The sequence below is a fragment of the Amycolatopsis sp. NPDC050768 genome, from assembly GCF_040654155.1.
Lineage (GTDB): Bacteria > Actinomycetota > Actinomycetes > Mycobacteriales > Pseudonocardiaceae > Amycolatopsis.
This window is the reverse complement of sequence record NZ_JBFAHL010000007.1, coordinates 142,258-197,348: the sequence shown is the minus strand read 5'-3', so window position 1 is coordinate 197,348 and position 55,091 is coordinate 142,258. Positions and strand designations below refer to the sequence as shown.

The 55,091-nt window shown below is 71.4% G+C and carries 57 protein-coding genes and 1 pseudogene (2 of these 58 only partly in view); 26 read left to right on the top strand and 32 right to left on the bottom strand.

Going from position 1 to position 55,091, the window contains the following annotated elements; all coding sequences use genetic code 11:
• The 14 genes from AB0H62_RS22060 to AB0H62_RS21995 form a co-directional block, all read right to left on the bottom strand.
• A protein-coding gene (locus AB0H62_RS22060) for a CoA transferase (protein ID WP_360587796.1) crosses the window boundary here: on the bottom strand, positions 1 to 368 show its 5' portion. Its footprint begins 841 nt before the window's first position; only the first 368 of its 1,209 coding nucleotides appear in the window; it begins with the start codon at positions 366 to 368; its stop codon lies beyond the left edge, outside the window.
• The gene (locus AB0H62_RS22055) at positions 365 to 2,329 is read right to left on the bottom strand and encodes an SUMF1/EgtB/PvdO family nonheme iron enzyme (RefSeq protein ID WP_360587794.1); all 1,965 of its coding nucleotides are present in this window, start codon (positions 2,327 to 2,329) and stop codon (positions 365 to 367) included. The genes AB0H62_RS22060 and AB0H62_RS22055 overlap by 4 nt, the downstream gene beginning before the upstream one ends.
• The gene (locus AB0H62_RS22050; RefSeq protein ID WP_220239398.1) at positions 2,326 to 3,210 is read right to left on the bottom strand and encodes a ribokinase; all 885 of its coding nucleotides are present in this window, start codon (positions 3,208 to 3,210) and stop codon (positions 2,326 to 2,328) included. The genes AB0H62_RS22055 and AB0H62_RS22050 overlap by 4 nt, the downstream gene beginning before the upstream one ends.
• A gap of 55 nt (positions 3,211 to 3,265) precedes the next feature.
• On the bottom strand, positions 3,266 to 4,606 hold the full coding sequence (locus AB0H62_RS22045; protein ID WP_360587792.1) for an ADP-ribosylglycohydrolase family protein: 1,341 nt from the start codon (positions 4,604 to 4,606) through the stop codon (positions 3,266 to 3,268).
• The gene (locus AB0H62_RS22040; protein ID WP_360587790.1) at positions 4,603 to 5,784 is read right to left on the bottom strand and encodes an ADP-ribosylglycohydrolase family protein; all 1,182 of its coding nucleotides are present in this window, start codon (positions 5,782 to 5,784) and stop codon (positions 4,603 to 4,605) included. Before AB0H62_RS22040 ends, AB0H62_RS22045 begins: the two co-directional genes overlap by 4 nt.
• A gap of 22 nt (positions 5,785 to 5,806) precedes the next feature.
• Complete coding sequence (locus AB0H62_RS22035; RefSeq protein WP_360587788.1) at positions 5,807 to 7,084, bottom strand: sugar ABC transporter substrate-binding protein; 1,278 nt, start codon at positions 7,082 to 7,084, stop codon at positions 5,807 to 5,809.
• Between the two features lie 65 nt (positions 7,085 to 7,149).
• On the bottom strand, positions 7,150 to 7,977 hold the full coding sequence (locus tag AB0H62_RS22030; protein WP_220239394.1) for a carbohydrate ABC transporter permease: 828 nt from the start codon (positions 7,975 to 7,977) through the stop codon (positions 7,150 to 7,152).
• Between the two features lie 3 nt (positions 7,978 to 7,980).
• A complete protein-coding gene (locus AB0H62_RS22025) occupies positions 7,981 to 8,952 on the bottom strand; it encodes a sugar ABC transporter permease (protein ID WP_220239393.1) in 972 nt (323 codons plus the stop codon).
• A 142-nt stretch (positions 8,953 to 9,094) separates the two neighbouring features.
• Positions 9,095 to 10,135 carry a LacI family DNA-binding transcriptional regulator gene (locus tag AB0H62_RS22020; protein ID WP_220239392.1) on the bottom strand — a complete coding sequence of 347 codons (1,041 nt, stop codon included), beginning with the start codon at positions 10,133 to 10,135 and terminating at the stop codon, positions 9,095 to 9,097.
• 285 nt (positions 10,136 to 10,420) lie between these two features.
• Positions 10,421 to 12,655 (bottom strand): catalase/peroxidase HPI, encoded by a 2,235-nt coding sequence (gene katG, locus AB0H62_RS22015; protein WP_220239391.1) that lies wholly within the window; start codon positions 12,653 to 12,655, stop codon positions 10,421 to 10,423.
• A complete protein-coding gene (locus tag AB0H62_RS22010; RefSeq protein ID WP_220239390.1) occupies positions 12,648 to 13,103 on the bottom strand; it encodes a Fur family transcriptional regulator in 456 nt (151 codons plus the stop codon). Before AB0H62_RS22010 ends, katG begins: the two co-directional genes overlap by 8 nt.
• A gap of 240 nt (positions 13,104 to 13,343) precedes the next feature.
• Complete coding sequence (locus AB0H62_RS22005) at positions 13,344 to 14,081, bottom strand: TetR family transcriptional regulator (RefSeq protein WP_360587784.1); 738 nt, start codon at positions 14,079 to 14,081, stop codon at positions 13,344 to 13,346.
• A gap of 40 nt (positions 14,082 to 14,121) precedes the next feature.
• Positions 14,122 to 14,913, bottom strand: a complete 792-nt coding sequence (locus AB0H62_RS22000) for a class I SAM-dependent methyltransferase (RefSeq protein ID WP_354874521.1) — start codon at positions 14,911 to 14,913, stop codon at positions 14,122 to 14,124.
• Between the two features lie 77 nt (positions 14,914 to 14,990).
• Positions 14,991 to 15,722: a GON domain-containing protein gene (locus AB0H62_RS21995; protein WP_360587782.1), complete on the bottom strand. Its 732-nt coding sequence runs from the start codon at positions 15,720 to 15,722 to the stop codon at positions 14,991 to 14,993.
• A gap of 410 nt (positions 15,723 to 16,132) precedes the next feature.
• On the opposite strand from AB0H62_RS21995, the gene AB0H62_RS21990 reads away from it, so the two are divergent.
• Genes AB0H62_RS21990 through AB0H62_RS21975 form a run of 4 tightly spaced genes read left to right on the top strand, consistent with a single transcriptional unit; the run spans position 16,133 to position 18,791 of the window.
• On the top strand, positions 16,133 to 17,533 hold the full coding sequence (locus tag AB0H62_RS21990) for a fatty acid desaturase (protein ID WP_360587780.1): 1,401 nt from the start codon (positions 16,133 to 16,135) through the stop codon (positions 17,531 to 17,533).
• Positions 17,533 to 17,724, top strand: a complete 192-nt coding sequence (locus AB0H62_RS21985) for a ferredoxin (protein ID WP_220239385.1) — start codon at positions 17,533 to 17,535, stop codon at positions 17,722 to 17,724. The genes AB0H62_RS21990 and AB0H62_RS21985 overlap by 1 nt, the downstream gene beginning before the upstream one ends.
• Positions 17,725 to 17,770: 46 nt before the next feature.
• Positions 17,771 to 18,400, top strand: a complete 630-nt coding sequence (locus tag AB0H62_RS21980) for a TetR family transcriptional regulator (RefSeq protein WP_360587778.1) — start codon at positions 17,771 to 17,773, stop codon at positions 18,398 to 18,400.
• Positions 18,401 to 18,425: 25 nt separating this feature from the next.
• Complete coding sequence (locus AB0H62_RS21975) at positions 18,426 to 18,791, top strand: RNA-binding S4 domain-containing protein (protein WP_220239383.1); 366 nt, start codon at positions 18,426 to 18,428, stop codon at positions 18,789 to 18,791.
• Between the two features lie 172 nt (positions 18,792 to 18,963).
• On the opposite strand, the gene AB0H62_RS21970 is transcribed toward AB0H62_RS21975, so the two are convergent.
• Both AB0H62_RS21970 and bla read right to left on the bottom strand, forming a co-directional pair.
• Positions 18,964 to 19,551 (bottom strand): D-alanyl-D-alanine carboxypeptidase family protein, encoded by a 588-nt coding sequence (locus AB0H62_RS21970; RefSeq protein WP_255637819.1) that lies wholly within the window; start codon positions 19,549 to 19,551, stop codon positions 18,964 to 18,966.
• Entirely contained in the window at positions 19,548 to 20,444 is an 897-nt protein-coding gene (gene bla / locus AB0H62_RS21965; protein ID WP_360587775.1) for a class A beta-lactamase, read from the bottom strand. Before bla ends, AB0H62_RS21970 begins: the two co-directional genes overlap by 4 nt.
• Positions 20,445 to 20,546: 102 nt before the next feature.
• Here bla and AB0H62_RS21960 point away from each other — a divergent pair, with 102 nt between their 5' ends.
• Positions 20,547 to 21,440, top strand: a complete 894-nt coding sequence (locus AB0H62_RS21960) for a LysR family transcriptional regulator (protein ID WP_220239381.1) — start codon at positions 20,547 to 20,549, stop codon at positions 21,438 to 21,440.
• A complete protein-coding gene (locus tag AB0H62_RS21955) occupies positions 21,437 to 22,339 on the top strand; it encodes a serine hydrolase (protein ID WP_220239380.1) in 903 nt (300 codons plus the stop codon). The genes AB0H62_RS21960 and AB0H62_RS21955 overlap by 4 nt, the downstream gene beginning before the upstream one ends.
• Before the next feature lie 3 nt (positions 22,340 to 22,342).
• Here the strand turns inward: AB0H62_RS21955 and AB0H62_RS21950 are convergent, their stop codons facing one another.
• Complete coding sequence (locus tag AB0H62_RS21950; RefSeq protein WP_360587772.1) at positions 22,343 to 22,873, bottom strand: TetR/AcrR family transcriptional regulator; 531 nt, start codon at positions 22,871 to 22,873, stop codon at positions 22,343 to 22,345.
• A 56-nt stretch (positions 22,874 to 22,929) separates the two neighbouring features.
• Between AB0H62_RS21950 and AB0H62_RS21945 the strand changes: the two genes are divergently transcribed.
• Both AB0H62_RS21945 and AB0H62_RS21940 read left to right on the top strand, forming a co-directional pair.
• Complete coding sequence (locus tag AB0H62_RS21945; protein ID WP_360587770.1) at positions 22,930 to 24,447, top strand: AMP-binding protein; 1,518 nt, start codon at positions 22,930 to 22,932, stop codon at positions 24,445 to 24,447.
• Entirely contained in the window at positions 24,444 to 25,208 is a 765-nt protein-coding gene (locus tag AB0H62_RS21940) for a crotonase/enoyl-CoA hydratase family protein (RefSeq protein WP_360587768.1), read from the top strand. The genes AB0H62_RS21945 and AB0H62_RS21940 overlap by 4 nt, the downstream gene beginning before the upstream one ends.
• 41 nt (positions 25,209 to 25,249) lie before the next feature.
• Here the strand turns inward: AB0H62_RS21940 and AB0H62_RS21935 are convergent, their stop codons facing one another.
• The 7 genes from AB0H62_RS21935 to AB0H62_RS21905 form a co-directional block, all read right to left on the bottom strand.
• A complete protein-coding gene (locus AB0H62_RS21935; protein ID WP_220239376.1) occupies positions 25,250 to 26,548 on the bottom strand; it encodes a cation:dicarboxylase symporter family transporter in 1,299 nt (432 codons plus the stop codon).
• A gap of 46 nt (positions 26,549 to 26,594) precedes the next feature.
• Positions 26,595 to 27,479, bottom strand: a complete 885-nt coding sequence (locus AB0H62_RS21930; protein WP_360587766.1) for a hypothetical protein — start codon at positions 27,477 to 27,479, stop codon at positions 26,595 to 26,597.
• The gene (locus AB0H62_RS21925; protein ID WP_220239374.1) at positions 27,472 to 28,332 is read right to left on the bottom strand and encodes an amidohydrolase family protein; all 861 of its coding nucleotides are present in this window, start codon (positions 28,330 to 28,332) and stop codon (positions 27,472 to 27,474) included. The genes AB0H62_RS21930 and AB0H62_RS21925 overlap by 8 nt, the downstream gene beginning before the upstream one ends.
• Before the next feature lie 415 nt (positions 28,333 to 28,747).
• The gene (locus AB0H62_RS21920) at positions 28,748 to 29,221 is read right to left on the bottom strand and encodes a carboxymuconolactone decarboxylase family protein (RefSeq protein WP_220239373.1); all 474 of its coding nucleotides are present in this window, start codon (positions 29,219 to 29,221) and stop codon (positions 28,748 to 28,750) included.
• A gap of 89 nt (positions 29,222 to 29,310) precedes the next feature.
• Positions 29,311 to 31,146 (bottom strand): beta-galactosidase family protein, encoded by a 1,836-nt coding sequence (locus AB0H62_RS21915; RefSeq protein WP_360587764.1) that lies wholly within the window; start codon positions 31,144 to 31,146, stop codon positions 29,311 to 29,313.
• Between the two features lie 21 nt (positions 31,147 to 31,167).
• Positions 31,168 to 33,066, bottom strand: a complete 1,899-nt coding sequence (locus AB0H62_RS21910) for a beta-N-acetylglucosaminidase domain-containing protein (RefSeq protein ID WP_360587762.1) — start codon at positions 33,064 to 33,066, stop codon at positions 31,168 to 31,170.
• Positions 33,067 to 33,082: 16 nt separating this feature from the next.
• Positions 33,083 to 34,960: an alpha-L-fucosidase gene (locus AB0H62_RS21905; RefSeq protein WP_360587760.1), complete on the bottom strand. Its 1,878-nt coding sequence runs from the start codon at positions 34,958 to 34,960 to the stop codon at positions 33,083 to 33,085.
• Positions 34,961 to 35,248: 288 nt separating this feature from the next.
• Between AB0H62_RS21905 and AB0H62_RS21900 the strand changes: the two genes are divergently transcribed.
• Positions 35,249 to 36,364: a glycosyltransferase gene (locus tag AB0H62_RS21900; RefSeq protein ID WP_360587758.1), complete on the top strand. Its 1,116-nt coding sequence runs from the start codon at positions 35,249 to 35,251 to the stop codon at positions 36,362 to 36,364.
• Here the strand turns inward: AB0H62_RS21900 and AB0H62_RS21895 are convergent.
• A complete protein-coding gene (locus tag AB0H62_RS21895) occupies positions 36,361 to 36,828 on the bottom strand; it encodes a DUF417 family protein (RefSeq protein WP_360587756.1) in 468 nt (155 codons plus the stop codon). The two genes, AB0H62_RS21900 and AB0H62_RS21895, sit on opposite strands and share 4 nt — an antisense overlap.
• A 196-nt stretch (positions 36,829 to 37,024) precedes the next feature.
• On the opposite strand from AB0H62_RS21895, the gene AB0H62_RS21890 reads away from it, so the two are divergent.
• Positions 37,025 to 37,798, top strand: a complete 774-nt coding sequence (locus tag AB0H62_RS21890; RefSeq protein ID WP_360587754.1) for a methyltransferase domain-containing protein — start codon at positions 37,025 to 37,027, stop codon at positions 37,796 to 37,798.
• Between the two features lie 14 nt (positions 37,799 to 37,812).
• Entirely contained in the window at positions 37,813 to 38,418 is a 606-nt protein-coding gene (locus AB0H62_RS21885; RefSeq protein WP_360587752.1) for a TetR/AcrR family transcriptional regulator, read from the top strand.
• Between the two features lie 3 nt (positions 38,419 to 38,421).
• Here the strand turns inward: AB0H62_RS21885 and AB0H62_RS21880 are convergent, their stop codons facing one another.
• The gene (locus AB0H62_RS21880; RefSeq protein WP_360587750.1) at positions 38,422 to 38,844 is read right to left on the bottom strand and encodes a MarR family transcriptional regulator; all 423 of its coding nucleotides are present in this window, start codon (positions 38,842 to 38,844) and stop codon (positions 38,422 to 38,424) included.
• Between the two features lie 79 nt (positions 38,845 to 38,923).
• On the opposite strand from AB0H62_RS21880, the gene AB0H62_RS21875 reads away from it, so the two are divergent.
• Complete coding sequence (locus AB0H62_RS21875) at positions 38,924 to 39,856, top strand: zinc-binding alcohol dehydrogenase family protein (protein ID WP_360587748.1); 933 nt, start codon at positions 38,924 to 38,926, stop codon at positions 39,854 to 39,856.
• 72 nt (positions 39,857 to 39,928) lie between these two features.
• Here AB0H62_RS21875 and AB0H62_RS21870 read toward each other — a convergent pair whose 3' ends face one another.
• Both AB0H62_RS21870 and AB0H62_RS21865 read right to left on the bottom strand, forming a co-directional pair.
• Positions 39,929 to 41,149 carry a helix-turn-helix transcriptional regulator gene (locus AB0H62_RS21870; protein ID WP_360587746.1) on the bottom strand — a complete coding sequence of 407 codons (1,221 nt, stop codon included), beginning with the start codon at positions 41,147 to 41,149 and terminating at the stop codon, positions 39,929 to 39,931.
• 28 nt (positions 41,150 to 41,177) lie between these two features.
• Positions 41,178 to 41,669, bottom strand: coding sequence for an NUDIX hydrolase (locus tag AB0H62_RS21865; RefSeq protein WP_220239363.1), 492 nt, complete (start codon positions 41,667 to 41,669; stop codon positions 41,178 to 41,180).
• A gap of 131 nt (positions 41,670 to 41,800) precedes the next feature.
• On the opposite strand from AB0H62_RS21865, the gene AB0H62_RS21860 reads away from it, so the two are divergent.
• The 4 genes from AB0H62_RS21860 to AB0H62_RS21845 all read left to right on the top strand — a co-directional run bounded on the left by AB0H62_RS21860 (position 41,801) and on the right by AB0H62_RS21845 (position 44,639).
• Positions 41,801 to 42,088 carry a hypothetical protein gene (locus tag AB0H62_RS21860; protein ID WP_360587744.1) on the top strand — a complete coding sequence of 96 codons (288 nt, stop codon included), beginning with the start codon at positions 41,801 to 41,803 and terminating at the stop codon, positions 42,086 to 42,088.
• A 569-nt stretch (positions 42,089 to 42,657) separates the two neighbouring features.
• A complete protein-coding gene (locus tag AB0H62_RS21855; protein WP_220239361.1) occupies positions 42,658 to 42,900 on the top strand; it encodes a PadR family transcriptional regulator in 243 nt (80 codons plus the stop codon).
• Between the two features lie 10 nt (positions 42,901 to 42,910).
• Positions 42,911 to 43,045, top strand: a complete 135-nt coding sequence (locus tag AB0H62_RS21850; protein ID WP_360587741.1) for a hypothetical protein — start codon at positions 42,911 to 42,913, stop codon at positions 43,043 to 43,045.
• A gap of 154 nt (positions 43,046 to 43,199) precedes the next feature.
• Positions 43,200 to 44,639, top strand: a complete 1,440-nt coding sequence (locus AB0H62_RS21845) for an MFS transporter (protein WP_220239359.1) — start codon at positions 43,200 to 43,202, stop codon at positions 44,637 to 44,639.
• Between the two features lie 75 nt (positions 44,640 to 44,714).
• Here the strand turns inward: AB0H62_RS21845 and AB0H62_RS21840 are convergent.
• A pseudogene (locus AB0H62_RS21840) lies at positions 44,715 to 44,846 on the bottom strand (potassium channel family protein); the annotation flags it as partial.
• A gap of 281 nt (positions 44,847 to 45,127) precedes the next feature.
• Positions 45,128 to 46,543, bottom strand: a complete 1,416-nt coding sequence (locus AB0H62_RS21835) for a DUF2252 domain-containing protein (protein ID WP_360587739.1) — start codon at positions 46,541 to 46,543, stop codon at positions 45,128 to 45,130.
• A 112-nt stretch (positions 46,544 to 46,655) separates the two neighbouring features.
• On the opposite strand from AB0H62_RS21835, the gene AB0H62_RS21830 reads away from it, so the two are divergent.
• The 9 genes from AB0H62_RS21830 to AB0H62_RS21790 all read left to right on the top strand — a co-directional run bounded on the left by AB0H62_RS21830 (position 46,656) and on the right by AB0H62_RS21790 (position 53,811).
• A complete protein-coding gene (locus AB0H62_RS21830; RefSeq protein WP_220239357.1) occupies positions 46,656 to 47,990 on the top strand; it encodes a diacylglycerol kinase family protein in 1,335 nt (444 codons plus the stop codon).
• Positions 47,991 to 48,081: 91 nt separating this feature from the next.
• Positions 48,082 to 48,525: a hypothetical protein gene (locus AB0H62_RS21825; RefSeq protein ID WP_220239356.1), complete on the top strand. Its 444-nt coding sequence runs from the start codon at positions 48,082 to 48,084 to the stop codon at positions 48,523 to 48,525.
• Complete coding sequence (locus AB0H62_RS21820; protein WP_220239355.1) at positions 48,485 to 49,198, top strand: HD domain-containing protein; 714 nt, start codon at positions 48,485 to 48,487, stop codon at positions 49,196 to 49,198. Before AB0H62_RS21825 ends, AB0H62_RS21820 begins: the two co-directional genes overlap by 41 nt.
• A complete protein-coding gene (locus AB0H62_RS21815) occupies positions 49,195 to 49,686 on the top strand; it encodes a DUF1269 domain-containing protein (protein WP_220239354.1) in 492 nt (163 codons plus the stop codon). Before AB0H62_RS21820 ends, AB0H62_RS21815 begins: the two co-directional genes overlap by 4 nt.
• Positions 49,687 to 49,702: 16 nt before the next feature.
• A complete protein-coding gene (locus AB0H62_RS21810; RefSeq protein WP_220239353.1) occupies positions 49,703 to 51,004 on the top strand; it encodes a hypothetical protein in 1,302 nt (433 codons plus the stop codon).
• Between the two features lie 11 nt (positions 51,005 to 51,015).
• Complete coding sequence (locus AB0H62_RS21805; protein WP_220239352.1) at positions 51,016 to 51,468, top strand: hypothetical protein; 453 nt, start codon at positions 51,016 to 51,018, stop codon at positions 51,466 to 51,468.
• A complete protein-coding gene (locus tag AB0H62_RS21800; protein ID WP_360587736.1) occupies positions 51,452 to 51,919 on the top strand; it encodes an RDD family protein in 468 nt (155 codons plus the stop codon). Before AB0H62_RS21805 ends, AB0H62_RS21800 begins: the two co-directional genes overlap by 17 nt.
• A 168-nt stretch (positions 51,920 to 52,087) precedes the next feature.
• A complete protein-coding gene (locus AB0H62_RS21795) occupies positions 52,088 to 52,822 on the top strand; it encodes an SDR family oxidoreductase (protein ID WP_220239350.1) in 735 nt (244 codons plus the stop codon).
• Positions 52,819 to 53,811 carry an RNA polymerase subunit sigma-70 gene (locus tag AB0H62_RS21790; RefSeq protein WP_360587733.1) on the top strand — a complete coding sequence of 331 codons (993 nt, stop codon included), beginning with the start codon at positions 52,819 to 52,821 and terminating at the stop codon, positions 53,809 to 53,811. Before AB0H62_RS21795 ends, AB0H62_RS21790 begins: the two co-directional genes overlap by 4 nt.
• Positions 53,812 to 53,851: 40 nt before the next feature.
• Here the strand turns inward: AB0H62_RS21790 and AB0H62_RS21785 are convergent, their stop codons facing one another.
• Together AB0H62_RS21785 and AB0H62_RS21780 are read right to left on the bottom strand one after the other, a co-directional pair.
• Positions 53,852 to 54,217 carry a YciI family protein gene (locus AB0H62_RS21785; protein ID WP_220239349.1) on the bottom strand — a complete coding sequence of 122 codons (366 nt, stop codon included), beginning with the start codon at positions 54,215 to 54,217 and terminating at the stop codon, positions 53,852 to 53,854.
• A 218-nt stretch (positions 54,218 to 54,435) separates the two neighbouring features.
• Entirely contained in the window at positions 54,436 to 54,609 is a 174-nt protein-coding gene (locus tag AB0H62_RS21780; protein WP_360587731.1) for a hypothetical protein, read from the bottom strand.
• On the opposite strand from AB0H62_RS21780, the gene lexA reads away from it, so the two are divergent.
• Positions 54,602 to 55,091: the 5' portion of a transcriptional repressor LexA gene (gene lexA, locus AB0H62_RS21775; RefSeq protein WP_220239347.1), read on the top strand. Its footprint extends 164 nt past the window's final position; the window shows 490 of its 654 coding nt (coding positions 1-490); it begins with the start codon at positions 54,602 to 54,604; the stop codon falls past the right edge of the window. The genes AB0H62_RS21780 and lexA overlap by 8 nt on opposite strands.

The window sequence follows — 55,091 nt, the reverse complement described above, 5'->3', positions numbered from 1 at the left end:
GGGTTGCGGGCGGAAAGCTCGTCGTAGCCGAGGTTCCAGCGTTCCAGGGTGCCCGGGCGGAAGTTCTCGATCACCACGTCGGCCTCGGCGGCCAACGCCAGGAACACCTCACGCCCGCCTTCGCTGCTGAGATCCGCGGTGACGGTCCGCTTGTTGCGCCCGAGCGTTTTCCACCACAGGTTCACCCCGTCTTTGGCGACGCCGTGCGTGCGCGACGGATCGGGGCGGCTCGGGTGCTCGACCTTGATCACCTCGGCACCCATGTCACCCAGGTGCATCGCGGCCATCGGGCCGGCGAAGAGCGTGGACGCGTCCACCACCCGCAGCCCGGCCAGGGCGCCACCGGCGGAATCCCGCGACGTCGTCATGCCGTCACCTCCCAAGCGCAGCGGAACCCGACCGTCGCGGCGCGCGCGAGACCCAAACCGGGCAGCAGGAGCTTCACGCTGACGTCGGGGGCGTGGCGGCCGCCCTCGACGTACCACTCGGAGCCCTCGGCCCGATAGTCACTGCCGCCCTTGAGCATCACGAAGCGGGTCCGCCCGTCGGAGTGCTCGCTCTCGGTCCAGTTCCACAGGCTTGAATTCCACACGGCAGGCTCGCCGCGGCTCTCCCCCGCCAGCTGCCACTCGTCCTCAGTGGGCAGCCGGCCGCCGCGCCACGCGCAGTACGCGCGGGCGTCTTCGATGTCCACAAAGGTCACGGGCTCCTCGGGATTGTCTGGCACGCCGTCGATCCAGTGCGCGAGGAACCGGTGCCCGTACGCGGGCCGGTAGCCGGTGGCGGTGAGGAACTCGGCGAACTGCGCGTTGGTGACCTCGGTGGCCGCCACCGCGACCGAGGTCGCAAGCGAGCCGTCACGCTGGAGGGTGCGGGCGTCGTGCAACCGCGGCGGGAGGGGCTTCCACTCGTCGACGTAGGGCGCGCCCTGGTACATGCCGGTTTCGCGGGCCTGGTAGCGGACGGTCAGCACGTACGGCCCGGCCGGCACCGTGACGGCGTCCGCTTCGGGTTCGCCAGTGGTCCTTTGTGTACTGACCCGTTCCGCGATCCGGTGCGGGAAACGGAAGTGCGCATCGTGGGGCGTGGACTTCAGCGCGTCGAGCAGTTCCGGCAGCCACGCGGGTTCGGGAGTGCCGTCGGCCAGGTGCAGCACCGCGCCGATGCCACGGGCCGGCACGCCGCCGAGCAGGTCGAGGACCTTGCCGGGCCCGGCGGGCAGCAGCTCACCGGTGTAGTCCGTCTCGCCGCGGTTGACGAGTGTCCACAGTGTCACGCCGTCGAGCCCCCAGCCGGACGCATAGACGCCGGCGGCCTCAGCCTCGGGCGTCAGCTCGGCGAGCGGGGTCCACTCGCCGCCCAGCAGCAGGTCGCCGGCCGCGCGCTGCACGGTCACCATGCGCCGCACGGTCGCGGCGTCGCGGGCGGACCAGCCGACCCACACGCCGAAAACGACTTCCCACACCATCACGCCGACGCCGTTGAGCCACGCCGACTGCAGTTCCTCGGAGTGGTCGCGGTGCCAGCGGCGCACGTGGTGCTGCATGTGGCGCCGCTCGTACCAGTGCGCGCGCAGCACGCCGGGCACGGGCGAGTCGGCGAAGAACTGGGCCCACGACGCCGTGTGGTCGGCGATGCGCTCGACCGGCAGCTTCGACTCGCCCTCCAGCACGATCCCGGGGCGCGCGGCTTCGAGCCGTTCGACGAAGCCCGGCTCGGCTTTCTTGAGCGTGTCGAGGAAAACGCCGTCGGCTTCGAAGTCCGCGACGAGGGCCGCCAGCTCGGTGAGGTCGTCCGCGCCGCGGCGGGTGCCGACGTCCCACGGGTTGTAGTCCACGAACACGTGCAGGCCGGCGTCGTGCAGCGCCTTGACGAGCTCGGCCAGGCCGGGGACGTCGCGGTAGTAGTCCCACTGGTTGCGGTCGTCGAGGCCGATCACGGGGTAGGCGTGCCAGAGCACCACGGCGTCGAGGCCACCGAAGCGCTCACGGGCGTCGGCGAGGAACACCTCGGGCGTGAACTTGTGCTCGGCAAAGGAGTACAGCAGCTCGTCCCACAGCCAGACCTGCGCGACGGTGTGGCACCGAGCCGCCCACGCGGCGCCGGGGCGCTCGTAGGCCTCGCCGGTGTAGTCGTGGCGCCGGCGGGAATCCTCGCGCCACTCACGCAGGCGGGCGCGCCACGCGGGCCGGTCGGCGGGGTCACTCGGTGCGGCGAAGATCTTGGCTTCGTCGAGCGCCGCGAGCTGCTCGCCGGTGAGCGCGGTCAGGGGAACCTCGGCCGGCCGGTCGATCGGGCGCGGCACGAGCGGGTCGAACGGGGTGGTCATCGCACCTTTTCTCCGGCCGCGAGAGCCGCGACCTCTTCAGCGGTGGGAACGGCGGCCTGCGCGCCAGGCCGCGTGACGGCCAGCGCACCGGCCACGCACGCGAGCCGCGCGGCGTCGGCGAGAGGCCGACCCTCGGCGAGGCCGGCGGCGAGCACTCCGCAGAATGTGTCGCCGGCCCCGGTGGTGTCCACTGTGGTCACCCGGATCCCGGGCACCCGCACGGGTTCCCCGGCGCGTTCGGCGACGAGGCAGCCGTCGCCGCCGAGCGTGACCACGACGGCGGGCACGCGGTCGAGCAGGGTTTCGAGGCCGCCGAGGTCGGCGGCTTCGTGCTCGTTGACCACGAGCACGTCGAGCGCGGCCCAGACGTCGGCCGGCAGTTCCCGCGACGGCGCGGCGTTGAGTACGAACAGCGCGCCCGGCTTGCGCGCGGCCGCGGCGGCGCGCACCACCGCGAGCGGGATCTCCAGCTGTGCCAAGACCACGTCGGCCGTCGCGATCCGCGCGGCTTCCACCTCGCCGATCCGCACGCGCTCGTTCGCACCCGGCGCGACGACGATCGCGTTCTCGCCGTCCGGTGACACCGTGATGAACGCCGTGCCCGTGGCCGCTTTCGTCCGCGCCACGAGGTCGGTCCGCACGCCCGCGCCGCCCAGCGACAGCAGGATCAGATCCCCGGCCTCGTCCTCGCCGAGCGCGCCCACGAACGTCGTGTGCGCTCCCCCGGCCAGCGCGGCACCCACCGCCTGGTTCGCACCCTTGCCGCCGGGGCTGCGCCGCAGCCGCCCGCCGAGGATCGTCTCCCCGGCCCGCGGCGGCCGCGGCGCGTCGACGACCAGGTCGACGTTCGCCGACCCGACCACCACGACACTTCCCGTCACGACACACGCTCCCGGCAACCGACGATCCCTGCCGAGACCGCGAACCGGCGCGCCCTCACGACACACGCTCCGCGAGCGCGACGGTCCGAGCCGCCAGGTCGGTGATCTTCTGCTCGCCACCGGGTAGGGACGTCGCGATGCGGCCGTCCAGCGGCGTCACCCACTGCTCGCCGATTCCCTGCACACCACGCAGAGCGCCGACCACGCCGCCGACCGTGGCGGCGGCCGAGTCGGTGTCCCAGCCCGCCGTGACGGCGATGGAGACGCTCGGGCCGAACTCGCCGGCGCCCTTGGCCAGCGCGTAGGCGATCACGGCCGCGTTGCCGAGCACGTGGACCCAGTGCAGGTCACCGTAAGCGGCGTGGAGGCGGTCGAGGCCGGTGCGGAGGTCACCGGACGAAGCAGCCGCGCGGCCGAGGCGCACCGCCTCCGCGAGGCGGCTGCCCGGCGGGATCACCGTGGCCGCGGCATCGAGCACCTCGTCCACCGTGTCGCACACCATCGCCGCCGAGGCCAGCGCCGCGGCCCACATGGCGCCGTAGACGCCGTTGCGGGTGTGGCTCAGGCGGGCGTCGGTCCACGCGAGGCGCGCGGCCGCGCGCAGGTCGCCCGGGGAGACCCAGCCGAACACGTCCGTGCGGATCAGCGCGCCGATCCACTCGCGGAACGGGTTGAGGTGTGTCGCGGTCTCGGGAACCGGGCGGGCGTCGAGGATGTTGCGGTAGGCCGCCCGCTCGGCCGTGAACACCCGGCCGGCCGGGAGGTTGTCGAGCCACAGCTGCGCGACGTCCTCGGTGGTGAACCCGCGCCCGCGCGTCTCGAGCAGGGTGAGCGCGAGCATCGGGTAGTTGAGGTCGTCGTCCTCGGGCATGCCGTGGATGTTCTCCTCGAGCGATGTCGGCGCCGAGCGCTTGTTCCACGGCCACCGCGCCGCGACGTCCGCGGGCAGCCCGACGGCGGTGAACCACTTCTCGAGCGGCCACCGGTCCGTGGCGCGCAGGATCTCCTCGATGCCCTCGCGCGGGATCTTCTCCACCGGCTTGCCCAGCAGGCACCCGGCGGCGCGCCCGGTCCACGCGCCGAGCACCCGCCCGTCGCGCAGGCCCGGCGGCAGGTCCGGCGCCGCCGGCAGCGTGGCGACGATCGCGTCCCACTCGTCCGGCTCGTCGGGCGCCGGCGCGGCCGGGACCGCCGCGAGCTCGCCGAGCAGCGTGCGCGCCAGAGCCCGCAGGGCGGGCGGCGCCGGGTTCGGCCCGGCGCCGCTCACGGCGGGGACGGGGTCGCCGCCCGCCGCCACCCAGCGCATCCGCACGTCCGCGGTGTCGCGACCCTCCACAGAGGACTGGACGAGCTCGTGCGCGAGCAGGTCCTCGGGCTGGGCCCAGGTCAGCCTCACGCCCGCGCCTCCACGGCGAGAGCCCCGTCGAGGCCGTCCAGCGCCTTGACGCGAGCCTGCGCCCGCTCACGGTCGGCCCGCATGATGTCGGCCGCCGCCGAGGCCAGCACGCGGCCGGTCTCGACGATGTCCATGCGACTGGCCTCGCCGATCGGGTCGAGCCACTCCGCCGGCACGACCTCCGCGCCGCCGAGGGCCGCGCAGATCGCCCCGGCCATGGCGGCGATCGAGTCCGCGTCGCGACCGTAGTTCACGGCCGCGAGCACGGCACCGCGGAAGTCGCCGCGGTGCGCGAGCACGAAGGCGAGCGCCGCGGGCAGCTCCTCGATGGACTTGGTCCGCGACGGACGCCGCGCGTCCAGTGACATCTGCCGGTACTCCGGCCCCACGGAGTCGAACGGCGCCACGACTTCCCGCACCTTGCGGGCCAGCGCGCGTTCCTCCTCGTCGGTGACCGGCGCCGCGGTGGTCCCGCCGAAGGCGTCGATCACCGCGCGCAGAGCCACCGCGGTCCCGTCGTGCGCGAGCTCCAGCGCCGCCGCCGTCACGTCGTCGAGCGTCGCGCCCGGGGCGGCCGCGGCCGCGACCAGCGCCGCGAGGACGCCGGCCGCTTCCCGGCCGTAGCTCGACTGGTGCGCGCCCGTGAGGTCGATCGCCTCGGCGTAGGCACCGCGGGGGTCACCCGCGTTGACCACGCCCACCGGCGCGACGTACATCGCCGCACCGCAGTTGACGACGTTGCCCACGCCCGCTTCGCGCGGGTCCACGTGTCCGTAGTGGAGCCGAGTGACGATCCACTTCTCCGCGAGGAACACGCGCTGCAGCAGCAGCGCCGTGGACTCCAGCTCCGGCACCCACTGCGGTTCGCCGATCATCAGCGGCACGAGGTCTTCGGCGACCGCGAACGCGTCGAGGTGTTCGCGGCGCTTCGCGTAGACCTCCACGAGCGCCCGCGTCATGAGGGTGTCGTCGGTGATGTGCCCGTCGCCCTTGTGGTACGGCGCGATGGGACGCGCGTCGCGCCAGTTCGGGTACCACGGGCCCACGATGCCGGTCACGCGGCCGCCGTGGCGTTCCTCGATCTGCTCGGGGGTCCACCCTTCGACGGCCCCGCCGAGGGCGTCACCCACGGCCGCGCCGGTGATCACCGCGACGGCCCGGTCTTCCAGCCAGGTCAAGAGAATCCGCTCCTGTTCTCGTTCAGTTGGTGGTGACGCTCTTCCAGCCGTTCTGCAGCTGGGTCGTCAAGCCGTTGGCGTCGATCTTCTGGGCCAGGAACTGCTGGTACGCCGGGGTGGCGATGGTGTCCTTCCACTGCGGGTACTTGCTGGCGAACAGATACGGCGCCGAAGTGATGTACTGGCCGGAGGCGAGGATCTGGTCCCAGCCGGTCTTGCCGGCGAGCTTCGTGGCCAGCGCCTGGCGCGCGGAGTTGGTGGGCGGGATCAGCGCGTCGGCCTCGTTCATGGCGGCCAGGTTGTCGGTGTTGGTGAAGTAGTCGATGAACTCGGCTGCTTCCTTGACGTGCGCGGAGTCCTTGTTCACCGACAGCGTCTGCGGGCTGGCGGCCTGCGCGGGACCGGCGGGGCCGGCCAGCGGCGGCAGCACGACCCAGTCGAAGCCCTTCGGCGCGTCCTTCGCGATGTTGGCCGCCTGGTAGGAACCCTGCACGGTCATCGCGGTCTGGCCCGCGTAGAACGGCGCCAGCGCCTTCGAACCCGACTGCGTCAGCGTGACCGGGAGGATCGAGTGGTCCTGGTACGCCATCTCGCCGACGAGCTTCGGCAGCGCCGTCTCGCCCTCGCCCACCGTCAGGTTGGCCTGGTCACCGGTGCCCTGGAAGTACTTGCCGCCGAAGCCGGGGGCCAGCGCGACGAACGCCGCCGTCGGGCTCGACAGGCCCCAGCCGAGGCCGTAGGTGCCACCCTTGGTCGTGGCCTTGGAGATCTGGCGCAGCTGGTCCCACGTCATGGTCTTGCCGGTCGGCACGGCGACCCCGGCCTGCTGCAGCAGCTTCTTGTTCGCGAAGACCACATAGGACTGCACCTCGGTCGGGAACGCGACGACCTTGCCGCCGAACGTCACCGAGTCCAGCACGCCCTTCTGGAAGTCGTCGTGCTTGGCCTTCGACAGGTACGGCGTGAGGTCGGCGAGGTAGTCGTCCTCCGCGAACGGCTCGATGCCCGCCGCCTCGTAGTGCACGATGTCCGGCGCGGTGCCGGCGTTGAACTGCGTGATCAACTTGTCGTAGACGCTGTCCCAGCCGGCCTGCACGATCTTGACCTGCACGTCGGGGTGCGCGGTGTTCCAGGCGCCGACGATCTTCTGCGTCTCGGCGATCGCGGCAGGCTGGTCGGACAGGGACTGGAACGTGAGGGTGACGGGGCCACTCGCGTCACCGCTGCCGCTGCCGCACGCGGCGACGAGCAGGGCGGTGACCATCAGACTGGCCGCGGCCAGCAGGCGTCGTGTCTTCATCGACCGACCTTTCGGGGATTTCTGTTGGGGGATCAAGGGTTTCGCGGGGTTCGGGCGGTCAGGGGTCATCCCTTCACAGCCCCGGCCATGAGCCCGCTGGTGAGCTTCCTCCGCAGGATGCTGAAGAAGACGATGCTGGGGATCGCGGCGAGCACGGCCCCGGCGGCGAGCGGCCCGAGGGCGGTTCTGCCCTCGCCGCCCACGAACGTGTTCAAGGTGATGGGCAGCGTGTAGTTCTCGGGCGACTGCAACAACACCAAGGCGAAGAAGAACTCGTTCCACGAAGACACGAAGCTGAACATCGCCGTCGCGACCACGCCGGGGGCCAGCAGCGGGAAGACGATCGTGCGCAGCACGGTGAACCGGCTCGCGCCGTCCATCGCGCCCGCTTCTTCGAGCTCTGTGGGGATCGCGGCCACGTACCCCTGCAGCATCCACAACGCGAACGGCAGCATGTACGTGGTGTGCACGAGCGTGAGCCCGACGAGGTTGTCGGCCAGCCCGAGCGTCCGCAGGATCAGGAACAGCGGCAGGATGATCAGCACCACCGGGAAGACCTGGCTCACCAGGATCCAGCCGACGCCGGCGATGCGGACCTTGCCCTTGAGCCGGGCCAGCACGTAGGAGGCCGGCACGGAGATGATGATCGACAGCACCGTCGAGGCCAGCGCCACGAGCAGGCTGTTCCACGCCGAGTGCAGAAGTCCTTGACGTGTCAGGGCTTCGGTGTAGTTCTCCCAGTGCCACTCCTGCGGCAGCAGGCTGACCGTGAGCGAGTTGAGCTCACCCGAGGACTTCACCGAGGCCGACATCAGCCACAGCAGGGGGAACCCGAGGAACAGGATGTACAGCGCCAGGGCCACGTACTGGGCCGGACGAACGAGCAAGCGCATGGCTCAGCGCCCCTTTTCCGCGCGGTCTTCGGTGCGGAACTGAGACCGCAGGTACACGGCGAGGATCAGCACCACCACGATCACGACGACGAGTCCCATCGCCGCGGCGTAGCCGATCTCGCGGTTCTTGAAGGCTTCCAGGTAGATGAACAGCACCGGGACCATCGTCTTGCCGCCCGGCCCACCGGCGGTGAGCACGTAGACCAGCGAGAACGAGTTGAAGTTCCAGATGAAGTTGAGCGAGGTGATCGACGTGACGATCGGGCGCATCGCCGGCCACGTCACGGCCGTGAACTTCCGCCACGCGCTCGCGCCGTCGACCGCCGCGGCTTCCAGCAGCTCGCCGGGGATCTGCTGCAGCCCGGCCAGGAGCGTCACCGTGGTCTGCGGCATCCCGACCCACACGCCGACGACGATCACCGCCGGCAACGCCGTGGAGAAGTCGCCGAGCCAGTTGATGTCGCTCGGCAGACCGACCGCGCCGAGGAACGCGTTGAGCGGCCCGCCGTTGGCGGAGTAGATCATCTGCCACATGATCGCCACGACCACGGGCGGCATCGCCCACGGCACGAGCGCGAGCACCCGCGTGAGCCCCTGCAGCTTCAGGCCGGAGTTCAGTAGCAGCGCCAGGCCCATCGCCGCCGCGAGCTGCAGCAACGTCACGCCGACGGTCCAGATCATGCCGATCCGCAGCGAGTCCCAGAACAACGCGTTGCCGCCGAGGCGCGCGAAGTTGTCGAGGCCGGCGAAGCTGTAGTCGGGGTGGCGCACGAGCCGGGCGTTGGTGAACGCGAGGAACACGCCGACCACGAGCGGGGCCACGCTCAGCACCAGGATCGGGATCAACGACGGCAGCACCAGCGCGATCGCCTCACGCCGGCGCGTGCGCGCCATTGGCTTCACGCGCTTCTTGGACCGCGGGGCCGGGGGCTGCGCGGTGCCGCGCTTCGGCTCGGTCAGCGACGGGGTCGTCATCGGTCACCTCGCTCGGTCCCGGTCGTCCCGGTGGTCACAGTCGGGTCGGTGGTCCCGGGCGCCGGCCGTTCGCCGGCGGAGGACCGGCCCGCAGCCGGACCTTTTTTCATGGGCACAAGCCGCATGAGTACAAGCCGCACTGTCATCGCTCACCCCGTTCGGTGGCCGTTGTGGTGGATTCGCGCACCACGAGCTCCGCGCCGACCGACACCTGCTGGGCCGGCTGGTCGGGGTCGTCGGCGAGCTGCAGCATCAGGCGGGCCGCGGCGCGCCCGCGTTCGCTCGCGCCGAGGGACACGCTGGTGAGGCTGGGCTGGAAGACGCGGCCGATCTCGGTGTCGTCCATGCCCGTCACGGCGACGTCCTCGGGCACGGACAGGCCCAGCTCCCGCACGGCGCGGATGGCGCCGATGGCGAGCAGGTCGTTGGCCGCGACGAGCGCGTCGAGCTGCGGTGCGCCCTCGGGCACGCGCGCCAGGATCCGGCGGGCGGCCTCGAGGCCGGCGCCGACGGTGAAGTCCTCGGCGGTCTCGCGCTCGATGCGCTCGGCCGCGAGGTCACCGGCGTTGACCGCGGCGTCGAAACCGCGCTGGCGCGAGGCACCCGGCGTGGTGTCGGCCGGACCGTTGAGGAAGCCGATGCGGCGGCGCCCGATGGCGCGCAGGTGGCGCACCGCTTCGCCGATCCCGCCGGCGGAGTCGGTGGACACGGAGCTGATGCCGCGGTCGTCCATCGCGCGCCCGATCACCACGACCGGCACGGGAGCCTGCTGGATCTCGGTGATCAGGCCGTCGTCGGTGCGCAGCGGGCTCACGATCATGCCGTCCACGAAGCCGCTGCCCAGGCTGCGCACCAGCTCGATCGTCGAGTCGGAGGTGTCCCCTGTCGACATGACGACCACCCGGTAGCCGTGGGGCGCGAGCACCTCGTGGATCGCCCGCATCATCTCGACGTAGACCGGGTTGCCGATGTCCGCCACCGCGAACGCGACCTGGAACGTCTTCTTCATCCGCAGCGACCGGCCGATCGCGTCGGCGCTGTACCCGAGCTCCTCGGCGGCGGCCCGGACGCGCTCGACCATCGCCCTGCTCGCGCCCACCCCGTGCAGCGCACGGGAGGTCGAGGCCAGGGACACCCCGGCGCGCTCGGCCACCTGGATCAGCGTGGCCCGTGTTGACGTCATCGTCGCTCAAACCTCGGTAGTGGTCTGTGTCGGCTCACGATTTGGAAACGTTTCCAAGTTCGCGATCCGAGAGTTGGAAACGTTTCCAACGGGATTAATCACGATAGTGCACCCCGCAGAGCCGCCGTGTCAACCAGCGGTACACCACACCGCGACCTCCGAGCCCACACGACAGCCGCGACCTGCGGCTCGGCGGTTTTCCGGGCAACGAAAAAAGGGGGCGGAGACCGCGGTCCCCGCCCCCTTCTCCAACGTCACCGGGAGCCCGAGGGCCCCGCGTCACACTCAGACCAGGTCGTACCGGTCCAGCATCATGACCTTGTCCCACGCGGCCACGAAGTCCTTCACGAACTTCGCCTTGGCGTCGTCCGCGGCGTAGACCTCCGCGACGGCGCGCAGCTCCGAGTTCGACCCGAAGAGCAGGTCGACGCGGCTGCCGGTCCACTTGACCTCGCCGGTGGCGCGGTCGCGGCCCTCGAAGGCCTCGCCGTCCTCCGAGGCCGTCTTCCACTCCACGCCCATGTCGAGCAGGTTGGCGAAGAAGTCGTTGGTCAGCGCGCCCGGCGTCTCGGTGAGCACACCCTGCTTCGACGCCTGGTAGTTGGCGCCCAGCACGCGCAGGCCACCCACGAGCACGGTCATCTCGGGCGCGCTCAGGTCGAGCAGGTTCGCGCGGTCGAGGAGCAGGTACTCGCTCGGCAGGCGGTTGCCCTTGCCGCGGTAGTTGCGGAAGCCGTCGGCCTTCGGCTCGAGCGGCACGAACGACTCGACGTCGGTCTGCTCCGCCGTCGCGTCGGTGCGGCCCGGGGTGAACGGCACGGTGATCTCGACGCCCGCGTCCTTCGCGGCCTTCTCGACAGCAGCCGCCCCGCCCAGCACGATCAGGTCGGCCAGTGAGATCTTCTTGCCACCCGACTGGGCGCCGTTGAAGGCCTCCTGGACACCCTCGAGCGTGGTCAGCACCTGCGCCAGCTCGTCCGGGTTGTTGACCTCCCAGCCGCGCTGCGGCTCGAGGCGCAGGCGGGCACCGTTGGCGCCGCCGCGCTTGTCACCGATGCGGAACGTCGAGGCCGACGCCCACGCGGTGGAGACGAGCTGCGCCACGGTGAGGCCCGAGTCGAGCAGCTTGGCCTTGAGGTCCGCGACGTCGGCGGCGCTGACCAGCTCGTGGTCCACGGCCGGCACGCGGTCCTGCCAGATGAGGGCCTCGTCCGGGACCAGCGCGCCGAGGTAGCGCTGGACCGGACCCATGTCGCGGTGGGTCAGCTTGTACCAGGCGCGGGCGAAGGTGTCCGCGAACTCCTGCGGGTTCTCGTAGAAGCGGCGCGAGATCGGCTCGTAGATCGGGTCGAAGCGCAGCGCGAGGTCCGCGGTCAGCATGCCGGGCGCGCGGTTGAGCTCACCGGTCTCGGGGTCCGGCACGGTGTTCGCGGCCGCGTTGTTCGCCGGCTTCCACTGGTTCGCACCACCGGGGCCGGTTTCGAGCTCCCATTCGTAGGTGAACAGGTTGTGGAAGAACCAGTTGCTCCACTTGGTCGGCGTCGGGGTCCAGGTGATCTCGATGCCGCTGGTGATCGCGTCGCGGCCCTTGCCCGAGCCGAAGCTGTTCTTCCAGCCCAGGCCCTGCTCCTCGAGCGGCGCGCCCTCGGGCTCGGCGCTGACGAACTCGTCGGCGTCGGAGGCACCGTGGGTCTTGCCGAAGGTGTGACCACCGGCGATCAGGGCGACGGTCTCTTCGTCGTTCATCGCCATGCGGCGGAAGGTCTCGCGGATGTCGCGGCCCGAGGCCACCGGGTCCGGGTTCCCGTTCGGGCCTTCGGGGTTGACGTAGATCAGGCCCATCTGCACGGCGGCCAGCGGCGCCTCGAGCTCGCGGTCACCGGTGTAGCGCTCGTCGCCCAGCCAGGTGCGCTCCGGGCCCCAGTACACGTCCTGGTCGGGCTCGTACACGTCGGCGCGGCCACCGGCGAAGCCGAAGGTCTTGAAGCCCATGGTCTCCAGGGCGCGGTTGCCCGTGAAGATCATGAGGTCGGCCCACGAGATCTTCTTGCCGTACTTCTTCTTCACCGGCCACAGCAGACGGCGGGCCTTGTCCAGGTTGCCGTTGTCCGGCCAGCTGTTCAGCGGCGCGAACCGCTGCATGCCGGCGCCCGCGCCGCCGCGGCCGTCTTCGATGCGGTAGGTGCCGGCGCTGTGCCACGCCATGCGGATCATGAAGCCGCCGTAGTGGCCGAAGTCCGCGGGCCACCAGTCCTGCGAGGTGGTCAGGACCGCGTCGACGTCGCGCGCCAGCTCGTCGAGGTCGACGGTCTGGAACTCCTTGCCGTAGTCGAAGTCCTCGTCCATGGGGTTCGCCACGGCCGAGTGCTTCCGGAGGATCGAGAGGTTCAGCTGGTTCGGCCACCAGTCACGGTTGCTGCCGCCCTCGGTGGGGTGCGCGAAGCGCCCCGTGTGGACGGGGCACCCGCCCGCGCTCTCCACGTTCATCTCGCCGACTTCGGCGTTGGGGGTGTCAGACACGGGAATCCTTCCGGGAATCAGTGTGGGTAACGGTGTTGCAGTCGGGGCACAGGCCCCAGTAGATGACCTCGGCCTCGTCAATGACGAAACCGTGGTCGTCGGACGCGGTCAGGCAGGGCGCGGCGCCGACCGCGCAGTCGACATCGGCGATCGCACCGCACGACCGGCACACGACGTGGTGGTGGTTGTCCCCCACCCGTGCCTCGTACCGCGCGACCGAGCCCTCGGGCTCGATCCGCCGCACGAGACCCGCGGAGGTCAGGGCGCCCAGGACGTCGTAGACGGCCTGGTGGGACACCTCGCCGAGATCCGCGCGCACGGCACCGATGAGCGACGCGGTGTCGGCGTGGGGATGATCGTGCACCGCGGACAACACCGCCATCCGAGGACGCGTCACCCGCAGAGCCGCTCCGCGAAGCATGCGCTCGAAGTCCGAAGTCGTTGGCACGCCTGGCAGTGTGCCGCAGCTTCTGGAATCAATCAAGAATGACTCGCCGTCGTGAACCTGCCGGATGACCCGCTCTCACCGTCACACGCTGCGGGGTCGCCGTAAACTTACAGTCACAGAAACTTCTCGCGAACCCCGGGTGAGCGTGCGAGTTTCCGCCCTTGGTGGCCACTCTGGACGCTGGGGCGCCGGAACTCGTGCGGCGCGAAGTCCGTGCCGGTTTCGTACTCGCCGGGCGGTTCAGACGTCCTTCGAGGTGTCCTTCACCGCCGGACGCCGCGGGCGCGCGAAGCTGCCGAGGCCCGACTCCAGCAGCCGGGCGGCGCGGAGCACGTCGGTGGTCACGGCGCCGCGGATCCGTGCCGGCGTGCGACCCGCGTCGACGTGCTTGGCGAGGCTGCCGAACTGCACCCGCCACAGCCCGACGAGCGCCGTCGCGGCGAGCTGCGGCTCCGGGTCGGCGGTGGCCAGGCCCGCGCGCACGGCCAGCAGCTGCGCGGCGCCGTCGGCGAGCTCGTCGAGCAGGTCGCGCTGGTAGGCGGCCAGCGCCGGCGTGGAGCGGACCAGCTCGCCGTAGCGGCGGAACCCCGCTCCCGCAGCGCGGCGGTCGTGCTGGTCGGCGAGCCAGCCGGTGACCGCGGCCAGTTCGCCGGCGAGGATGCGCAGCACGGCCTCGACGGGCGTGCGGGCCGGGTCGCCGAGCTCGGCGCGCAGTGCGGCGAGGGTCGCGTCGGGCCGGTCGAGGATGAGGGATTCCTTGGCCGGGAAGTAGTTGAAGACGGTTTTCTCCGACACGCCACAGGCCTGCGCGACGTCGGCGACGCGCACGGTGTCGAAGCCGCGCGCCAGGAAGAGTTCCGTGGCGGTGTTGACGAGCAGGCGGCGCGTCTCGCGCTTCTTGCGCTCGCGCAGGCCCTCCGCGGGAGCCTCGTCCCGCGGTGTCCGCAACGCCGCCCAGTCGACCCGCCGTCCGCCCACGAAACCGAGAATAGCTTGAGAACACGGCATTTCCCGCGAGTCAGCGGTGCGGCACGCTGCCCCGCACGGCCCACGCCCGCGCGGTGAGGGTGATCGTGCCGTCGGCGGCGATCGGCAGCCGGGCGCGCAGCAGGTCACGCAGGGCCCGGCGGTGGTGTTCGGGCAGCCGCACGGCGTAGGCGGGCGCCGGGCCCTGCCCGCCGAGGAACGGCAGCCAGTAGTCGTCGAAGCCGGCGAACGCGGTGCGCACGCCGACCGCGCGCACCACCACGCCGCCCAGGCCCGCGTCCGTCCACAGTCGACTCAGCGGATCCGGTCGGCACAACGGAAAGCGGCGGCCTTCGTCGAGGTCCGCGACCACCGGGTCGAGCTCGGCCGCGGCGTCCCAGAACCAGCGCATCAGCTCCATGCCCTCGGCGTAGTCCCACACGTACGCGGCCACCACTCCCCCGGGCTTCACGGCCCGGACCCACTCGGCGACCGCCCGGTGCGGGTCGGGCACGAAGTTGAGCGCCAGCCCGCTCACGGCGGCGTCGAACGCGTCGCCGGCCACGGGCAGCGCCTGCGCGTCGCCGACCACGAAGCTCGCCCGCCGGTCGGCGGCCAGGCGGCGGGCGTGGGCCACGAACGGAGCGGCCTGGTCGACGCCGAGGACACCGGCGGGATCGGCCGTGGCCAGCACCGCCGACGTCAGCGCGCCGGTGCCGCAGCCGACGTCGAGCCAGCGCGCCCCGGGCGGCACGACCGTGCCGTCGAGGAAGGCCGCGGCGACGCGGCGGCTCCACCGGCCGACGTACCGCTCGTAGGCCTCGCCCGACGACCAGTCGCTCATCGTCCGAACCTACGCCGCCGGCCGGGCACCCGCGCCCGGGCGAGCCGCGTGCCACGGCCCGCCCGGGTCGGCCGGGCTCAGGTGAGGTTCACGCACGCCCGGCCGAGCAGCACGTCGACCAGCGTGTGGGGGCCGCACGCGAACTGGAGGTGGAAGTCGGGAACGGTGGGGTTGACGGGGTTGTAGATGGCGGGCGCCGGAGTGATCGAGCCGCAGTAGCCACCACCCGCGAGGTCGGCGCTGCGGCCGTCGGCGCTGAGTGTGGCGCCGCCCTGCGGGACGAACCCGCCGACGACCCACGCGGCGGCCAGCACGAAGGCCGTGCCGGCGAGGTCGACCCGGCCGACACCACTGGCCGCGTGGTCACACGACCCGGCCACCGCGTAAGGCATGGACTCGATGACGAAGGGCCCCGGCTGCACGGCCGATCCGGTGCTGGTGGCGAACGTGACGTCGTTGATGTCGACCAGCAGGGTCGCCGGGTCGATCCGCACCCGGGTGGACGTGGTGCGGACATTCGTGCCCTGTGTCACGCCACCGACTGTGTATTGCGAGAAGTTGGGGGCGGTGAGCGTGATGTATTCCCGCGGCGTCCCGGCCATGTCGTGACAATAGACGGGAACGAGGTGGGATCCGGTGTTCAGCACATAGTTCCCGTCGCCCGCGATCGGCAGCAGGGCGCGGATCGCGGCACAACTGCTCGTGCCGGCAGCCACCGGCGGTTGAGCCACAGGCCGCGCCGACGCAGGAGTCACAGCAAGCCCGGTGAGGACCAGAACTGCAACCGCGACAACAATTCTTCGGAACATGAAACCTCATTCCCTCGAGGAGGTGGCTGAATGATTAGACGGCGAAAAATCGAATCGGGCGATAGACCATGCGGGTCACTCGCGAAGAGGCCGAGCCACCACCGAAAGCGAATTACGACATTCGAGAACCGGACTGACGCGTTCGGAGGCAATTCACCGGAACCACGCGGCGAAATACTCGCGAATGAGCACTCAGCCCAGGTGCACCGGAACGGGCCGCGGAAAATTTCACCTCGCACGGATGACGGGTCGCAGTGGACGCGGTACACCCGGGGCGGACGGGGCGGTCACAACCCGGCAGCGGGCAACGCTCGCGTCTTTACATTTCGCTTCGACTTGTCGAGCTGGGTGTACATCACCTACCGTCTTGTCAACCACGTCGGACAGCGTCGTTGACGGAGGAGGACGAGATGAGCGAAGTCGCGGGGACGGTGCCCGCCGGTTCGACCGAGTCGTGGACGGACCACAAGCGATACCTGTGGCTGATCGGGCTCGTGGTGCCCTCACTCGCATTCCTGGCGATCGGGCTGCACGCGGCCACCGGCTGGGGCGTGTGGTTCTGGATCGGGCCGATCGTGATCCTCGTGATCGTGCCCGTGATCGACCTCGTCGCGGGGCTCGACCGCAGCAACCCGCCCGACGACGTGCTCGAACGGCTGGAAAACGACCGCTACTACCGCTGGATCACCTACCTCTTCCTGCCGATCCAGTACGTCGGGTTCGTGGCGGCGTTCTGGCTGATCGGGCGCGGCGACCTCAGCGTGGTGGACAAGATCGGGCTGGCCGCGTCCATCGGGTGCATCGGCGGGATCGGCATCAACACCGCCCACGAGCTGGGGCACAAGAAGGAGAGCCACGAGCGCTGGCTGTCGAAGATCGCGCTGGCGCAGAGCTTCTACGGCCACTTCTACATCGAGCACAACCGCGGCCACCACGTCCGCGTGGCCACGCCCGAGGACCCCGCTTCGAGCCGCGTCGGCGAGAGCTTCTACCGCTTCTGGCCGCGCACGGTCGGCGGCTCGCTGAAGTCGGCGTGGCGGCTGGAGCGCAAGCGCTACGCCCGGCGTGCGAAGCACCCGTTCCGCATCGGCAACGACGTGCTCAACGCGTGGCTGATGTCGGCCGTGCTGTGGGCGGCGATGCTGGTGTGGCTCGGGGTCGGGATCCTGCCGTACCTGCTGATCCAGGCCGTGGTGGGCTTCTCGCTGCTGGAAGTCGTGAACTACATGGAGCACTACGGGATGCTGCGCCGGCGCGTGGGCCCGCCGGATCGCCGCCGCCACGAGCGCGTGGACCCGAGCCACAGCTGGAACTCCAACAACATCGCCACCAACGTCCTGCTCTACCACTTGCAGCGCCACAGCGACCACCACGCCAACCCCACGCGCCGTTACCAGACGCTGCGGGACTTCGCCGAATCGCCGGCGCTGCCCACCGGGTACGCCGGGATGATCGTGCTGGCGCTGGTGCCGCCGCTGTGGCGGCGCGTGATGGACCCGCGCGTGCTGGCCCACTTCGACGGCGACATCTCCCGCGCCAACATCCAGCCGCGCAAACGCGGCAAGGTCCTGGCCCGGTACGGCACCCGCGTGACGGCCGAACAGCCGACCACCACCGACACCCGCGGCGACGCGGCCGAAGGCGGGATGTGCCCCGGGTGCGGCTATGTCTACGACGAACAGCGCGGCGATCCGCGCGAGGGTTTCCCGGCCGGCACGCCGTGGTCGGCGATCCCGGACTCGTGGTGCTGCCCCGACTGCGGCGTGCGCGAGAAGGTCGATTTCGTGGCTCCAGGAAGGGTGGGTGCGTGATGCGGATCGAGGCGAACCGCGAGCTGTGCGCGGGGTTCGGCATGTGCGAGGCGATGGCGCCGGACTTCTTCGAGGTCGGTGACGACGGCACGGTGGTGCTCCTGGAGGAGAGTCCCGCCGAGCAGCACCGCCTGGACGTGACGGCCGCGGCCGACGCGTGCCCGGTGCTCGCGCTGAAGGTGCGGGACTGAAGATGCGTTCTCCAGCTCGCCGGGACCACACGGGAGGCGGCCTAGGATGACGATCATGAGCGAGGCACTCCGGGCCGCACCGCCCGAGGGCGGCCAGCACCGGCAGCCGATCGTCACCGCGGCCATCGAGCTGACCGCGACCGAGGGCTGGTCGGCGGTCACCATGGCGCGGCTGGCCGAGGCCGCGGGCGTGAGCCGCCAGACCGTGTACAACGAGATCGGCTCCAAGGCCGCGCTGGCCGAGGTGATGATCTCCCACGAGCTGGCCCGCTTCCTCGCCGTGGTGCGCACCGCGTTCGACCGGCACCCCGACGACCTGGTCGAGGCGATCTACGAGGCCATCCGCGCGGTGCTCGACCTCGCCGACGACAACACGCTGCTGCGCGCCATCGCGTCGGCGACCCACGGCACGGACACGGAACTGCTGCCCCTGCTCACCACGCGTGCGGGCTCGCTGCTCACCGAGGCGAAGACGATGCTGATCGAGCGCGTGCGCACGTACGGGCCGCCGCTGGACGACGAGCAGATCGCCGTGGTGATCGACCTCGTGGTGCGCACCGTGCTCAGCCACGTGATGCAGCCGTCCGACACGCCCGCCCGCACGGCCGACGCGCTGGCCTGGGTGGTCGGGCGCGTGCTGGGCACGTCGGCGGCGCGGCCTATGCGCCGCGGCTGACCCGCGGCTGGGGCATGATGGACCCGTGGAGTCGACCAGGGTGGACCGCTGGCTGTGGGCCGTACGGCTGGCGAAAACGCGCTCGGACGCGGCCGCCGCGTGCCGGGGCGGGCACGTGCGCGTGAACGACCGCCCGGCCAAACCCGCCACCACCGTGGTCCCCGGCGACGAGGTCCGCGCCCGCATCGGCCAGACCACCCGCGTCGTCGAGGTCGTCCAGGTCATCCAGAAACGCGTCGGCGCACCCGAAGCCGCGAAATGCATCATCGACCGCACTCCGAAGCCGCCCCCGGAGGCCGCGATCCCGGTGGCGCACCGCGAGCGCGGCGCGGGCCGTCCGACGAAACGGGAACGCCGGGTGCTCGACGACTTCCGCTCACGCTGGAGCTGAGTCAGCGCAGGGTAGAGGCACGTCACCTACCCCACCCGAGCCCTCACCTCGCTCGCTATCCAGCCCTAAACACCACAACGACTTTGCCGCAACCCTGCCTTGGGAGGGCGGGGGTCTGTCTGGCGGGGCCGAGGGGCAGTACAGCGACCCGGCGTTGTCGGGGCTGTCGTGCTCATGTTTCCGCATCCGCCAAAGAAAATCCCGGATGCGGGACTCGGCGTGGGCGGCCTTCGGGGTGGTATTCGAAGTGCCACCATTCGTTGTCGTAGACGCGGTACAGATGGTGGGCCGCGCCGTGGAGTTCGAGCCAGTGGGCGCCGTCGCGGGGGCGGATGTCGAGGGCGGTGCCCGTGACGTGGCGGGAGTTCGCCGGGGGCAGTGCGCGTCTGCGGGCCCGGGCCACCGAGCCGGTGCGGCGGACCTCCGCGGTGAAGAGGCGGTCCTGGGTGCCGGCGTCGCGGTGGCCGGAGGTGAGGCCGAGGAGGGTGCCGTGACGCCAGAGGGCGGTGGTGCGGGCCGCGACGAAAGCCGCGTGGGTGCCAGGCGACAGGCCGGTGAGGTCCTCGGACGGGAACCGGACCCTGAGCGCCCAGGAGCAGGCGACGGATCGCCCGAGGCCCGGAGCCACCAGGGAGGCCAGTGGCCACAACACGAAGGCGAGCAGACGGGTGATCACCCGGTAGCCGACGTCGCGCCGCCGGCCCGCGCGGTCCGAAGTGGACAGGCAAAGCCGCATGACTCCCCCAGGAGAACGTCTCATCCCAGCGCCTTCACCGCGGCCGCCGCGGCGCGGGCGACGAGGGCGTCGTCCGTGGGGGCGTCGGCGGCGGGACGGTCGGAGAACACCACGAACACGATCGGCGCGCGGCCCAGAGGCCAGGCGATCGCGATGTCGTTGCGGGTGCCGTGGTCGGCGGTGCCGGATTTGTCGGCGACCTGCCAGCCGGCGGGGACGCCCGCACGGACGAGGTGGGTGCCGGTGGTGCTGGCGCGCATGGTGTTCGTCAGGACGGTGCGCAGGGGCGCGGGCAGGGTGTCGCCGAGGACCACCGTGCGCAGCGACCGGGCCCAGGCACGCGGGGTGGTCGTGTCGCGCAGGTCGCCGGGGGCGGTTTCGTTGAGGGTGGGTTCGATGCGGTCGACGTGGGTGGTGGTGTCGCCGATCGAGCGCAGCCACGTGCTCAGCGCGGCCGGCCCGCCGAGCTCGCGGAAGAGCATGTTGCCGCCGGTGTTGTCGCTGTAGCGCAGGGCGGCGTCCATGATCGCGCTCAGCGTCATGCCGGCGCCCGCGTGTTTCTGGGTGATCGGCGAATCCGCGACGACGTCGGCCGGGCCGTACTTGATCACGCGGTCGAGCCCCGCCATCCCCACCTTCTGCAGCACGGCCGCGGCACTGAACACCTTGTGCGTCGACGCGTAGGCGAAGCGCTCGTCGGCGCGGTAGGCGACTTCGTGGCCCGAGCCGGTGTCCACGACGTACACGCCGAGCCGGGCGCCGAAAGAACGCTCGAGGTCTTCGAAGTCGTGGTTCGAGACCGTCGGCGAAGCGGAGGTGGCGGGCGGTGCGGCGGGCGGCAGAGCCTGCGGCGCGCCACATCCCGCCAACGCCACCACAGCCACTGCCGCCACCGCCACCGCAGACTTGCTGAACACCGGGTTCCCCCTTCGGAAGTGATCGACATCCGCAGTCTCACCAAGGCTGCTCATGCTGTCCAAGACAGAAGTGGCCACTTCCATGCGCAATGGGCATACAGTGTGGTCGTGGACCTGATCGGAAGCTGCCGCGCGTTCGTCGGCGTGAGCGAAACCGGGAGCTTCACGGCGGGGGCGGCGGTGGCCGGCATCCCCCAGCCCGTGGCGAGCCGCCGGATCGCCGCGCTCGAACGCCACCTCGGCGAGCGACTCTTCGACCGCGCGACGCGGCGGGCCCAGCTCACGCCCTTCGGCCGCGACATGCTGCCGTCCGCGCGGCGCCTCGTCCACCTGGCCGACGCCATGGAGCACGACGCCAAGCGCGCCAAACTGCGTCCCCTGCGTCTCGCCGTGCCCGACACCTGCCCGACCCGCGACCTCGCCGAGCTCGACGCCGAGGCCCGCGCGCTCGGCATCTTCCTCGAGTTCCGCCCGGCGCCGCCCGGCGAGCGCGCCGAGCTCGTGCGCACGCAGGAGGTGCGCGCCGCCCTCGTCGCCGTGCCCGAGACCGATGCCGTGTGGACGGTGCCGCTCGGCGTCGCCGCCACGGAACGCCAGCAGCTGCCACCCGTGGTCCACCTCGAAACGCTGCGCGCCGGGCGCGCCACGAACGCCGAGCGCCGCCGCGTGTGGATCCAGCCCGAAGACGACGTCCCCCACATCCGCGACCGCGTGTTCCGCGTCCGCGACGCCGTGGGACTGCGACCCGCACAGGTCTCCGTCGCCGATTCCCTGACGGCCGCCGCGGCCGCCGTCTACGGTTCCGCCGACCTGCTCCTGTGCTCCCCCACGCAGGCCACCGAGCTCGGCCTGGGCTGGCGCCCCCTGGGCGACGGCCCCCTCGCCCGCGGCTTCGACGTCGCCGCCGCCCTCGGCGAAGACGCCCACCACTTGCGCACCCGCCTGCGCCCCGGCATCGCCCGCTGCCTCGGCGCCCCCGATCAGGAGAACGTGTGAACACCGAATCCCTGCTCCGCGACCTCCGCGAGGACCTCGACGACGGCGGCCTGCGCGGTTCGTTCCTCGTCCGCGACCTCAACACCGGCCAGGAGATCGGCCTCGACGCGGACCTGGAGTTCCCCAGCGCCTCGCTGGTCAAGGTGCCGCTCGCCGCGGCGACGTTGGAGCGCATCCGGCGAGGTGAGCTCGACGGCGCGACACAGCTGGAGGTCGAGCCCGGGCGGGTCACCACGGCCGGGCCGGCCGGGCTGGCGCGCTTCCGCCACCCGGCGCGCGTGGCGATCGACGATCTGCTCTACCTGAGCGTGGCGGTCAGCGACGGCACCGCGGCCGACGCGTTGTTCGAGCTCACGCCGCCGGCCGAGGTCACGCGGATGCTGCGCGAGTGGGGCATCGACGGCGTCTCCGTGCGGCACGCGACGGCGGAGCTGGCCGACACCCCCGCGGAACGGTTCGAGCCGGGCGAGGTGCACCTCGCGCACGCGCTGGCCATTCGCGCGGGCACGGCCGGGCGGGGGCACCCGGTGTCGCAGCTGGACGTCAGCCGGGCCAGTGCCGGTTCGGCGCGGGCGTATGTCGCGCTGCTGGAGGCGTTGTGGCGGCCGTCCAAAGTAGACACCGAGGTGGCGGCACGCACGCGGGACCTCATGGCCCACAACCTGCTGCGCCAGCGGCTCACGCCGGATTTCGCGTCCGACTCGACGAAATGGTCCGCCAAGACCGGCACGCTGCTGAACCTGCGGCACGAGGTCGGCGTGGCCGAGCACGCCGACGGGCAGGTGTTCGCGGTGGCCGCGCTCACCGAGTCGCGGGTGCCGGCGGCGATCCAGCCCGAGGCGGAGATCCTGATGGCCAGGGTCGCCCGCACGATGCGGGACCACCTGCGGTCACGCTGAAACTCAGCCCAGGCGGTCGAACCACCGGTCCACGACGGCGTCGGCGACCGTGGTGTCGTCGCGCAGGATGCTGGTGAGCGCGAGGCCTCGCAACATCATCAGCAGCGATTCGTAGCCGACCCGATCGTCTCCTGTGGACTCGAACGCCTTCCGCAGCTCCCGCCCCAGCTCGCGTTCCGCGGGCAGCAACGCCGCCCGCAACGCCGGGTCGGTCCGCGCGCCCAGCCAGAGTTCCAGCCCCGCCAGGAACAACGGCCCCGACATCGCCTCCCGCAACGCCGTCACCAACTGCCGCCGCGAATCCGCGCCGGCGAGCCGCACCTGCGCCAGCTGCTGCTCGGCGATGTAGTGGATCGCCGCGACGAACAGGTCCGCCTTCGACCCGAAGTGGTGCAGCAGCGCACCCCGCGACACCCCCGCCCGCTCCTGCACGCGCTGCGTCGTCGTGCCGGCGTAACCGAACTCCACCAGGCACCCGACGGTGGCGTCCAGCAGGGTCTGGTGGGTACGCGCTCGTTGTTCGCTGCGGGTCACCCGGGCAGCCTACCGTTCTCGTTGACAGTCCAGACGGACTGTGAAAACCTCCGGGCATGCTCGCTGTGGAGTTGGTGCGCCGGGGTGCCCGGCGCTTCGCGGATCGCACGGCCGTGGTCGTCGGCGACCGGGAGTTCTCCTTCGCCGAAGTCGACGAGCGCGCCAGCCGCCTCGCCAACGCCCTGCTCGCCGCGGGCGCGGGCCGCGGCACGAGAGTGGGGCTGCTGGTCGACAACGGCGAGTGGTCCATCCCGCTCGACTTCGCGTGTCTCAAGGCCGGCGTGACCAGGGTGCCGCTCAACGCCCGCCTCGCCGTGGCCGAGCAGACCCGGATGCTCGCCGAATCCGGCGTGGCCCTGCTCGTGTACAGCATGCCCCTGGCCGAACGGGCCGCGACACTCGCCGAAACCCTCGACGGCCTGAGGCTGGTGGGACTCGGTGACCGGCAACGCGCCCAGGACCTCGACCTCGTCGCCGAACTGGACCGCGTTCCGGCCGCCGACCCGCGCGTCCCCGTCGCCCCGGACGACGTCATGCTCGCCCTCTACACGTCCGGCACCACAGGCACGCTCAAGGCCGCGCAGCACACCCAGGCCGGCTACGCCGCGATCACCGCCAACATCCTCGCCAACCTCCTCTCCCCCGGCCGCGACTCGGCGATGCTGCACGCCGCGTCGCTCATCCACGCCAGCGGGACTTTCGTGCTGCCGTACTGGATCCGCGGCGGCCGCGCGGTCGTGCTGCCCGGCTTCGACCCCGAGTCCTATCCGGACTCGATCACCCGGCACCGCGTCACCGACATCAACCTCGTGCCGACGATGCTCGGCCTGCTGCTCGCCGGGTCCACTATGGACTCGGCGGCCACGCTCGACACCATCGTCTACGGCGCCAGCCCAATGCCGAAGCCGCTGATCCAGGAAGGGATGGACCGCTTCGGGCCGAAGTTCGTGCAGTACTACGGCCAAACCGAGGCTCCGTTGTGCCAGACGGTGCTCGGCAAGGCCGACCACCTGCAGAGTGACCTGCTCGGCTCGTGCGGTCACCCGGCCGTCGACGCGGAGCTCCTGCTGACCGATCCCGACGGGAATCCCGTGCCACGCGGGGAGATCGGCGAGATCCGCGTGCGTGCGCCGTTCACGATGAGCGGGTACCTCGACGCGCCCGAGCTCACCGCGGAGACGCTCGTGGACGGCTGGATCCGCACGCGCGACCTCGCCCGCGCCGACGAGCGCGGCTACCTCTACCTGGTCGACCGCGCGAGCGACATGATCGTGACCGGCGGCTACAACGTCTACCCCCGCGAGGTCGAGGACGCGCTGGCCGCGCACCCGGCCGTGGCCGAGTCCGCCGTGGTCGGTGCGCCCGATCCGACGTGGGTCGAGGCCGTGACGGCGTTCGTCTCCCTGCGCCCCGGCGCCACAGTGTCCGAAGAGGACCTGCGCACGCACGTGCGCGGCCGGCTCGCCGGGTACAAGGTGCCCAAGAGCGTGCACGTGGTCGATGCGATCCCGAAGTCGGCGGTGGGCAAGATCCTGCGCCGCGCCCTGCGTGATCCCCTGTGGGAGGACCGATGAACGTCCTGGTCGAGAAGCGCGGCCCCGTCACGATCGTGACGATCGACCGGCCCGAACGGCGCAACGCCGTCGACCGCGCCACGGCCGAAGCGCTCGCCGGCGCGTTCCGCGCGTTCGACACCGACGAGGACGCCTCCGTCGCCGTGTTGCAGGGCGCCGGCGGCACGTTCTGCGCGGGCGCCGACCTCAAAGCCGTCAGCGAGGGCCGGGGCAACCGCACCGAACCCTCGGGCGACGGGCCGATGGGACCGACGCGGCTGCGCCTGACCAAACCGGTCATCGCCGCGGTCAGCGGCCACGCCGTGGCGGGCGGGCTGGAGCTGGCGATCTGGTGCGACCTGCGCGTGGCCGACGAAACCGCTGTGTTCGGCGTGTTCTGCCGGCGCTGGGGCGTGCCGCTCATCGACGGCGGCACCGTGCGGCTGCCGCGCCTGATCGGCCAGAGCCACGCGCTGGACCTCATCCTCACCGGGCGCCCGGTCGAGGCCGACGAAGCGTTGCGGATCGGCCTGGCCAACCGCGTCGTCCCCGCCGGGCAGGCACTCGACGCGGCGGTCGAGCTCGCGAACAGCCTTGCCGCGTTCCCGCAGACCTGCCTGCGCGAAGACCGCGCGTCGGTGCTCGAACAACACGGCGCCACCGAAGAATCCGCCATGGCCAACGAGTTCAGCCACGGTCTGGTCTCCCTGTCGAGCGACACCGTCGCCGGCGCCACCCGCTTCGCCCGCGGCGCCGGCCGCCACGGTTCGTTCGACGCCTGAATCCGGGGCGGGGCACTGGGCGCAACCCCGCCCCGGATTCGTCACGCCGCGACGTAACCGGCGTCGAGCTCCCGATGGAGTGTCACGCGGTCGATCGCCTTCTCCCACTTGCCCACGACGAGTGTGGCCACGCAGTTGCCCGCGATGTTGGTGAACACGAACGCGGCCGACAGGACACTGTGGACACCCAGCACCAGCGCGATGCTGCTGACCGGGATCGTGTGCGTGGCCGCCAACGTCAGCGCCAGCACCGCGATGGCCGAACCCGACACACCCGCGCCGCCCTTGGACGTCAGCAGCAGCACGAACAGCAGGCCCAGCTGCGCCTGCCAGCTCAGGTCCGTGCCGGTGGCCTGCGCCAGGAACACGCTCACCGCGGCGAAGTAGAGGCACGTGCCGTCGTGGTTGAAGCTGTACGCGGTGGGCAGCACGAGCCCCACCACCGGCTCGTCCACGCCCAGCTTTTCGAGCTTCGCCGTGAGCTGCGGAAACACGCTCTCCGACGAGCTCGTGCCGAGCACCAGCACCAGCTCCGCGCGGAAGTAGCGCAGCACCTTCCACAGGCTGACCCCGGCGTAGTGCGACACCGGCCAGAGCACGAGCACGAAGAACAGCACCACGATCAGGTAGAACACCCCGACCAGCTTGCCCAACGGCAACAGCGTGCTCAGCCCGTACTTCGACACCGTGAACGCGATGGCCCCGAACGCGGCGAACGGCGCGAGCCGCATGACCTTCTTGATGATCCAGAACAGCGACTGCTGCACGGTGCCGACGATGTTCAGCACCGGCTGCGCCTTTTCGCCCAGCGCGGCGAGACCGCAAGCGAACAGGACCGAGAACACCAGGACCTGCAGGATCTCGCCTTTGGCGAACGCGTCGACGGCCGACGTGGGCACGAGGCTCACGAGGAAGTCGTCGAAACCCTCCGACTTGGCCGGCGCCGCCGAAGCCGGCGCGTGCAGCGACGACGGGTCGATGTTCATGCCGACGCCGGGCTTCAGCACGTTGACCACCACGAGGCCGATCACCAGTGCGATCGTGGTGATCACCTCGAAGTACACAATGGACTTCACCGCGATGCGGCCGACCTTGCCGAGGTCTCGCACGCTGGCGATGCCGTGCGTGACCGTGCAGAAGATGATCAGGCCGACGACCATCTGGATGAGGTGGATGAAGATGTCGCCGAGGAAGTCGACGTGGTGGCCGACCGAGGGCGCGAGCGCGCCCACGAGCACGCCGACGACGACGCCGGCGAGGACCTGGAAGGTCAGGTCCTGGTAGAACGGCTTGCGCTTGCGGGTCTGCCCGGGGGCGCCCGTGGACGTGGTTTCGCTCATCGTCTTCCGGTTTCTCCGTTGAATCTCCGGTGGGGAAAGCTGGCGGCTAGCCGAGGATCCGGCGCGCCGGCGCGAACACCTCGTCGGCGTCGAGGCGGCGTGGGAGCAGGCCTTGTTCGAGGCACGCCTCGACGATCAGCTCGATCGGCCCGCTCAGCCGCTCGAAGCCGAACACCGTGGGGACCGGCGCGCCGTCGGGCCGCTCGACGGTCGCGTCGGCGCGGCGCAGCAGCTCGTACGCCTCGCGGACCGCACCGGGGTCGCGGCGGCTCACGGACTCCCCCGCGACGACCATGTGGTTGATCGGCATGAAGCCGTGCTCGCGCCACCACTGCTCGTCGCGCGCGGCGGCGTCGGGGATCACCCGCACGAACTCGTCGCCCTCGGGCAGGTCGTTGCCGAGGATGGTGGCGTCGATGCGGCCTTCGCGCAGGAGGTCGGGCAGGCTCGCTTCGCCGACGCCGTGCTCGACGAAGTCCGGGTCCTCGTACTCGGCGACGTGGGCGCCGTCGCGGGTGAGCCAGTGGATGTCGCGCGAGGCGAGGCCGAAGTCCTCGGTGAGGTGCGCCCGCACCCACATGCCGGTGGTCTGGGTGAAGGCGCGCACGCCGATGCGCTTGCCCTTGAGCTCGGCCGGGTCCACCGGGCGCGCCGCGTGGGCGATGAGGCAGCCGCGCTGGAACCGCGACGCGACCACGGCCGGCAGCAGCACCACAGGGCGGCCGTACGCGATCGCCTGCAGCGCCGTGACGATGGCCAGCTCGCTCAGGTCGTAGGCCGCTTCGCGCACCATCGGGGCGAACGCCTTGTGCACCGGCGACACCGCGGTGAAGTCGAGCTCGACCGACGGGCTGGTGACCTCGCCGTTCTTGAGCGGCTTGGTGTGCGGGTAGTCCGCGAGGACGGTCCGCAGGATCGTGGGCTCAGGCACGGCTCGCACCCTTCAGGGACGGGTAGAAGGCGGCGGCGGTCCCGCCGAAGATCTGGTCGAGGTCCGCTTCGGGCAGCACGGAGACCGTCTCTCGGGCCTCGGCCAGCAGGTCGGGCAGCACGCCGTCGGCCGCGGGGAAGTTGGAGCCCCACGCGATGCGGGCGGCGCCGTAGGCCGCGACCAGGTCGGTGAGGAAGTCCTCGGTCGTGGACGCGCCCTTCGCCGACGCGGCCAGCGCGCGGTGGGTGAGCTTGAGGTGCACACCGGGGTAGGCGGCCAGGTCGAACAGGTCCTTGGCCAGGCGGTACGGGCGCCCGTCGGACAGGTCGGGGCGCGCGCAGTGGTCCAGCAGCACGCGCACGCGCGGGAAACGGTCGAGGATCTCGCGCAGCTTCGGCAGACCCTGGATCGTCATCTGCAGGCACACCGGGATGTCGTGCTTCTCGGCGTGGGCCCAGGCGGGGAACGAGTCCTCGTGGCCGAGCCAGTCGGCCTGGCCGGGCATGGTCGTGCCGGTGGTGAACAGGCGGAAGCCCGAGAGGCCGAGGCCCTGCCAGTGGTCGATCTTCTCGACGGCGTCGGGAGCCATCGCGTCGATCGAGTAGACGCCCGCGAAGCGGTCGGGGTGGCGGCGCAGCGCTTCGGCGACGTAGCGGTTGTCGTGGCCGTACACCGTGGACGCCTGCACGACCACGGCCTGCGCGATGCCCGCCGTGTCGAGGGCCCGTACGAGGCCGTCGATGTCCACCGGGTGCGCCTTCGACCACTCGCTCTGCTTCCCGCCGATGGGGTCGACCGGGTACTGGCCCGCGTCCGGGGAGATGACGTGGGTGTGCGAGTCGATGGTGTCCATGTGACCTCCTGTGAACCGGGGGTTCGGCGCAGCACCGGATCCTCGGCGACCCGGCTCGGAGCCCGCGCGCTCCGGCAGACGGGGACCCTACACGATTGTTAACAATCTCGTACAAGATTGTGGGGACGATTTCGTTGGGGATCATGGTGAGCAGCGCCTCGTGAGCACAGCGCGAGCCGTTTACCGTGGAATCCGTGCAGGTGGGAGGGTGCGGGACGGGTGGCCGTCCTGACAAGTGAGGGTGGCCGGAGACTCACTGGCCCGGATGCTGGGACGGCGGCAGGGCGGGAGGGTTCACCTGAACCGGGCATGAGGGACAACCGCGAGAAATCCGGCCGCGGACAGCACAACGCCCCAGGCTCCGGAGGTCCGGTGCCTGGGGCGTCGTAGCGGTGGGAGCGGCGGTGACCCGGGATCAGCCGAACATGCCCACCTCGTAGTGGCCCGCCGGCTGCTGGGTGATCACGTTCATGCGGTTGTAGGTGTTGATGAGCGCGATGAGCATGGTGAGGCCGGTGAGCTGGTCCTCGTCGTAGTGCTTCGCGGCCTGCTGCCAGACCTCGTCGCTGACACCTCCCGCGGCGTCGGCGATGCGGGTGCCCTCTTCGGCCAGCTCGAGGGCCGCGCGCTCGGCGTCGGTGAAGACCGTGGCTTCGCGCCAGGCCGCGACGAGGTTGAGGCGAGTGGGCTCTTCGCCCGCGGCCACGGCTTCCTTGTAGTGCATGTCGGTGCAGAAGCCGCAGCCGTTGATCTGGCTGGCGCGCAGCTTCACGAGCTCCTGCGTCGCAGCGGGAAGGCCCGAGTCCGAGATCGGCTTGTTCGCCGCGTTGAGGTACTTCATGAACTTGCCGGCGACCGCGTTCTCGAAGAGGTTGAGTCGTGCGTCCACTGGTCTGCTCCTTCGCCCTTTTCCACTGGTTACGCACTCTTGACGGGTGGGCTCGCGAAGTTGTGACACCGGCAAATGTGACCTGCGTCTCACCCCAAGTCGGCCTCCGCGCGGATCTCGAGCGTCTCCCCCGGCTGGTGCAGCTCCAGCACGACGAGCTCGTTGCGCCCCCGCCGCCAGAGCGGCGCCGGGGCGTAGAGAGTCCGTTGTGGACCGCGGCTCCAGTAGCGGCCCAGGTTGAAGCCGTTGAGCCAGACGATGCCCTTCTCCCAGCCCGGCAGCGCGACGAACCCGTCGGCGGGCGCCCCGATCGTCACCGCGGCCCGGTGAAAGGCCGGACCGACGCCCGGGGCACCCGGTGTGAAGTGCACTGTGGACAGATCGTCGAGCGGCAACGGCCGGATCTCCCAGCCGAAGAGCTTCTGCTGGGTGTTCATGGCGACCCACCCGTCGATGCCCTTGCGGTCGGCGAGGTAGGGGCCGTAGTTGATCCGGCCCATCGTGTCCACGAGGATGTCGAGCTGGTTCTCCGCCTCCTCGAACACGAGGTCCACCGTGGCGTCGGGGGTGTTGCGGTCGAGGACGCCGACCTGCTTTCCACCGGCGAAGACCAGCGCGCGGTCGGCGAGGCCGTGGATGCTCAGGGTGCCGTTGTGCGGGCCCTGCACCTTCGTCCGGTAGTGGATGAGCCCCGTGGCCTGGCCGAGCTTCTCCATCGGCAACGGCTGCGGCGAGCGAACCACCTTCGACAACGCGGGCAGCGACTCCAGCAGCGACGCCGTCGCGTCCGGCTTCACCGTCTGCGGCGCCAGCCGCGGTGAACGGCCGGGGATCGGCCCGTCGGGCAGCTTCGTGTACTTGCCGATCACCTCCCGCAGCGCCGTGAACTTCGCGCCGAGGTCGCCCGCCTCCCCCACCGGCGAGTCGTAGTCGTAGCTCGTGACGGTGGGCTGGTAGGTCGTGCCGGAGGTGTTGGCCCCGCTCGTGAAGCCGAAGTTCGTGCCGCCGCAAGCCATGTACAGGTTCACCGACGCGCCGGAGGCGAGCACCGTGTCGATGTAGCCCGCCATCTGCTGGGGGTCGCGCGTGTTGTGCTGCTCGCCCCAGTGGTCGAACCAGCCGTCCCAGAACTCCGCCATCATCACCGGCTTGCCGGGCTGGAACTTCTTCAGTGCTTCGAGACTCGGCACCGGATTGCCGTCGCCCGTGCCGACTTCGAGCGTGCCCGGCAGCGAGCCGAAGCGCATGAAGAAGTCGGACGCGCCGTCGGCCGCGAACAGCAGGCTCGTGCACCCCCGCGAACGCAGGCTGTCGCGCAGGTGCGCCAGGTACGAGGTGTCGTTGCCGTAACTGCCGTATTCGTTCTCGATCTGCACGGCGATCACCGGCCCGCCGCGGTGCGCCTCCAGCGCGGCCAGGCGCGGCACGAGGTGGTCGTACCAGGCGTCCACGGCCTTGAGGTACTTCGGATCGGCGCACCGCAGTTCGAGGTCGCGGTCGGCGAGCAGCCACGCGGGCAGGCCGCCGAAGTCCCACTCCGCGCAGATGTACGGGCTCGGCCGCACGATCACCCGCAGCCCCACCTCGCCGGCGGTGCGGATGAACTTCGGCAGGTCACGCCGGCCGCTGAAGTCCGGCGGGCCCGGCTCCGGCTGGTGGAAATTCCACGCCACGTACGTCTCGACCGTGTTCAGGCCGAGCGCCCGCAGCCGCTCCAGCCGGTCGCGCCACTGGTCGGGGTGGATGCGGAAATAGTGCACGGCACCCGAGATGATCTGGAACGGCTTGCCGTCCAACAGGAACTGCTCACCGGACACGGTCAGTCCCCCACGACCCGCCGCGTCGGCGGGCCCGGCGAACACCGTGCTCGCCGCGGCCAGCCCGGCGACCCCGCCGAGGAAACTCCTCCTGCTCACTGCATTCACGAAGCTCTCCGTCCTTCGGGGTCAGCCGAGCGTCGCGGCTCGGGCCTGGGTGATGAACGCGTCGAGGACCCCGTCGCCGACGAGTGCCTGCCGCACCCCCCACCGGTTGGTGTCGCCCGTCTTCACGGCCTGGGCCCGGGCGACGAGATCGTCGGCGGACGCGGTGAGCCGCTGCGCCGCCTTGGTGTCACCACGCCCGGCCGCCGCGAGGGCGTCGAGCTGGTCGACCATCGCGCCACCCCACAGAGCCGTCGCATCGAGCCACGGTGAAGCCTCGTCGACGAACGCGCTCTCCACCCGGCCGTCGCGGATGACCTTCGCGGCATCGCGGATCTGCACCGCGTACGCCCGCAGGTCGGCCACCCGGTGGTCACCCGCGTTCCACCGCTGCCAGAACGCCTTCGTCTTCGCCGCCAGCACCGGGGCCTGCGGCTGCCACGGCGTCGGGCCGAACGTCGGGGCCAGGTGCTCGAGGTCGGCGAACACCTGCAACGCGGCCGTCGCCCGGGCGTCGCCGCCCGCGAGCCGCGCAAGCGCTTGCGGCCACGAGCGCTCCGGCGAGTACCCCGCGTCGTTCCACGCGAAGTCCGTGGCGCCGAACTCGGCGACCTCGCTGGCCGCCTCCTGGTTCATCGGGTTGGCGACGATCCCGTTGAGGTACTGCGAGAGCCCGGCCTCGCGCTGGGCGTAGGGCGCGAGCAGCAGCCGGCCGGCGGACTGCTCGTAGTCGTTCACGGGGTAGTTGTCCCAGAGGAACACCTTGCGTCCGTACACAGTGGACACCTGCTGCGCCTCGTCGGTGGTGACGCTCGGCGGCACCACGTCCGTGCCGGTCCACTGCACGACCACCGACGGGTCGAGGTTCTCGCGCAGCTCGGTCTTGTACGGCGAGTCCTTGAGGTCGCTGTACTCGGTGGGCACCGTCTGCAGTGGACGGGCACCGTCGTGGGTCTCGACGAAGCCACTCGTGATCGCATTGAGCAGCGACACCTGGGCCGTGCCCGCCGCGGCCTGGCCGGGCGCGCCGAACGCTGTCTGGTCGGCGGCGCAGTTCCACTTGGTGTAGGAGATGTCGTCGAACGGGATCGAGAACGACCGCACGCCGAGGTCGTACACCGACTGCAGCTTCGCCTTCACCGCGGCGAGATCGTCGGGCGAGGAGAAGCAGATCGACACGCCGGGCGAAAGCGCGTAGGTGAAGTCGACGTGGTGCGCGGTCGCCGACTTCACCAGCTGCCCGAGCGTGGCCAGCTCGTCGGCGGGGTACGGATCGCGCCACTGCGCGCGCAGGTAGGCGTCGTCCTTGGCGCTGTAGACGTAGGTGTTGGCCTTGACCTCGCCGAGGAACGCGATCTGCCGCAGCCGATCGGCGGTGCTCCACGGCGGGCCGTAGAAGCCCTCGATCGACCCGCGCAACGCCATGTTCGGCCAGTCGCGCACGGCCACGCCGCTGATGGCCCAGCCGTGACCGGACCGGACGAACAGCTGCCGCAACGTCTGCGCGCCGTAGTACTGGCCCGAGCCGTCGCGCCCGGCGATCACGATCTCGCCGCGCGCGGTGGTGAGCGAGTAGCCCTCGGCCTGGGCCGGTGCGGTGGTGCCGGCGCCGAGGCGGACGACCAGCGCGTGGCCCTGACGGGGTTCCCGGGTGACCGTGGTGACCTTGCGCGCACCGTGCTGCCGGAACAGCGTGGTGACGAGGTCTTTCGCGGCGGCGTCGGTGGTGCCGTCGGTGACGAGCACGACCTCGTCGGGCACGGCGAGGTCGGCCGAGTCGCGGGCGAACGACTGCGGCGTGGGCGTGACGACAGGCAGTGGCTGGTGCTGGGCGGGCGCGGCCGTGGCCGGCTGCGTGACGAGTGCGGCGAGCGAAACCCCGGCCGCGAGCACGGCTGCCAGGTGGCGCTTTCGTGAAGTCATGAAGAGATCCCTCGGGTCAGGCGGCCGGCGCCACGGTGCGGTACAGGGCGAAGGTCGAGAGGTACGGCGTGGCCCGCGCCTGGGTGATCACCACGCGCAGGTGGCTGGTCGTCACGGGGGCGGAGAGCGTGACCAGGCGGGTGTAGCCGATGGTGGTGACGGTGCCGAGCGTCTGCCACGCGCCGTTGACCTCGGCCTGCACGGTCGCGCCCTCCACGTGCTGGCCGCGGCTGATGTCCTCGCCCAGACGGATCTGGTCGAACGTCGCGGGCCGGGCGAGCGGCACGTCGAGTGTTCCCGCGAGCGCACCGTGCGGTGGGGTCCACGACGTGGTCAGCGAACCGTCGGTGACCGCGGCGACTGCCTTGTCGCCGGGCCGCGCGTGGGCCTGGTTCACCTGCGTGGCGGCGACGGATTGGCCGAAGACGGCCAAAGCCGCGACGTCCGCCGGGGCGAACTCGCCGTCCGGGCCGGGCGGCACGTTCAGCAGCAGCGAGGAGTTGCGCCCGACCGTGCGCCGGTAGATGTCGACGAGTTGCGCGGCGGTTTTCGGCTGCTCTCCCGCGTGGAAGAACCAGCCGGGGCGGATCGAGACGTCGGATTCGGCCGGCGCCCACTGCAGGAAGCGCACGGACGGGTCGGCCAGCACCTGACGCGAGCCGAGGTCGGTGGCCGTCGCGCCGCCGAGGAACAGCTCCTCGTTGTGCGCGGTGTTCGGGTCGCCGGTCGTCGGCAGCGGGCTCCACTCCGTGGTCCGCGCCTGGCCGCCCTCGTTGCCGACCCAGCGCACGCCGGCCGGACCGGCGAACGTGACGGTGTTCGGCGAGAGCGCGTGGATCATCGAGAACCAGGTGGTGAAGTCGTAGTTCTCGCTGACGCCGCGGTCGCGCCACGGGTTGGCGCCGTCGAGCCACAGCTCGTCGATCGGGCCGTACTGGGTGAACAGTTCGTAGAGCTGGTTGAGGTAGTAGGTGTTGTAGTCGTCCTCGTCCACGGTGAAGCGCGGCAGCTTCCCGGTGGCCAGCGCGGCGGCTCGGTCGTCGTGCGCCACCAGCGTGGGGATGGTCCGTTCGGTCACGGCGCTGCCGGTGCCGTAGCGGCCCTGGCCCTGCGGGGCGCTCGCGCGGTCGTCGTAGGTGGCTTGTTCCTCGATGGACAGCGACTGGCCGGCGGCGACCTTCGCCTCGATCCGCTTGACCTCGTCGGCGAAGAAGGTCGCGGGCAGCTCGGCGCCGTCGGCGGGCGAGAGGTAGACGCCGACCTTGAGGCCGGCCTTGCGCGCGGAATCCACGTAGTCGCGCAGGATGTCGCCGCGCGGGTTGGTGCAGCCCGCGTCGCGCGCCTGCCAGAAGGCGGACGGGTCCTGCGAGCGCGTGGCCTGCGCAGTTTGGCGTGCGGCGTCGGCCTTCGGGTCGGTGCAGCCCGCGCCGAGCCACCACGGGCTGGCGACGACGGAGTGGTCGGTGTAGCGGGTCGGGTAGAGCACGAAACCGTCGTGGTGCTTGGCGGTGAGCATCACCTGCGTGACGCCGGCGGCCTTGAGCGAGCGCATCCACTGGTCGGTGTCCACCGCCGGTGGCGCGAACGTCGACTCCTTCTCGGCGCCCGAACCCCATTCGCGGTCGGTGAAGGTGTTCATGCCGAAGTGCGTGAACGCGGTGACGGGCCGCTGCTGCCAGGCGAGCTGGCCGGGCCGTGGTACGACGGCGGCGGCCTTGGCCAGAACGCGGTCCATGCCGTCGCACGGCTGGACGGTCATGATCGCCGCGGTCTTGATCGGTCCGGTGCAGCCGCGGTCCGGCGGTGCGGCGACACCGGGCGTGGCCGTGGATCCGGCCACGGCGAGGGAAAACAGTGCGGCCAGAACGGCGTTCCGGCGCGTCGAGATCGGCACGTGCTCCTCCTGACGGGTCCGCGCGGCCGCGTGCCCCGGTGGCGGCCGGCGACGAGCTGGTGGATCGCCCAGCACACTAGGTGCGTGATCCATCGGATGTCTAGACCTACTCGGGGGAGGCGCACAGGGCTGTCCGTTCCCTGTCTTCCCGGGGAATCTGTGTTCGTACCTGGTTGACGCCGTTCACTCGGGGCTGAGTTTCCAGCACGAGAAAGGTCAGTCGTCCGATGGGTCTGGACCGATGCTGTCGTCGAGCCAGGACCTGATCGCGGCGCTAGGATCCGCGAAGTGCTGACGGTGCTCGGGTGGCTCACGCTCGTGGTGTGGCTGGGACTCGCCTTCGGCCACGGCTGGTTCTGGCGAACGGACCAGCGGTTGCCGCCGTCGGCGCGGCCGGGCGAGTGGCCGTCGGTGGCGATCGTGGTACCCGCGCGCGACGAGGCGGCCGTGCTCCCGACGACGTTGCCCGCCCTGCTCGCGCAACGGTACCCGGGCGAGGCACGCGTGATCCTCGTCGACGACGACAGCGGCGACGGCACCGGCGACCTCGCCCGGCGGCTCGGGCGCGCGCCCGACGCGCTGCCGCTGACCGTGGTGACGCCGGATCCGTTGCCGGCGGGCTGGACGGGCAAGCTGTGGGCGGCCGCGCGTGGCATCGCCGAGGCGGGCATGGCGGAGTTCGTGCTGCTGACCGACGCGGACATCGAGCACGGCCCGGGTTCGCTCGAAACCCTCGTGGCGGCGTGCGGTGAGCACGACCTCGTGTCGCAGATGGCCGTGCTGCGCACCGAAACGCCGTGGGAACGGCTGATCGTGCCGGCGTTCGTGTACTTCTTCGCGATGCTCTACCCGTTCCGGCGCGTGAACAACCCGCGCTCGCGGGTGGCCGCGGCCGCCGGCGGCTGCGTGCTTGTGCGCCGCGGCGCCCTCGAACGCGCCGGTGGCCTCGCGGCCGTCCGCGGCGCCGTGATCGACGACGTCGCCCTGGCCCGCGCGGTGTCCGCGGCGGGTGGGCGGACGTGGCTGGGGTTCGCGACGAACGTCCACAGTGTCCGGCCGTACCCGCGGCTTTCCGATCTGTGGCAGATGGTGGCGCGCACGGCGTACACGCAGTTGCGGCACTCACCGCTCGTGCTGGCGGGCACCGTGGTCGGCCTGGCTCTGGTGTTCCTCGCTCCCCCGGTACTGACGTTCGCCGGCCCGTCGTGGCCGGCGCTGGCGGCGTGGGTGCTGATGGCGGCGACGTTCGTGCCGATCGCGCGCTACTACCGGCAGTGGCCGGTGCTCGGCGCGCTGCTGCCGGTGACGGCGTTGCTGTACACGTTGATGACGCTCGATTCGGCGCGCCGGCACTTCGCCGGCCGTGGTGCCGGGTGGAAGGGGCGGAACTACTCGTCCACTTAGGACTCTTCGCGGTTCAGCGACCGGCCCAGGGTCCAGATCGACGCGCCGAGCAGCACCACGTCCTTGAGCAGGAACTGGCCGACCGGCGACAACGCGGGGAAGCCGCCCGCCGCCGCGTCGCCGACGCCGGGGGTCGTGAGGAAAAAGCTGAGCGTGGTCAGAAAAATCAGGACCCCGAGCGCACTGCCCACAGCGGACACCCGGGGCGCCCACGGGCCGGCGGCGATGAGAACGGCGGCGCCGAACTCGACCGCGCCGAGGACGATCGCGAGGGCTTGTGGGTCCAGGACGTGGTTCGTCCAGCTCAGGAACGGGCTGTGCGAGACGTACTGCTGGATGCGCGTGGCTTCCGACGCCGTCAGCTTGAGCACCGCGATCCACGCGACGACCAGCACGAGCCCGTAGCGCACGACGAGCCCGCCCACGGCCTCGACGCGTCGTCCCAGTGTGACCCGAGAAGCCACGGGCTCCCCTTTCGTCGTGATCGGATGTCCGGCCGACGGTAACCAAGATCAGCTCGGAGGCCGAGGTGGCGGAGCCTTACGAATCGCTGACGTGATCATGACCGTCCACATCGGACCAGTTGACAGTCTCCGGCGCTGCGAGTCATTATGAACGTCTGTTCATGAACATGTGTTCACTACACTCGAGGAGGAGCTCATGACCGGGATCGTCAACACGGCGCAGGCGGAGGCGTGGAACGGCTACGAGGGTGGGCACTGGGCGGAGCACGCCGATCGCTACGACGCGGTGAACAGCGGGTTCAACCCGTTTCTGCTGGCCGCGGTCGGTCCGGGCGACGACGTGGTCGACCTCGGGTGCGGCACGGGGCAGCTGACGCGGCTCGCGGCGGAGCGGTCCGGGTCCGGCCGGGTGCTGGGCGTCGACCTGTCCGGGCCGATGCTGGCGACGGCACGGGCCCGGAGTGCGGCGAACGTGGTGTTCGAGCAGGGTGACGTGCAGGTTCATCCGTTCGCCGAGGGGTCGTTCGACGTCGCGTTGAGCCGGTTCGGGGTGATGTTCTACGCGGATCCGGTGGCGGCGTTCGCCGGGGTGCGCCACGCGCTTCGGCTGGGTGGGCGGCTCGCGTTCGTGTGCCTGACCGAGCTGGCAGGAACCGACCTCGGGACCGTGTTCGGCGCACTGGCGCCACTGCCTTCGGGCAGCGGGCCGATGTCGCTCGCCGATCCCGCGCACACGCGCTCGGTACTGGCGGAGGCGGGATTCCACGACGTCACGTGCACGCGGGTCGAGGCCGACCAGGTCTGGGGCCGCGACGTGGCCGACGCGGCGGAGTTCATCGCCGGCTGGGGCCCGGTCCGGCACCACGCGCGGGACGCCGAAACCGCCCTGGCGGAGGCCTTGCGCCCGTTCGCCGAACCCGGCGCAGTGCGGCTGCGGGGCGCGGCGTGGCTCGTCACCGCCACCCGGTGAATACGATGGCGGCGATGTCACCGAGAACAGCAGCCGCCCTGCGCGACGGGGACCGCAGCCTGCGCGAGCACCTCATCGCGACGGCCGGCGCGCTCATGGCCGAGGAAGGCGCGGCGAAGCTGACGGTCCGCGCGATCGCCCGCCGCGCCGGCGTCGCGGACGGCGTGTTGTACAACCACTTCGCCGACAAGGAAGAACTCCTGGCACACGCGCTGCGCGCCCACGTCCGCAACGCCGAACGCGAGCTGGGCGACCTGCCGACTCCCGGAGAAGGCACGGTCGAGGCCAATCTCCGCGCGCACCTCGTCTACGGGCTCGCCCTGCACCGCGCCATCCTGCCCACGTTCGCCGGCCTGCTCGCCCGCCAGGCGGTGCTCACGCGCTTCGCGTCCCTCACCCCCACGGGCACCGAATGGCGCGACCGCCTCCTGACCTACCTCCACGCGGAACGCGACCTGGGCCGGCTCTCCCCCGCCGCCCACCTCGACGCCGCCGCGGCCCTGCTCGTCGGCGCGTGCCACGAGACGGTGTTCTCCGCGCTGGTCCCCCACGCGGGCCCGACCTCGGCACCGTCGGTCGACGACGTGGTGGCGACGGTGCTCGAGGGCATCGGCGCCTGAGGATCACTCCGCCGCGGCCACCACGAAACTGGCCAGCTGAGCCAATCGGGAACGTTGCACCTCGGTAAGTCCGGCGGTCAGCGCCACCAGCCGTCGCCCCACCTCCGCCTCACCCTCGCGCGCCAGTGCGTGCCCCTCGGGGGTGAGCGACACGAGCACGCCGCGGCCGTCATGCGGGGCCGGGGTGCGCTGGACCAGACCGCGGCGTTCGGCGCGGGTGACGAGGCCCGTGGTGCTCGACTTGTCGAGCTCGAGGTGCCGCGCGAGCTCCTGCATGCCCGGCGTGCGGTCGCGCAGGATGCCCAGCAGGCGCAGCTGCACGAGCGACAGGCCGTGCTCGGCGGCGACGTGGGCGAGCTCGCCCTGGACCAGGAAGGACAGCTGCGCCAGGCCGTCGACGATGCCCAGGTCCGGTGGTTGCTCCATGGGCGACAGCATACTTGACGTAGTACGTGACACAAACTAATTTGGTTTGTGCCACGTACTAAACCGAGGGAGAACCGCCGTGTACGCAGCTGTCGCGCGGTCGTTCGAACAGCCGCCCCGCTACGAAGAGTTCGAGACGCCCGAAGCCGCCAGCGGGCACCTGCTCACGGAGGTGCTCGCGGCCGGCCTGCACCCGCGCGTGCGGTCCGGCGCGGGCGGCACGCACTACACCAGTGACGGGCGCCTGCCGATGGTCCCGGGTGTCGACGGGGTCGGCCGGCTGCCCGACGGGCGGCGCGTGTACTTCGTCGCCGGCGACGACGTGCCCGGGACGATGGCCGAGCGCGCGGTGGTCGATCCACGGCGCGCGGTGGAGCTGCCCGCCGGAGCCGACGCCGTGGTGGTCGCGGCCGCGATGAACCCGGCGATGTCGTCGTGGGTGGCGTTGCGGCGGCGGGTCGAGTTCGAGCCGGGGCAGAGCGTGCTGGTGCTCGGCGCGACGGGCAACGCCGGGCGGCTGGCGGTGGAGGTCGCGCGGCACCTCGGGGCCGGCGAGGTCATCGCGGTCGGGCGGGATCTGCGGCGGCTGGAGCTGCTCACCACGCTCGGTGCGACCCACGTCGTTTCAACCGCGGACGCGGACAAGCTCGCCGCGGACGTCGACGTCGTGCTCGACTACACCTGGGGCGCCCCGCCCGAGCTGGCGATGCGGGCGCTCGTCACCCACCGCGCCGAGCGCAGCAAACCACTGGCCTGGGTGCAGATCGGCTCCCTCGCCGGCGCCGACGTCACGCTGCCCTCGGCCCTGCTGCGCGCGGCGACCCTGCGGATCATGGGCAGCGGTCAGGCTTCGCTGACCGCCGCCGGCATCGTCGCCGAACTGCCGTCGCTGCTCGACGAACTCGCCGCCGGCACCTTCACCACCGCCGCGAAGGCCGTCCCGCTCACCGACGTCGAGAGCACCTGGACGACGCCGTCCGACCCCGGCGAGCGGATCGTCTTCACACCCTGAGCCCTCGGCTTGGGCCGTGCGCCGGTCCCCCATGCTGTGGCCGGGGCTTTCCGCTGCTGCTGACCGCGAACCCTAGTTGTCCGCGACGGCGCCGTAGTGCTTGGCGAGGCTGGCGAACTTCGGCCCGCGTCGACGCGTCGCGCGCTGGACGAGCTGAAGCATGGTGCGCTTGCCGAGTGGCTGGTAGCGGACCCAGTCGGGCGCGAGGTCGCGCGCCTCGCCGAGCCAGCCGAGAGCCGCTTGGTCTCGTCGGAGCACAGCCGCCGCAGCGGCAAGGAACAGCCGGTGTCCGGCCTCCCAGAACGCGGGCACGTCGCTGCCGTCCACCTCCGGCACTGTGCCCGCGAGCACGAGGGCACGTTCCGGGTCGCCAGCGCGGACAGTGAAATCTACACGTTGCAGCGCGGCGACACGGGGGCCGAAGATCGCAGCTTCAGTCGCGGTGTCCCCGCGCGATCGGACGGCGGCCGCGTGCGCCGCTGCGAGGAGGTCGTCGGCGCGGCCGGTGCTGCCGTTGTTGAGCGCTGCGGTCGCGGCGTTGAAGAGGAGGTTGCCGAACACGCCGGCGCGAGTGGGGTCACGGTCGAGCATGCGGGGTTCGATCACCGCGGCAGCCTCGGTCGCGACGCGCTCGGCGTCTTCGGACAGTCCCTGGCGAACCAGAGTCCAGGCGAGGTAGCGGAGCGAGATCGCTCGTTCCACATCCGGGGCGTCGGATTCGCCGGCAACCTGGACCGCGCGCGCGGCCGCGGTGTAGGCGAGGTCGTCGAGCCCGATCCGGCCGGCGATGCCGGCTCCGAGCCGGTAGGCGGTGGACAGCACGCGGTAGCCGCCGGCGCGTTCGTCGTCGCGCGCGTCGCGGACGACTCGGCGCGCGTCGGCGAGCACGAGCGGGAGCGCGTGGAGCAGCTCGGTGTGACGGCCGTCGACGTAGGCGCGCCAGGCCTGGTGTGCGGTATCCGTGAGCTCCGGCAGGGTAAGCAGGTCACGGGTGTCGGCGAGGTCGTCGAGGCCGGGGATCTGCGCGTCGTGGTTGATGGCGCGTCGCAGCGGAACCAGGTCAACGTCGAGCGAGTGGGGCGCGGGCGCCTGGCCGAGAAACGCGTCCACGCTCACGCCGAGCGCGCCGGCGAGCTTCCGCAAGGTGGCCGGGCGGCTCTGGGTCCGCTTGCCTTGCTCGATTCGTGCAACGGTGTCGGAACCGACACCGGCCGCTTCGGCGAGCTGCTCCTGCGAGAGGTCCCGCGCGACGCGCAGCCGTGCGAGGTTGTCGGCGATTGGTGCGCCAGCCATGGTGCCCTCCCCCGGGAACCGACCGCCCCTAGTCCGTGATCGGCAAGCCATTCTCGCAGAACACGAAGCTTCCTCCGGCCCGCGCGGATTCGAGCGCTGCCCGAATCCGCCGTGCGAGCACCGGTTTCACCCGGTCGGCGGCCTCGTCGATGGGCAGCAGCTCCACCGAGAGGATCTCCGGATCGGTCAGCTTGAGCTGAGCAGCCTCGTCCTCGGTGATGATCCCACCGTCGAATATGAACGCCATGCCCTCGGGCATCCGGTCGTTGGCCGAGATGTAGTCGATGACCAACAGCGGGCCGAGGGGCCGGTCGATACCGACTTCCTCGGCGCGTTCGCGGCGCGCAGTTCGCCAGGGCGGTTCGCCTTCCTCGCAGGCGCCGCCTGGGATGTCCCAGTGCTCCTTGTACGACGGCTCGACGAGGAGAACGCGGTCGGCGGCGTCGCGGATCAGGGTTCCCGCGGACATCCGCTTCCGGTTGAGCGAGCGCACGTATTCGTCGAACGGGAGGAGGTCCACGCCCGGAGGGTACAGGCGCCGCGCCGCAGGACCTGATCTATGCCATTCGCGCCTAGTTCGCGCGACTCCTCGCCCCGAAATGATTGTTACTGGCTGTGTTCCAAACAATTACTCTCGGAAATACTTACTGCATGACGGCGTTGATCTACATCGACCCGACGGCGATCCACCCCGTGATAGACGGCGTGTGGCACCGCACAACGCTAACGGCCATTCCGGCCCCGGGCGACGGCATCACGATGCTGTGCGGCGAGTCGGCGGCCGCCGAGTTCGAGCCGCTCAAGCAACGCACGGCACATGGTGTGCCGACCCAGTGCCCGTACTGCGATGTGGCCTACCGCCGCGCCCTCGGCTGGTCCATACCGCCGAACCATCCAGGTCTGCACCGCCGGCCACGAGCGCTCCCGCGGCCGCGCTGATGGGCGTCTGGATCCAAGACGACGGCACCGAGGTCCTGACCGATCCCGACACCGGCACCGTGATCGAAGACGACAAGTGATCGCCGAGCGGTCCACCTGAACCACCCGATCTCCGGCCGCCGCGCTGTGCCCCGACCCCGCGCGGCGGCCGGGTTCCACCTGCCCATTTTTCGACAACACCGAAAGAGGACAGCAGATGGCAAAGGAACGAAATACCGCCGGCACCGGACCGACCCGGCCGGTATCGGGCAAGAACCACCGAACGACCCGACCGACGGAGAACAACTCCACCCCACAGCCCCGACCGATCCAGCCACCGCCGCCGGACGACAGGCCGAAGCGGTGACCGAGCCACCGAATCGGCCGCGCGACACCCGCAGCTGCCTTGCCGGAGGACGGGAGGGCAACTGGGTGTTCGGGCCGTTGGAAAGTGGGCCGCCTCGGCAGCCGACCGGGCCCACACGCCCGGGTGGCGGCTACCGGTCCAGCCGGTTCCGGTGGCGTCCGGACCCGCTGGCGCAGGACGGCGAAGACTGACGGCGTGCGCATGCTCCGGTTACCATTTGGTCATGCGGACAGCCCGGGAAATGGACAAGCTGGCGTCGGCGTTCCTCGGCGGCGGTCACGGCGCACGCTTCTCGGCTGCGGATCTGCGCGCCGCGGTCGGCGTACACAACGCGCGCCTGTATCCCCTGCTGCAGCAGATGCGGCAGCGTGGCTGGATCACCGACGAATGGCCCAAGTCCGATCCGCTTCGTCCGCACTGCTACCTGCTCACCGAACGCGGCCGGGAAGAACTCTCGGACGCCTAGTCAGCGGATCATGGGCAGCGGTCAGGGTTCGCTGACCGCCGCCGGCACCTTCGCCACCTCCGCGAAAGCCGTCCCGCTCGCCGACGTCGAGAGCGCCTGGACGACGCCGTCCGACCCCCGCGAGCGGATCGTCTTCACACCCTGAGCCCTCGGCGCGGGCCCGTGCGCCGACCTTTCACGAGCTCGGTCTCCATCGCGTCCGAAGTGGACAGCGACGGGGCTCCGGCGGGTCATCCGCAGCAGGTGATGCCGTCGAAGCCGCGGGTTCGCAAGGTGGGGCATCGAGGAGAGGGGCCCCGATGGCCACGGGATCGAAGAGCGTCTCCGCTTCCGCCGTCGTACTGCCACTCGCGCTCGGGCAGTTCATCGCGAGCTACGCGGCGACGAACATGAACGTGGCGATCAGCACGATCGCCGACGACCTCGGCACGTCGGTCATCAGCATCCAGACGGCGATCACGCTGTTCACGCTCACGATGGCCGCGCTGATGATCCCCGGCAGCAAGCTCACGGACTTCCTCGGCCGCAAGGTCTGCTTCATCGCGGGCCTCGTGATCTACGGCTCGGGCGCGCTGCTCTCGTCGTTCGCGCAGGGCATCGGGCTGCTGATCGTGGGGTACTCGCTGCTGGAGGGCATCGGGTCGGCGCTGCTGATCCCGCCGATCTACATCCTCGTCACGGTGGTGTTCGAAGACGTGAGCGCCCGCGCCCGCAACTTCGGGATCGTGAGCGGGGCGGCGGGGCTCGGGGCGGCGGCGGGGCCGCTGCTGGGCGGTCTGATCACGAGCTACCTCGGCTGGCGGGCGTCGTTCCTCTTCCAGGTGGCCGTGATCGTGCTGATCATCGTCCTCGCCTTGCGCATCGTCGACCCGCCGCTGGCCGAGCGCCCGCCGCACTTCGACGTGTGGGGCGCGGTGCTGTCGGCGGCCGGGCTGTTCTTCGTGGTCTTCGGCGTGCTGCAGAGCTCCACCTACGGGTGGCTCAAGTCGCGTGAGGACTTCACGATCGGTGGCACGGTGGTGATCCCCCAGGGCGGCATGTCGCCGGTGTGGATCTACGTCGCGATCGGGGTCGTGCTGCTGGCGATCTTCTTCCTGCATCTGCGGCGAGTGGAGCACGCGGGGCGCGCCCCGCTGTTCTCGCTGAAGATCTTCCGCAGCAAGGCGTCGAACCTCGGGCTCGTCACCCAGGTGCTGCAGTGGCTGGTCATGCAGGGCGCGTTCTTCGTGACGTCGGTGTTCCTGCAGCAGATCCGCGGCTTCAACGCGATCGAGACGGGGCTGGTGCTCGTGCCCGCCACCATCGGCATCCTCGCCGCGTCGGCCCTCGCGGGACGGATGTCGCGGCGCCACTCGTTGCGCAGGCTGATCCGGGCCGGCTTCAGCTCCACCACGCTGGGCCTCGTGCTGATGCTGGTGCTCGTCCGGGAAGACTCGAGCGTCTGGACGTTCGCGCCCGGGCTGTTGCTGATGGGCATCGGGATCGGCGTGATGCTGACGGCGTCGGTCAACCTCGTGCAGTCCAGCTCGCCGGAAGAGGCGCAGGGCGACATCTCGGGTGTGTCGCGCAGCGTGTCGAACCTCGGCTCGTCACTGGGCACCGCGCTGGTCGGCTCCGTGCTCGCCGGCGCGGCCGTCCCGGGCAACGGGCCGTTCGGCATCGCCCTGATCATGCTCGTGTGCCTCGCCCTCGTCGGGGTGGTCACGGCGCTGCTGATCCCGAAGCACGCCAAGCGGTAACCGCGAACGGCTGTGCTGCACGGCCGTCAGGATCACTCGCAACGCGACGCCGACCACCAGCAGGTTCGCGATCATCTGCGCCGTGACCAGCAGGCGCGCGGCCTGCGTCACGGGCACGATGTCACCGAACCCGACCGTCGCGAACACCGTGACCACGAAGTACAGCGAGTCGGTGCGGTTCAGCGGCACGTCGAAGCTCTGGGGCACGTTGTAGTCCAGCACGTAGTAGACGTTGGCGAACACCAGCAGGAACAGCGGCACCACCAGCGCCAGCGCCTGGATCCCCTGCAACGCCGGGCGCGTGGAGCGCAGGATCGCGCGCGCCTCGACCACCACCAGGACCGCGACCAGCGTGACCCCGACGACGAGCCCCACGATCGTCCACACGTCGAGCTGCCGGTCCAACGGGAGCAGGTAGTACACGGCGATGAGCGTCGCCACCGTCAGCACAGGGCGCAGCACACCCGGGCCGAGCAGCTGCCGCGCCTTCACCGCCCGGACTCGGCCTTGACCGCACCCGTCTTGATGGCCTTGGCCAACGCCGCGTGGTCCTTCTCGTTCTGGTCGGCGTAGTCGCGCGTGAACTCGGCGATCGCCTGGTCGAACGAGTCACCGGAACCGACGTAGGCGCCGATCGCGACGCTGTCGCCGGTGCGGGCGTGGGCGCGCGCGAGCGTCCAGGCGCACAGCATGCCGTAGGTGCGCAGGTCGCGCGGGTCCATCGTCTCGACGTCGGCCGAGCCCTTCCAGTCGCGCAGCTGGCGCAGGTAGAAGTCGCGCGGGCGGCCGTCGACGCCGGTCACGTGGACCCAGCCGAGGAAGATGTCGCTCACCGTCTGCATCAGCCGCTGGCCCACGACCACGCGGCGCCCCGCGTTGTCGTAGTCGCTGGGCCCGGCGAACTCCTCCAGCACCGACGGGCCGGCTTCCTTCGCCTGCAGGAACAAGGGGTCGCGGTCGTCGTTGCCGAGCAGCAGGACCATCCAGCACCGCGTGCCGACGCTGCCGACGCCCACGACCTTGTGCGCCATGTCCACGATCCGGTAGCGGTCCAGCAGCACACGCCGCTCGGGTTCCAGCGTGGCACGGTAGGCCTCCAGGATCGAGCCCAGCTGCATGCGCACCTCCTCGACGGCCGTCTTGGTGTGCCCGAGCTCCTCGATGGGCAGCACGATCGGCGGGTCGGGCTTGATGTGCACCGTGCCGTCGGCGACGGACGTGAAACGGCGCAGGGCGCCGAGGTTGTCGTGCGCCTGAGCCGAGGCCATGCCCTTCTCGATCATCCGGCGCCGGTGCCCGCCCAAGCGGTCGGCATACAGGGCCTTCACCTGATCGACATCGGCGTGGGCGTACCAGACGTCGAGCGCGGTGCGCTCGCCGAATCCCCGCATCGCCTGGCGGTACTGCGCGACCGTCGCGGCCACCACGCCGCGGCACTGGCGGGCGGAGAACCCGTTGTGCCGGCTCGCGATCTCGAGGCTCGCCGCGAGGCGCTTCACGTCCCACTCCCACGGGCCGGGCAGGGTCTCGTCGAAGTCGTTGATGTCGAACACGAGCTTGCGTTCCGGCGAGGCGAACACGCCGAAGTTGATCAGGTGCGCGTCGCCGCACGCCTGCACCCGAAGCCCGCTCACCGGCGTCCCTGACAGGTCACTCGCCATCGGCAGCGCGGCACCGCGGAAGTAGGTGAACGGCGACACCGCCATGCGCCCGTAGCGGATCGGCAGCAGTTCCTTGACCCGCGTTTCGTCCTGGCGGGCGAGCAGTTCCAGCGGATCGGGGCGGCCGCGTGCGCGCGTGAACCCTGCGTGGCTCGACCGCGGAGCGGCCGCACGGGCCGCCTTGCCCCGGGCGATCCGGTCTTCCCGGGATTCGACCGTCGAACGTCGTGAGGTGAGCACCATCGAGGCAGCTTCACCCGCCGGCGAGCGCCTTTCCTCCCCCGCACGGGGTGAGACGAGGCATCATCCGGACGGGGTGACGACACGGGGCCGCCCGCCCACGCAGGGTCGGCGCATGACCGGCCCTGCTCCGTCGCTCGCCCGGCGCGCGTGCGCTCTGGGCGCCCTTCTCGCGCTGGCCGCCGCGATCGTCGTGGCGGTCATCGCCGCGGTCAGCAGCCCGGTGCAGCTGGTGCTCGCCGTGGTGCTGCTGGTGATTGCCACGATCGCGGCCTGGGCCGCGCTGGTCCGCCATGGGCTCGCGCGGATCGTGCTCGCCGTCGTGGCGGTCCTCGCGCTCGCCGCGATCGTCCTGCTGCCGGACCTGCGCACGTTTGTGGTGCTGCCGCTGGTCCTCGGGCTGATGGTGCTCGCGGCGCTGGCCGCCCGGGTGGCGATCGGCCACGACCTGGCCCGGCGCGTCCGGGCCGACCGCGTCGGCCCCGCGCGCCACGGCGTGCTGCTGATGAACCCCCGCTCCGGCGGCGGGAAGGTGGCGCAGTTCGACCTCGAACGCGAGGCGCGCAAACGTGGCATCACCCCCGTCGTGCTGCGCCGCGGCGACGACCTGCGGGAGCTCGCCGAAGAGGCCGCCAACCACGCGGACGTGCTCGGGATGGCCGGCGGCGACGGCTCCCAGGCGCTGGTCGCCGACGTCGCGCGCCGCCACGGGCTGCCGTATGTGTGCGTGCCCGCCGGCACGCGCAACCACTTCGCCCTCGACCTCGGGCTCGACCGCGAGAACGTGACCGCCGCCCTCGACGCGTACGGCGAAGCGGCCGAGCACCGCATCGACCTCGCGCTGATCGGCGACCGGGTGTTCGTGAACAACGCTTCGCTCGGCGTCTACGCCACGGTGGTCCAGTCGCCGGGCTACCGCGACGCCAAGGTGTCGACGGTGGCCGGGCAGCTGCCGCAGCTGCTGGGCCCCGACTCCGAGCACTTCGACCTCCAGTACCGCGTGCCCGGCGAGGACGATCGCCCGCCGGCCGACATCGTGCTCGTGTCCAACGGCGCCTACCGCCTCGACCGCCTCAGCGGCTTCGGCTCGCGCGAACGGCTCGACAGCGGCTCCCTCGGCATCGTCACCGTGAGCGTCGACCGGGCGCGCGACCTGCCGGCGCTGGTCACCGCGGAGCTCACCGGCCAGCTCGCCCGCTACCCCGGCTACCGGGAGTGGCAGGCCGAGGAGTTCGTGGTGAGCTCGGGACAGTCCCTTGTGGACATCGGCGTCGACGGCGAAGCCCTTCAGCTGGAACCACCGCTGCGGTTCCGCACGCTGCCCGGCGCGCTGCGCGTGCGCGTGCCGCTGGACGCGCCCGGCGTCGCCCCCGCGGCGGCCTCGCCCAAGGGCATGGGCGAGGCGCTGCGCGTGGTGTTCCGCGTGCTCGCCGGACGGCCGGCCCGCTGACGTCCGGAAAGAACGCTTTCATCCGCACCGGGCGAAGCGCCCGTGAGCCCGGTCGTCGAAGATGTCCGCGGCCAGGAGAAGGGACCCGACCATGAGCCATCACGCTGTGCGCCCGGCCGCACCCGAGGCCGCTGCCGAGGAGTCCGGCTGGGCCAGCTGGATCTTCTTCGGTGCCACGATGATGTTCCTGCTCGGCAGTTTCACCCTGGTCGAAGGGCTCACGGCGCTGCTCGACCCGCAGTACTACGCCGTGACCCCGCACGGGACCCTGCTGTTCGACCTCACCGGCTGGGGCTGGGTGCACCTTGTGCTGGGCGCGGCCGCGGTGCTCACGGCGCTCGGGCTGTTCGCGCGGGCGAGCTGGGCGCGTTACCCCGGCGTCGCGATCGCCGGGCTCAGCGCCTTGGCGCACCTGACTTTCCTGCCCGCCGCGCCGTTCTGGGCGCTGGTCGTGCTCACCCTCGACGTGCTGGTCATCTGGGCGCTGGTCGCACATGCCCCCGACGCACTCCGAACCCGCCCCAGCCGTCGCTGAACCGGCGACGCACCCTCGCGGCGCGCTGATCGCGTGGGCCTGGAGCCTCGCGCAGCGCCATCTTTCGCGCGAACTGCCCCGGCGGTGGCAGCACGTGCAGGGAGTCGCGAAGTGCGGGCGGCAGATCGGGCCGAGTCTGCTGCACGCCGGCGAGGAAGAGCTGCTCGTGGCGGCCGCGCTCCTGCACGACATCGGCTACGCGGCCGGGCTCGTCGTGTCCGGCTACCACCCGCTCGACGGCGCCCGGTTCCTCGTCGCGGTGTCGGCACCGCCCCGGCTGGTCAACCTCGTGGCCCAGCACTCGGCCGCCCAGTTCATCGCCGAGGAGCGCGGGCTCGGGGCCGAACTCGCCCGCTACCCGGACGAGCGCACCGTGCTGCGCGACGCCCTGTGGTTCTGCGACATGCGCACGACCCCGGACGGCGGCCCGACCGACTTCGCCGAGCGCATCGCCGGCATCCGCGCCCGCCACGGCTCCGGCTCACCCCTCGTGCGCGCGCTCGACGCCGGCGCGCAGGCCGCCCGGCACGACGCGGTGCGGCGCACCGAGCTGCGGCTGGGTGCCGCGGCGGTGCGGCGGCGGGTCTCACCCCGCAGGGGCGAGGCGGACGGGGCCGCGCCGGGCGACGGTGGCGTCGGCGCGGCCCGCGAACCCGACAGGAGAGCACGATGACGACGCTGACGGTGTGGAAGTTCGACAGCCCCGACGGAGCCGACAACGCGGTGGACACCCTCCGGAGCCTGGCCAAGCAGGAACTGATCTCGATCCACGACGCGGCCACCGTGTCGTGGAAACCTGACGCCAAGAAGCCGAAGACCCGGCAGCTGCGCAACCTCACCGCCGGCGGCGCGATGAGCGGGATGTTCTGGGGCATGCTGTTCGGCCTGATCTTCCTGATGCCGCTCATCGGCGCCGCCATCGGCGCGGCCACCGGTGCGCTCGCCGGATCGCTGACCGACGTCGGCATCGACGACGACTTCATCAAGTCCGTGCGCGACAAGGTCACCCCCGGCACCTCGGCCCTGTTCCTGATGTCCAGCGACGCAGTGGTCGACAAGGTGAAGGCCGCGATCGAGGCCGGCGGCCACAAGCCGGAGCTGCTGCAGTCCAACCTGTCCGCGGAGCAGGAAGCCGCGCTGCGGGAAATGATGTCGAGCTGATCGGATCGGACCGGTCATGTCGGATAGCACGGACCACCTCATCGAGCCGACCGCGGACGAGCGGGCCGAGCTGGAACAACTGCGGCTCGAAGTGGCCCGGCTGCGGGCCACCCGCGAACGCCGCCACCTCAGCTGGCGGCCGATCGTGTCCTCGATCCTCATCGTGCTCGGCTGCATCCTCGCGCCGCTCGCGCTCGCGTCGGTGTGGGTGAACAACCAGATCTCCGACACCGACCGGTTCACCGCCACGATGAGCCCGCTGATCCGCGACCCGGCGGTGCAGGCGGCCGTGACCGACCGGGTCACCGAGACCATCTTCACGAACATCAACGTGCAGGCCATCGCGACCGACGCCGTCGGCGCGCTCGCGGCCCAGGGCGTCCCGCCGGCCGTCACCGACCGGCTGGAGGCCCTGACCGGTCCGCTCGCGTCGGGCGTGCAGAGCTTCGTGCACGGCCGTGTCGCGACCCTCGTCGCCAGCGACCGGATCGCGCAGACCTGGGACCGTGTGATCCGCACAGCCCACCAGCAGGCGGTCGCCGTGCTCGACGGGTCGGCGTCGGCCATCGCGATCCAGGGCGACAAGGTCGTGCTCGACCTCGCGCCGTTCATCGACGACGCGAAGCAGCAGCTCGCCGCCGACGGGCTCACCATCGTGAACCGCATCCCCGAGGTCCACCCGACGATCGAGGTCGCCGACGCGGCCGGCCTGGTGAAAGCGCGCTCGTGGTACACCACCTTGGACCGGCTCGCGACGTGGCTGCCGTGGATCGCGATCGTGCTGCTCGCCGCGGGCGTCTACATCGCCCGGCACAAACGACGTGCGCTCATCGGCGCCGCGCTCGGGTTCGCGTTCAGCATGCTGGTCCTCGCGATCGGGCTCGCGATCGGGCGCACCATCGTCGTCGACGCGGTCCCGAGCCGCTCGGCGGCACCGGTCTCGGCGGCGTTCGACATCGTGCTGCGGTTCCTGCGCGACGGTCTGAGAACCCTGTTCGCGGTCGGGATCGTGGTGGCGCTCGGGGCCTTCCTCGCCGGTCCTTCGTCCACCGCCGTCCACATCCGCCAAGGCGTGGTCAAGGGACTGACGTGGCTGCGCTCGCGCAGCGGCCTGCGCGCCACCGGCCTCGGCAAGTGGGTGCACTCCTACCGCGTGGCCCTGCGCGCCGGTGCCGTCGCGATCGCCGTGCTCGTGTTCCTGTTCCTCGATCGGCCGAGCGGGCTCGCGGTGCTGCTGATCGCCCTCGTGCTGCTGGTGGTCCTCGCCGTGATCCAGTTCCTCGACGTCCCCGGCGACCGGCCGGCGGCGACCGGCTGAAGGGGGACGCCGTGAACGACGAGCCCGACCACGTCGGCGCGGTGCTGGGGCTGGGCGCGGTGGCGCTCAAGGCCGGCTGGTGGGCGTCCACCCCGCTGCGGCGGGCGGGCTGGGCCGTGCTGACGACCGCCGTACCCGAGGACGTGGCGCGCCGCGCGGTGCGGGACGTGGTGACCGCGGCCGCCGCGGCCGTGCTCGACGCGGTCGACCTGCCGAAGCTGGTCGGTGAGCACGTGGACCTCGACGCAGTGCTCGCCGAGGTCGACGTGGCGGCCGTGGTGTCCACACTGGACTTCGGTGACCTCGTGGCCGCGATGGACCTGCCTGAAGTCGTGCGGCAGTCGAGCGGAACCGTTGCGGGCGAAGCGATCCGGGGCGTGCGGGGTGCCGGGGTGAACGCCGACGACGCCGTGGCCCGCGTGGTCGGCCGCGTGCTGCGGCGCCGTGGTGACCGGCCCGCCTGAGGGGCCGGCGGGCATCGTCACGCGCCTGGTCGCCGCCCTGCTCGACGCGGCCGTGACCGGGCTGCTCACGGTCGGCGGCTACTTCGCGGTGGTGGCGGCGCTGTTCGCGGCCTCGCCGCTGTCGTTCCGGTGGCCCGCGGCACCGCCGGCACTGGCCGGCGGGATCTCCGCGGCCGTCGCGATCGTGTACCTCACGGTCAGCTGGGCCACCATCGGCCGCAGCTACGGCGAGGCACTGCTCGGCCTCCGCGTCTTGGGCCGCGGCCGGCGCCTGGGCTGGGTCCGCGCCGCGGCCCGAGCGCTGTTCTGCGTGGTCTTCCCGATCGGGCTGCTGTGGGTAATCGTGAGCCCCCACCGCCGGTCCCTGCAGGACGTCGTCCTCCGGACGACGGTCGTCTACGACTGGGAGACCGACGGTGGAGCGCGGGTGTCCACAAAGGACGCCGTATAGGTCGTTATACGATCCGGTGATCGGCCTCGAGAAGACGATTGTCAGGGAAGCGCGGAACCTGCACCGCTGAGCCTGCTGTGACCCAAGACACAGCGGCAGGCCGACGGTTTTCGCGGCGCCGGGCGGTCTTGATGCGGACCGATTTCCCTCACCACCCGGGAGTGTCCGATGTCTTTCCAGACCGCCGTAGTCACCGGAGCCGGCCGTGGGTTCGGGCGCGCGATCGCCGTCGCGCTCGTGGCCGCCGGCACGCGCGTCGTCGGGATCGCGCGCAGTGAAGAGGATCTGCTCGCCGTCCGGGACGAGGCCGGCGAGCTCTTCACGCCCCTGGCCGCCGACGCGACCGACGAAACGCTGGCCGCGGCCGTGCTCCGCGACTACCGGCCCGATCTGCTCGTGCTCAACGCCGGCGCGACGCCGCACATGGCGCCGGTGCAGGACCAGACCTGGGAAACCTTCAGCCGGAACTGGCACACCGACACGCGGCACGTCTTCGAGTGGACCCGCGCGGCGCTGCGTGAGCCGCTCGCGCCCGGCGGCGTGGTCGTGTCGATGTCGAGCGGTGCGGCGCTGGCCGGGTCGCCGCTCAGCGGCGGTTACGCGAGCGCCAAGGCCGCGGTCCGCTACCTGCGCGGCTACGCGGCCGACGAAGCCGAGCGCGCCGGGCTGGGCCTGCGTTTCCTCACGCTGCTCCCCCAGCTCACGCCGACGGCCGGCGTGGGCTCGGCCGGTGTCACCGCCTACGCGGCCCGCCAGGGCGTGGCCCGCGACGCGTTCATCGAGGGTCTGCAGCCGGTGCTCACGCCGGAGCAGGTGGCCAAGGCCGTGCTGGAGCTGGCGGCCGACGAGACCGCCGCGCCGGAGCAGGTCGTCGGCGGTGCCGGCGTGCGCCCGCTGCCGTGAGCGGCCTCTACAGTGGACTCCTGCGCACCACGGGAGAAGCCATGCCGTCGAACGCCGAGTTCAGCGCGCTGACCGAGCCGTTCCGGCCGGAGCTGCTCGCGCACTGCTATCGGCTGCTGGGCTCGATCCACGACGCCGAGGACCTCGTGCAGGAGACGTATCTGCGGGCCTGGCGCGGGTTCGGCGGATTCGAGGGCCGGTCGTCGGTGCGGCGCTGGCTGTACAAGATCGCCACCACCACCTGTTTGACGGCGCTGGCGACCCGGGCTCGGCGGCCGCTGCCGTCGGGCCTGGGCGCGCCGGCCGACGACCACCGGGTGCCGGTGGCCTCGCGTGAGCCGTCGGTCGCCTGGCTCCAGCCGGCCCCCGAGTTCGGCGCCGGGGACCCGGCCGTGGCCGCCGCGGCGCGGGCCGGGGTGCGGCTCGCGTTCATCGCCGCGCTGCAGCTGCTGCCGGCTCGGCAGCGGGCCGTGCTGACGCTGCGCGACGTGCTGGCCTTCCCGACGGCCGAGGTCGCGGAGCTGCTCGACACGACCGCCGCGGCCGTCGACAGTGCCTTGCGCCGCGCGCGGACGCACCTCGCCGAGGCCGGACCGATCGAGGACGAGATGACCGAACCGACCGGCGAGACCGACCGGGCGCTGCTCGAGAACTACGTGGACGCGTTCACCCGCGCCGACGCCGAAGCGCTGGTGCGTCTCCTGCGCGCCGACGTCGAGCTGGAGATGCCGCCGATCCCGACGTGGTTCACCGGCCGCGACGCCGTCACGGGGTTCCTCGCGGCGCGCGTGCTGCGCCCGGGCCGCTGGCGGATGACGCCCACGCGCGCCAACGGCCAGCCGGCCCTCGTCGTGCACCACCGCACCGACGACGGGCCCGACGAGCCATACGGCGTGCAGGTGCTGACCGTGCGTGGCGGGCGCATCGCGCGCATCACGTCGTTCAACGACCCGGCGCTGGTGCCGGTGTTCGCTCCCTCGTACCGGTGACCCGGCCGGTCCGCCCGCGGCGGGCGGACCGGCCGGGGCGTCACGCGGTGGGGAGCTCGTCGAACTCGACGACCTGGCGCACCTCGACCTCGATCTCGTCGTCGAAGAGCGCCGCGTAGGTCTTCGCGTACTCCACGGCCTCCTCGCGGTTCGCGAAGTTCAGCAGCGCGAAGCCCCCGATGACCTCCTTGGCCTCGGTGAAGGGGCCGTCGGTGGCCTTGATGGCACCGCCGCGCGTCTTGCGCACGAGCGCGCCCTTCTCCGACGGGTGGACGCCCTCCGCCGTGATCAAGATGCCCTTCTCGGCCGAGTCCTGGATGAACTCGCCCATCTTCGCGATGAACTCCTGGCTGGGGTTCCACGACGAGTGCGTCTCCGACAGCCGGTGCATCATGAGAAACCGCATGTCCGCTCCTTTGTCCCTCGGGCCGGGATCCGGATTCTTCCCGGAAGCGCTGACCGGCCCACACCGACGCGTCGAACGGCCCCGCTCGCGATTCGACAAACCGATCGGGAAGATTTTCGACGACCTCGTCGCCGGGGACCAGCCGAGCCCGGTCCGCGGCCACGAGCGTCACGAAACCGCAGGTACACGCAGGTCGATCCCGCCCGTTTCGCGGCCGGTCACCACGCGCCGCGCACCGGAGCGCCGGTCTTGGCGTTCGTCACGACGCCGTCGATCCCCTTCTCCGACGCGACCGCGGGCGCGGCCGTCCCCGGCCGGGCGAACTTCGCCGACGCACCGGACCGGTCCCCGGCGCGAGCGGCGCCTACCTCTACGATTCGGCGGGTGACCACCTACGACGACACCTTCGACCATCTCGACGCCTCGTCCCTGCCGCTTCGCCAGCAGCAGATCCTGGTCACGATCCGGGACTGGGTGGTCCGCCACGGGTACGCGCCGAGCAGCCGCGAGCTCGGCGAGGCCGTGGGGCTGCGGTCGTCCTCGTCGGTGTCGAAGCACCTGGCGAGCCTGGAGGACAAGGGTTACCTGCGGCGCAGCAGCTCGATGTCGCGGCCGATCGACGTGCGCGCGTTCCTCGGCACGGCCGAGCCGCAGCACGGTGAGGACTCCGTGGCGGTGCCGGTCGTCGGCCACATCGCCGCCGGCACGCCGATCTCGGCCGAGGAGCACCTCGACGAGATGCTGCAGCTGCCGCGCGGGCTCACCGGCCGCGGCAACGTGTTCGGCCTGCGCGTGCGCGGCGACTCGATGATCGACGCCGCGATCTGCGACGGCGACATCGTGGTGGTGCGCCAGCAGTCCGAGGCGCACTCGG

Coding starts and splice junctions, on each gene's coding strand:
- AB0H62_RS22055 (WP_360587794.1), bottom strand. CDS start 2,329: ATGACCACCCCGTTCGACCCGCTCGTGCCGCGCCCGATCGACCGGCCG.
- AB0H62_RS22035 (WP_360587788.1), bottom strand. CDS start 7,084: ATGAAGACACGACGCCTGCTGGCCGCGGCCAGTCTGATGGTCACCGCC.
- AB0H62_RS22030 (WP_220239394.1), bottom strand. CDS start 7,977: ATGCGCTTGCTCGTTCGTCCGGCCCAGTACGTGGCCCTGGCGCTGTAC.
- AB0H62_RS22025 (WP_220239393.1), bottom strand. CDS start 8,952: ATGACGACCCCGTCGCTGACCGAGCCGAAGCGCGGCACCGCGCAGCCC.
- AB0H62_RS22020 (WP_220239392.1), bottom strand. CDS start 10,135: ATGACGTCAACACGGGCCACGCTGATCCAGGTGGCCGAGCGCGCCGGG.
- AB0H62_RS22000 (WP_354874521.1), bottom strand. CDS start 14,913: ATGAGCGACTGGTCGTCGGGCGAGGCCTACGAGCGGTACGTCGGCCGG.
- AB0H62_RS21995 (WP_360587782.1), bottom strand. CDS start 15,722: ATGTTCCGAAGAATTGTTGTCGCGGTTGCAGTTCTGGTCCTCACCGGG.
- AB0H62_RS21990 (WP_360587780.1), top strand. CDS start 16,133: ATGAGCGAAGTCGCGGGGACGGTGCCCGCCGGTTCGACCGAGTCGTGG.
- AB0H62_RS21985 (WP_220239385.1), top strand. CDS start 17,533: ATGCGGATCGAGGCGAACCGCGAGCTGTGCGCGGGGTTCGGCATGTGC.
- AB0H62_RS21980 (WP_360587778.1), top strand. CDS start 17,771: ATGACGATCATGAGCGAGGCACTCCGGGCCGCACCGCCCGAGGGCGGC.
- AB0H62_RS21970 (WP_255637819.1), bottom strand. CDS start 19,551: ATGAGACGTTCTCCTGGGGGAGTCATGCGGCTTTGCCTGTCCACTTCG.
- AB0H62_RS21945 (WP_360587770.1), top strand. CDS start 22,930: ATGCTCGCTGTGGAGTTGGTGCGCCGGGGTGCCCGGCGCTTCGCGGAT.
- AB0H62_RS21940 (WP_360587768.1), top strand. CDS start 24,444: ATGAACGTCCTGGTCGAGAAGCGCGGCCCCGTCACGATCGTGACGATC.
- AB0H62_RS21935 (WP_220239376.1), bottom strand. CDS start 26,548: ATGAGCGAAACCACGTCCACGGGCGCCCCCGGGCAGACCCGCAAGCGC.
- AB0H62_RS21925 (WP_220239374.1), bottom strand. CDS start 28,332: ATGGACACCATCGACTCGCACACCCACGTCATCTCCCCGGACGCGGGC.
- AB0H62_RS21910 (WP_360587762.1), bottom strand. CDS start 33,066: ATGACTTCACGAAAGCGCCACCTGGCAGCCGTGCTCGCGGCCGGGGTT.
- AB0H62_RS21890 (WP_360587754.1), top strand. CDS start 37,025: ATGACCGGGATCGTCAACACGGCGCAGGCGGAGGCGTGGAACGGCTAC.
- AB0H62_RS21885 (WP_360587752.1), top strand. CDS start 37,813: ATGTCACCGAGAACAGCAGCCGCCCTGCGCGACGGGGACCGCAGCCTG.
- AB0H62_RS21880 (WP_360587750.1), bottom strand. CDS start 38,844: ATGGAGCAACCACCGGACCTGGGCATCGTCGACGGCCTGGCGCAGCTG.
- AB0H62_RS21870 (WP_360587746.1), bottom strand. CDS start 41,149: ATGGCTGGCGCACCAATCGCCGACAACCTCGCACGGCTGCGCGTCGCG.
- AB0H62_RS21860 (WP_360587744.1), top strand. CDS start 41,801: ATGACGGCGTTGATCTACATCGACCCGACGGCGATCCACCCCGTGATA.
- AB0H62_RS21855 (WP_220239361.1), top strand. CDS start 42,658: ATGCGGACAGCCCGGGAAATGGACAAGCTGGCGTCGGCGTTCCTCGGC.
- AB0H62_RS21850 (WP_360587741.1), top strand. CDS start 42,911: ATGGGCAGCGGTCAGGGTTCGCTGACCGCCGCCGGCACCTTCGCCACC.
- AB0H62_RS21845 (WP_220239359.1), top strand. CDS start 43,200: ATGGCCACGGGATCGAAGAGCGTCTCCGCTTCCGCCGTCGTACTGCCA.
- AB0H62_RS21835 (WP_360587739.1), bottom strand. CDS start 46,543: ATGGTGCTCACCTCACGACGTTCGACGGTCGAATCCCGGGAAGACCGG.
- AB0H62_RS21830 (WP_220239357.1), top strand. CDS start 46,656: ATGACCGGCCCTGCTCCGTCGCTCGCCCGGCGCGCGTGCGCTCTGGGC.
- AB0H62_RS21825 (WP_220239356.1), top strand. CDS start 48,082: ATGAGCCATCACGCTGTGCGCCCGGCCGCACCCGAGGCCGCTGCCGAG.
- AB0H62_RS21820 (WP_220239355.1), top strand. CDS start 48,485: ATGCCCCCGACGCACTCCGAACCCGCCCCAGCCGTCGCTGAACCGGCG.
- AB0H62_RS21815 (WP_220239354.1), top strand. CDS start 49,195: ATGACGACGCTGACGGTGTGGAAGTTCGACAGCCCCGACGGAGCCGAC.
- AB0H62_RS21810 (WP_220239353.1), top strand. CDS start 49,703: ATGTCGGATAGCACGGACCACCTCATCGAGCCGACCGCGGACGAGCGG.
- AB0H62_RS21795 (WP_220239350.1), top strand. CDS start 52,088: ATGTCTTTCCAGACCGCCGTAGTCACCGGAGCCGGCCGTGGGTTCGGG.
- AB0H62_RS21785 (WP_220239349.1), bottom strand. CDS start 54,217: ATGCGGTTTCTCATGATGCACCGGCTGTCGGAGACGCACTCGTCGTGG.